48 protein-coding genes (1 of these 48 running past the window's edge) are annotated in these 57,671 nt (G+C 43.9%); 35 read left to right on the top strand and 13 right to left on the bottom strand.

All coding sequences use genetic code 11. The features are described from left to right. The 8 genes from sprA to ABZD21_RS07225 form a co-directional block, all read right to left on the bottom strand. A protein-coding gene (sprA, locus tag ABZD21_RS07260) for a cell surface protein SprA (protein ID WP_372773993.1) crosses the window boundary here: on the bottom strand, positions 1-4,238 show its 5' portion. Its footprint begins 3,280 nt before the window's first position; the window shows 4,238 of its 7,518 coding nt (coding positions 1-4,238); its start codon is at positions 4,236-4,238; its stop codon lies off the left edge, out of view. A 41-nt stretch (positions 4,239-4,279) separates the two neighbouring features. Beyond that, positions 4,280-4,864, bottom strand: coding sequence for a Holliday junction branch migration protein RuvA (gene ruvA, locus ABZD21_RS07255; RefSeq protein WP_372773991.1), 585 nt, complete (start codon positions 4,862-4,864; stop codon positions 4,280-4,282). Positions 4,865-4,955: 91 nt separating this feature from the next. Beyond that, the gene (pdxA, locus tag ABZD21_RS07250; protein WP_372773989.1) at positions 4,956-6,053 is read right to left on the bottom strand and encodes a 4-hydroxythreonine-4-phosphate dehydrogenase PdxA; all 1,098 of its coding nucleotides are present in this window, start codon (positions 6,051-6,053) and stop codon (positions 4,956-4,958) included. Between the two features lie 198 nt (positions 6,054-6,251). Then, complete coding sequence (locus ABZD21_RS07245; protein WP_372773988.1) at positions 6,252-6,779, bottom strand: nitroreductase family protein; 528 nt, start codon at positions 6,777-6,779, stop codon at positions 6,252-6,254. 119 nt (positions 6,780-6,898) lie between these two features. Further along, entirely contained in the window at positions 6,899-7,399 is a 501-nt protein-coding gene (locus ABZD21_RS07240) for a hypothetical protein (protein ID WP_372773986.1), read from the bottom strand. A gap of 214 nt (positions 7,400-7,613) precedes the next feature. Then, positions 7,614-8,627 (bottom strand): aldo/keto reductase, encoded by a 1,014-nt coding sequence (locus tag ABZD21_RS07235; RefSeq protein ID WP_372773985.1) that lies wholly within the window; start codon positions 8,625-8,627, stop codon positions 7,614-7,616. A 134-nt stretch (positions 8,628-8,761) separates the two neighbouring features. Next, positions 8,762-9,787 (bottom strand): 23S rRNA (adenine(2503)-C(2))-methyltransferase RlmN, encoded by a 1,026-nt coding sequence (gene rlmN / locus ABZD21_RS07230; protein WP_372773984.1) that lies wholly within the window; start codon positions 9,785-9,787, stop codon positions 8,762-8,764. A 111-nt stretch (positions 9,788-9,898) separates the two neighbouring features. Beyond that, the gene (locus tag ABZD21_RS07225; protein ID WP_372773983.1) at positions 9,899-10,579 is read right to left on the bottom strand and encodes a ferredoxin--NADP reductase; all 681 of its coding nucleotides are present in this window, start codon (positions 10,577-10,579) and stop codon (positions 9,899-9,901) included. 245 nt (positions 10,580-10,824) lie between these two features. Between ABZD21_RS07225 and yidD the strand changes: the two genes are divergently transcribed. The 5 genes from yidD to ABZD21_RS07200 all read left to right on the top strand — a co-directional run bounded on the left by yidD (position 10,825) and on the right by ABZD21_RS07200 (position 14,223). Then, complete coding sequence (gene yidD / locus ABZD21_RS07220; RefSeq protein WP_372773981.1) at positions 10,825-11,112, top strand: membrane protein insertion efficiency factor YidD; 288 nt, start codon at positions 10,825-10,827, stop codon at positions 11,110-11,112. 430 nt (positions 11,113-11,542) lie between these two features. Then, a complete protein-coding gene (locus ABZD21_RS07215; protein WP_372773980.1) occupies positions 11,543-12,445 on the top strand; it encodes a metal ABC transporter solute-binding protein, Zn/Mn family in 903 nt (300 codons plus the stop codon). An 18-nt stretch (positions 12,446-12,463) separates the two neighbouring features. Then, complete coding sequence (locus ABZD21_RS07210) at positions 12,464-13,234, top strand: metal ABC transporter ATP-binding protein (RefSeq protein ID WP_372773978.1); 771 nt, start codon at positions 12,464-12,466, stop codon at positions 13,232-13,234. Beyond that, positions 13,218-14,054, top strand: coding sequence for a metal ABC transporter permease (locus tag ABZD21_RS07205; protein WP_372773976.1), 837 nt, complete (start codon positions 13,218-13,220; stop codon positions 14,052-14,054). The genes ABZD21_RS07210 and ABZD21_RS07205 overlap by 17 nt, the downstream gene beginning before the upstream one ends. Continuing rightward, positions 14,044-14,223 (top strand): hypothetical protein, encoded by a 180-nt coding sequence (locus ABZD21_RS07200; protein WP_372773974.1) that lies wholly within the window; start codon positions 14,044-14,046, stop codon positions 14,221-14,223. The genes ABZD21_RS07205 and ABZD21_RS07200 overlap by 11 nt, the downstream gene beginning before the upstream one ends. A gap of 142 nt (positions 14,224-14,365) precedes the next feature. On the opposite strand, the gene ABZD21_RS07195 is transcribed toward ABZD21_RS07200, so the two are convergent. Continuing rightward, positions 14,366-16,606 carry a family 20 glycosylhydrolase gene (locus ABZD21_RS07195; protein ID WP_372773973.1) on the bottom strand — a complete coding sequence of 747 codons (2,241 nt, stop codon included), beginning with the start codon at positions 16,604-16,606 and terminating at the stop codon, positions 14,366-14,368. 280 nt (positions 16,607-16,886) lie between these two features. On the opposite strand from ABZD21_RS07195, the gene ABZD21_RS07190 reads away from it, so the two are divergent. The 11 genes from ABZD21_RS07190 to ABZD21_RS07140 all read left to right on the top strand — a co-directional run bounded on the left by ABZD21_RS07190 (position 16,887) and on the right by ABZD21_RS07140 (position 26,428). After that, positions 16,887-18,011, top strand: coding sequence for an Sb-PDE family phosphodiesterase (locus ABZD21_RS07190; protein WP_372773971.1), 1,125 nt, complete (start codon positions 16,887-16,889; stop codon positions 18,009-18,011). Positions 18,012-18,618: 607 nt separating this feature from the next. Continuing rightward, a complete protein-coding gene (locus tag ABZD21_RS07185) occupies positions 18,619-20,025 on the top strand; it encodes an anthranilate synthase component I family protein (protein WP_372773970.1) in 1,407 nt (468 codons plus the stop codon). A gap of 10 nt (positions 20,026-20,035) precedes the next feature. Then, positions 20,036-20,605, top strand: coding sequence for an aminodeoxychorismate/anthranilate synthase component II (locus ABZD21_RS07180; protein ID WP_372773968.1), 570 nt, complete (start codon positions 20,036-20,038; stop codon positions 20,603-20,605). Positions 20,606-20,667: 62 nt separating this feature from the next. Next, complete coding sequence (trpD, locus tag ABZD21_RS07175) at positions 20,668-21,660, top strand: anthranilate phosphoribosyltransferase (RefSeq protein WP_372773966.1); 993 nt, start codon at positions 20,668-20,670, stop codon at positions 21,658-21,660. Between the two features lie 36 nt (positions 21,661-21,696). After that, on the top strand, positions 21,697-22,479 hold the full coding sequence (trpC, locus tag ABZD21_RS07170) for an indole-3-glycerol phosphate synthase TrpC (protein ID WP_372773964.1): 783 nt from the start codon (positions 21,697-21,699) through the stop codon (positions 22,477-22,479). A 54-nt stretch (positions 22,480-22,533) separates the two neighbouring features. Then, on the top strand, positions 22,534-23,166 hold the full coding sequence (locus ABZD21_RS07165) for a phosphoribosylanthranilate isomerase (protein ID WP_372773963.1): 633 nt from the start codon (positions 22,534-22,536) through the stop codon (positions 23,164-23,166). A gap of 13 nt (positions 23,167-23,179) precedes the next feature. After that, positions 23,180-24,361 (top strand): tryptophan synthase subunit beta, encoded by a 1,182-nt coding sequence (trpB, locus tag ABZD21_RS07160; protein ID WP_372773961.1) that lies wholly within the window; start codon positions 23,180-23,182, stop codon positions 24,359-24,361. Between the two features lie 66 nt (positions 24,362-24,427). After that, entirely contained in the window at positions 24,428-25,210 is a 783-nt protein-coding gene (gene trpA, locus ABZD21_RS07155; RefSeq protein ID WP_372773960.1) for a tryptophan synthase subunit alpha, read from the top strand. Positions 25,211-25,420: 210 nt separating this feature from the next. Further along, positions 25,421-25,615 (top strand): hypothetical protein, encoded by a 195-nt coding sequence (locus ABZD21_RS07150; RefSeq protein WP_372773958.1) that lies wholly within the window; start codon positions 25,421-25,423, stop codon positions 25,613-25,615. A gap of 215 nt (positions 25,616-25,830) precedes the next feature. After that, complete coding sequence (locus ABZD21_RS07145; protein ID WP_372773957.1) at positions 25,831-26,181, top strand: hypothetical protein; 351 nt, start codon at positions 25,831-25,833, stop codon at positions 26,179-26,181. Between the two features lie 109 nt (positions 26,182-26,290). Then, positions 26,291-26,428 (top strand): hypothetical protein, encoded by a 138-nt coding sequence (locus ABZD21_RS07140; RefSeq protein ID WP_372773955.1) that lies wholly within the window; start codon positions 26,291-26,293, stop codon positions 26,426-26,428. A 67-nt stretch (positions 26,429-26,495) separates the two neighbouring features. Here ABZD21_RS07140 and ABZD21_RS07135 read toward each other — a convergent pair whose 3' ends face one another. Further along, positions 26,496-27,065, bottom strand: coding sequence for a DUF3332 domain-containing protein (locus ABZD21_RS07135; protein ID WP_372773953.1), 570 nt, complete (start codon positions 27,063-27,065; stop codon positions 26,496-26,498). Positions 27,066-27,272: 207 nt separating this feature from the next. Here ABZD21_RS07135 and ABZD21_RS07130 point away from each other — a divergent pair, with 207 nt between their 5' ends. Then, positions 27,273-28,301 carry an agmatine deiminase family protein gene (locus tag ABZD21_RS07130; RefSeq protein WP_372773951.1) on the top strand — a complete coding sequence of 343 codons (1,029 nt, stop codon included), beginning with the start codon at positions 27,273-27,275 and terminating at the stop codon, positions 28,299-28,301. A gap of 17 nt (positions 28,302-28,318) precedes the next feature. After that, on the top strand, positions 28,319-29,212 hold the full coding sequence (locus ABZD21_RS07125) for a carbon-nitrogen hydrolase (protein ID WP_372773950.1): 894 nt from the start codon (positions 28,319-28,321) through the stop codon (positions 29,210-29,212). Positions 29,213-29,290: 78 nt separating this feature from the next. Here ABZD21_RS07125 and ABZD21_RS07120 read toward each other — a convergent pair whose 3' ends face one another. After that, complete coding sequence (locus ABZD21_RS07120; RefSeq protein WP_372773949.1) at positions 29,291-31,636, bottom strand: transglycosylase domain-containing protein; 2,346 nt, start codon at positions 31,634-31,636, stop codon at positions 29,291-29,293. A 336-nt stretch (positions 31,637-31,972) separates the two neighbouring features. Between ABZD21_RS07120 and topA the strand changes: the two genes are divergently transcribed. The 15 genes from topA (at position 31,973) to ABZD21_RS07045 (ending at position 51,686) form a co-directional block, all read left to right on the top strand. Next, on the top strand, positions 31,973-34,297 hold the full coding sequence (gene topA / locus ABZD21_RS07115; protein ID WP_372773948.1) for a type I DNA topoisomerase: 2,325 nt from the start codon (positions 31,973-31,975) through the stop codon (positions 34,295-34,297). Between the two features lie 165 nt (positions 34,298-34,462). After that, entirely contained in the window at positions 34,463-35,617 is a 1,155-nt protein-coding gene (locus tag ABZD21_RS07110; RefSeq protein WP_372773947.1) for an arginase family protein, read from the top strand. A gap of 118 nt (positions 35,618-35,735) precedes the next feature. Beyond that, positions 35,736-36,677 carry a type IX secretion system membrane protein PorP/SprF gene (locus tag ABZD21_RS07105; RefSeq protein ID WP_372773945.1) on the top strand — a complete coding sequence of 314 codons (942 nt, stop codon included), beginning with the start codon at positions 35,736-35,738 and terminating at the stop codon, positions 36,675-36,677. A 33-nt stretch (positions 36,678-36,710) separates the two neighbouring features. Continuing rightward, positions 36,711-38,051 (top strand): SUMF1/EgtB/PvdO family nonheme iron enzyme, encoded by a 1,341-nt coding sequence (locus ABZD21_RS07100; protein ID WP_372773944.1) that lies wholly within the window; start codon positions 36,711-36,713, stop codon positions 38,049-38,051. Between the two features lie 18 nt (positions 38,052-38,069). Next, positions 38,070-39,035 (top strand): gliding motility protein GldL, encoded by a 966-nt coding sequence (gene gldL / locus ABZD21_RS07095; protein WP_372773942.1) that lies wholly within the window; start codon positions 38,070-38,072, stop codon positions 39,033-39,035. An 11-nt stretch (positions 39,036-39,046) separates the two neighbouring features. Further along, on the top strand, positions 39,047-40,660 hold the full coding sequence (gene gldM / locus ABZD21_RS07090) for a gliding motility protein GldM (protein WP_372773941.1): 1,614 nt from the start codon (positions 39,047-39,049) through the stop codon (positions 40,658-40,660). 136 nt (positions 40,661-40,796) lie between these two features. Continuing rightward, complete coding sequence (gene gldN, locus ABZD21_RS07085; protein WP_372773940.1) at positions 40,797-41,651, top strand: gliding motility protein GldN; 855 nt, start codon at positions 40,797-40,799, stop codon at positions 41,649-41,651. A 115-nt stretch (positions 41,652-41,766) separates the two neighbouring features. Continuing rightward, positions 41,767-43,116: an SUMF1/EgtB/PvdO family nonheme iron enzyme gene (locus tag ABZD21_RS07080; RefSeq protein ID WP_372773939.1), complete on the top strand. Its 1,350-nt coding sequence runs from the start codon at positions 41,767-41,769 to the stop codon at positions 43,114-43,116. A gap of 301 nt (positions 43,117-43,417) precedes the next feature. Then, complete coding sequence (locus tag ABZD21_RS07075) at positions 43,418-44,977, top strand: lipopolysaccharide biosynthesis protein (RefSeq protein WP_372773937.1); 1,560 nt, start codon at positions 43,418-43,420, stop codon at positions 44,975-44,977. Beyond that, positions 44,970-45,836 (top strand): hypothetical protein, encoded by an 867-nt coding sequence (locus ABZD21_RS07070; protein ID WP_372773935.1) that lies wholly within the window; start codon positions 44,970-44,972, stop codon positions 45,834-45,836. The genes ABZD21_RS07075 and ABZD21_RS07070 overlap by 8 nt, the downstream gene beginning before the upstream one ends. Next, complete coding sequence (locus ABZD21_RS07065) at positions 45,836-46,702, top strand: hypothetical protein (RefSeq protein WP_372773933.1); 867 nt, start codon at positions 45,836-45,838, stop codon at positions 46,700-46,702. Before ABZD21_RS07070 ends, ABZD21_RS07065 begins: the two co-directional genes overlap by 1 nt. A gap of 146 nt (positions 46,703-46,848) precedes the next feature. After that, on the top strand, positions 46,849-47,814 hold the full coding sequence (locus tag ABZD21_RS07060) for a hypothetical protein (RefSeq protein WP_372773931.1): 966 nt from the start codon (positions 46,849-46,851) through the stop codon (positions 47,812-47,814). Between the two features lie 231 nt (positions 47,815-48,045). After that, positions 48,046-49,245: a glycosyltransferase family 4 protein gene (locus ABZD21_RS07055; RefSeq protein ID WP_372773930.1), complete on the top strand. Its 1,200-nt coding sequence runs from the start codon at positions 48,046-48,048 to the stop codon at positions 49,243-49,245. A gap of 50 nt (positions 49,246-49,295) precedes the next feature. After that, positions 49,296-50,636, top strand: coding sequence for a hypothetical protein (locus tag ABZD21_RS07050; protein ID WP_372773929.1), 1,341 nt, complete (start codon positions 49,296-49,298; stop codon positions 50,634-50,636). 180 nt (positions 50,637-50,816) lie between these two features. Beyond that, entirely contained in the window at positions 50,817-51,686 is an 870-nt protein-coding gene (locus tag ABZD21_RS07045; protein WP_372773928.1) for a glycosyltransferase family 2 protein, read from the top strand. A 132-nt stretch (positions 51,687-51,818) separates the two neighbouring features. Here the strand turns inward: ABZD21_RS07045 and ABZD21_RS07040 are convergent, their stop codons facing one another. Together ABZD21_RS07040 and ABZD21_RS07035 are read right to left on the bottom strand one after the other, a co-directional pair. Further along, the gene (locus ABZD21_RS07040) at positions 51,819-54,389 is read right to left on the bottom strand and encodes a right-handed parallel beta-helix repeat-containing protein (protein ID WP_372773926.1); all 2,571 of its coding nucleotides are present in this window, start codon (positions 54,387-54,389) and stop codon (positions 51,819-51,821) included. 656 nt (positions 54,390-55,045) lie between these two features. Continuing rightward, on the bottom strand, positions 55,046-55,240 hold the full coding sequence (locus tag ABZD21_RS07035; protein ID WP_372773924.1) for a hypothetical protein: 195 nt from the start codon (positions 55,238-55,240) through the stop codon (positions 55,046-55,048). A 557-nt stretch (positions 55,241-55,797) separates the two neighbouring features. Between ABZD21_RS07035 and ABZD21_RS07030 the strand changes: the two genes are divergently transcribed. Further along, positions 55,798-56,532, top strand: a complete 735-nt coding sequence (locus ABZD21_RS07030; protein WP_372773922.1) for a UpxY family transcription antiterminator — start codon at positions 55,798-55,800, stop codon at positions 56,530-56,532. A 60-nt stretch (positions 56,533-56,592) separates the two neighbouring features. Beyond that, positions 56,593-57,192, top strand: coding sequence for a hypothetical protein (locus ABZD21_RS07025; protein ID WP_372773920.1), 600 nt, complete (start codon positions 56,593-56,595; stop codon positions 57,190-57,192). Positions 57,193-57,671: the final 479 nt, after the last annotated feature.

The raw sequence follows: 57,671 nt of genomic DNA, 5'->3' as shown, positions 1-57,671 counted from the left end.
TATACACCCGGCTCGGTGAGGCTGAGTGGTAATTCGTATTCGTAATAGTTGTAATTGTAATCCGACCCGATTCGCACAAAGAAATGGAGATCATCATCATTCAGCGGCGAACCATCGATGGCTTCGGCATGAACCTCCAGCTTCAAACGCTGGTAGCTCGTAAAGTCCATATTGATTGATTTATAGGCAGCCCTGGAGTCACCTTCTTCCAACTCGATTGCTTTCAATGTAATTGCCTGCTCATTCAGTTCCAGCAGTTGAGCGTTTGCCGGATCAATCACACGGTCAATATCGGGAGGCAGCACATAGTTAACCGGCTGACGGTCGCTGTTTTCTTCAATATTGACAGCGGAAACATCAAACGTTGTGTTTGTCCCTAAGGTGTTGCTGTTGTCGTCCAGATCGTCGGAATAGCTGCGCCAGTCGGCCCGAACCAGGTCGAGGGTGGCAAAACGCAGCACTATTGGATCGCTGAAGCTGTGCAGAAACATCCGCATAAACCGGATCGAACTGTAGTCGGAGATACTGCCGACGACGGTCTCCGGTTGTTTCACCGGCACTTTAAACTGATACCATTTCACCTCGCTCACTGTTCCGTTTGCCAGCGTAACACTAGCTGTACGGATGTCGCTAATAAAGTTCTGTCCCAATTGCATTTCCGACTGCCGGATGCTCACACGATACTGGTAGTAGCGTTCATATTCGCTCAAGGTATTATCGCTGTTAATATCTTCAACATCGGGTAACGTTGAGGCCGATGTCGTATACGATTCAGGAGAACTGGCCGCAGGACGCGAATTCCCTTCGGGGCCGTTGTATTTTTTGTATCGATCCAGTATACTAACCTGATCCGCATCGTAGTCAGATCCGCGGTAATAGTGATAGTCGTCAGCAGCAGGATCTTCCAGATAGTCGCTGAAAGTCTGCGGATCGAGAATATTTTGCAGCGAAGCCAAATAGCCGCCGTAGAAACTTTGTTCATCGCTACTTGACAAGCCATCGAAACCGACATCCTGTCGAAGAATCGACTCAGTATCGGTTACAAAGCTGCTGGTGATTTGTGTTTTGGTTGGCACCCGACCCCAGATCGTTGTGTCAACATCAGTAATCAACTCCGTCTCAGGCAGTCCGTTTTCATATGATTTTCTCGAATCTTTCAGCACATCCTCCGACACATCGCCCAGGTTGAAATACAAATCACCGCCCGACAATTGCCCACCTTCATCATTCACAAAGGGGTCCATCATCCAGAACTCGATGTATTCGATATTGGCCGTTTCAAAATCGCTGGTTTCAATTTTACGCATAATCCCACCCCAGCGCGACTCCGGGTCGGCAAGAGTACCGTCTGCATTCAGACCAGCAGAATAAGCCGACGGATTGACATCGAAGTTATATGGTCCCCGCTCGGATGGATAGTAGCCTAAATCCAGAACCGAAATATTTGTCGCTACACCAATTTCAGTATCCTTGTCCGGGAATATTTCCTCCTGATACACCTCGCGAACCAGATGATTCGACTGCTGCTCAGCATCTTGCTTGATATGCGATGGTGTTTGCGATGTATTTCGCAAAAAAAGCGGATCGATAACATACCAGGCTAATCTTGCCCGGTTGTAGCCGTAAGCCAAGTCATCGTCCAAATCCCCTTCGGGGAACAAAGTTGGTTGATTTTGCGGTGTTGAAGCCAACATCCAGGCTTGTCGCGACCGCAGATCGATCGACGTTTGAGTCGACTCAAAATCGTCAATGTAGACAGTACCGTCAGTCACGCTCGAGCTGCCAACTATTAACTTGGCAACTTCGGCTTCAACAGCCACTGAGCTGGTCTCTTTAGTCTCCAGGAAAGGTAGCTTATCAACCAATCGGGTTAACAATTGAGATTCGGTACTATATGTCAGATCCATCCCGAGCATCGTGTTCGAAATTGGATCTTCGCCGTAATTAACTTTCTGAGTCAGCGGCCGTTCGCTCATGTACAAAGCGGTACCACCCAGATTGAATTTGTCGGAAAAAGCATAGTTGGCATGGGTTCCGAGCAAGGTTTTTCGTTGTACCGAAAAAAGATCTTCACTCTCCGTTGACACTTGCAGCGAAGTACCTGACTCAAGGTACGTTGGATTAATCACCTTCACCCTACCAAGAGTATAGTCAACCGTATAATCCAACCCTTCGGTAAGCGTAATACCTCCGGCTGTAACTTTCACGGATCCCTGCGCCAGATTGACTGTTCCCAATGAAATTTCGGAACTGGACGATCCGCTGTAGCTACCTGTCAAGATGTATTTATTGTGCTCAGCATCTTGTTTGGCATAGGTTTTTGTTGAATCGTACAAGCTTTGATAAACGTACTTGTCGCGGTACACCTGGTCGGTGATCGAGTCGGACAGGAAACTTCCGAACGGCTCAACCGATGGAAAAATAATCCGTCCGGATGTCGATTGAACGGTCACTCCATCGATAAAGTCGAATACACCGTTACTTCCCTCATCGAGCTGCGAATTCAGATTATCGAGGTTTAAAACATTCAACAAGATATGACCTTCCAGATTCGATGCCGGCAGGTAATTCACCATCGTACCGGTTGATTCGTTCTGATAAAGGATATTTAACTCAAAATCTTCGCTGCTTAAACTGTACGCATTCAGGTTATACACGTTTTTCATCATCAGCTTCCAGGTAGGTAGCTTTGGCGACAGGTTGGTTCCCTTCAGCAATTTCAACATCAACGTTTCCGGCGCGTCAATTCCATCGGTCGAGAACTCGCCGACCTGGTATGTTTTGCCATTGGCCGTGTAGTTGTAGGCAACAGCTAAAACTTCATCGGTATTTAAAGCGGAATTGAGCGAAATATATCCTAATTGCAGGTTGACGGTATATTCGGAGGAGCTCAGTTTGCGCGCCTGTTCAAGCTTTTCAAAATCCTGCCCTCCAACAAAACCAAAACCGGAAAAACTACTCATGGTTCGGGTGATATTCGACACATCCCGAACATCAGCATAGTTGTTTATCAACTCCTTATACATTTTATTGGCTTCGCTGTAAGGATACACATTGTCCGGATAGGACAATCCCGTTTCACCCGCGAAAGCCGGGACTGAGTTGTAAATATTTTTTGTATGCTCCCCCAAATCCAACAGTGCCAAAATATTGCGCGACTCACTGTAGTTTCCTGATTTATTGGTTACCCAAACTTCAATTTTATTAATGGTAATGGCCGACTGCACAATTGGCAAATTCCGCAGTGCCTGATCGTAGGAATCGCGAAAATACTGCGCCAGGAAAAAGTGACGATTGGCATCGTAATCGGACACTTTTACCTCAAACGATGTTTTTTGTGCTCCTCCTTCAATGTCGACAACTTTTGTTTCACCTTTATTTTGCGAAAAAACAGTGGATACCGAAAGCTTCCCGAACTGCATATCGGCTTTCACCCCAAACAGATTGGTAGCGCCGGTTATCAGGGAACCATTTAAGGGCAGCGAAACATTTCCGGCTTCAATCTTCTTAATAATCTCATCTTCGTCGCCGGCGTAGTCGAGGTTCATCTTATTTTCAAAATCGAAGGTGGCCTCGGTATTGTAATTCACCCTCATCTTCATTTTATCGCCAATCGTTCCGTTTACATTCATCTGGATTTTTTGGTCGAAATCGAATGAGGGCACCTTTCGTAAACGCTCGGCAATAGACGGGTTTTCAGTCGTATTCATCTGGTAACCAAAGCTCACCTCCACAAATCCTTGCGGTTGAATGTCGATGTTGTTTCCTCCAAATATGCGGTTAAAAGCCTCTCCGCCTACCGACAATCGGGGAATTAAGCCTCCACGTGTCTCCTGATCCTGCTCGTCGGCTCGTTTTCGCCAATAATTGCGAATTGAATTTTGAAAATCGTATCGGGCATATTCTTCCAGCGACATGGCTTTGGGAAGCCTGTAGTTGAAATTCCCGACTTTTTCAGTCACCACATATTGGCCGGAAACGGGGTCGTATTCAACGACAGTTTTTATATTCGAGGGAGTTTTCAGAAAGAGTCCCGAACGGGAGCGATCGTCGGAATAATCAAACTCTTTGCGGTCTTCGAAAGGATAAACCAACACGCCCGTGGTATCGATATCGAGGGTATCAACCCAACTGGAGTCTGCTGTCTGCTCAAATTCTCTTAAACGATCAGATAAGTCAATATTCGGTACCGAAGTCCAGCCCATAGCCAGAACCCCTGAAAAAATGATCGTAATCAAAGAATTTCTCAGAAATGTTTTCAATACCGCTCCTTATCAATTTACAGGCTCTTCAGTGCCGTTTTTATCATCTGCTCTACGGTTATTCCGGGATTAGACTTCAAAATTTTGTCTAATTCCTTCTCAACATTCTTGCGGGCAAAACCGAGCATAACTAAAGCTGATAACGCTTCATCGCGGATAGTATTGTCCGCACCGGTCATTAAAATTTGGTCGCTGGCTGGTAGTTTACCAATTTTATCTTTTAGATCGATGATGACTCGCTGAGCTGTTTTTGCCCCAATTCCTTTGATACTTTTCAGCAGGTTAACATTCTCTTCGAGTATTGCTTTTCTGATCTCGTCGGGGCTGAGCGACGAAAGCATCATTAATGCTGTGCTTGAACCAATTCCGCTTACCGATATCAACTGCCGGAAAAGCTCCCGTTCATCTTGCTCGGCAAAGCCATAAAGCAGAAGCGCATCTTCGCGCACAACCTGATGCAGAAACAAACGGGCTGATTGCTGCCCGTTAATGGCGGAGTATGTATTTAATGAGATGTGGAGAAAATAACCGATCGATCCGGCTTCGACCACAGCGTTGGCAGGGGTAAGTCCGGTTATTTTCCCGATGATGTATTCGTACATAATTCAGCGCTTTCAAACTAAATTTAAAGAAAGAAGATATCGCAAACACATCTTCTTTCCGTCAAAAAAAAATTATCGGTTCCTGCCAGGATTACAGGCTTGGTTCTTCGTCAACAAAATCAACACTCTCGTCCACCTGATTCGGATTAATATCGTAACGCTTCAGTGGATTCTTGCTAATTTCCTTATACAATTCGCGGTTTTTGTGCACATCAATTGCCATATACAATGCTTCGCGGAATGACTCCGGCGACGCTTTTCCTTCTCCGGCAATATCGAACGCCGTTCCATGCGAGGGTGAAGTCCGGATAATAGGCAATCCTGCGGTGTAGTTCACCCCGCGTTCGAACGAGATTACTTTGAAAGGTGTCAATCCCTGATCGTGGTACATGGCTAGAATGGCGTCAAACTTCACATAGTCGCCCGATCCGAAAAATCCGTCGCAAGGATATGGTCCAATGGCCAAAATTCCTTCTTCCTTAGCTTGTTCAATCGCCGGAATGATGATGTCTTTTTCTTCCGACCCAAGTAAGCCGCCATCACCGGCATGTGGATTTAGTCCCAACACCGCGATTCGTGGCTTTTTAATGCTGAAGTCCTGCTCCATCGATGAGGCGATAATCCGCAACTTTCGCACGATAGCTTCCTTGGTAATCATAGAGGTTACTTTTGATAGCGGAACGTGAGTCGTCACGACTCCGATCTTCATCATCTCGCTAACCATCAGCATCACATGATTTTTCGCTTCGAACTGCTCGGCTAAAAATTCGGTATGCCCCGGGAAATTGAATTTTTCGCTTTGAATGTTATCCTTGCTGATTGGGCCGGTAACCAGCGCGTCAATCACTCCTGCTTTCAAATCATTCACAACGGCTTCCAACGCCATGTACGACGCTTCGCCGGCGACATCGGATATTTTCCCCAATTCAACCCGTACATTATCGTCGATACAATTGATGATGTTGGCTTTGCGGGGATCAGCTTCCGAAGCACTTTTAATGGTGTTAAAATTAAAATGCTCCATGTTCAGCGCTTTCCGGTGATAGGCTGCCACCTTAGGCGATCCGTAAACAATTGGTGTACACATTTCGAGAATGCGGGGATCACTCAGCGTTTTCATAATCACCTCGTAGCCAATTCCGTTAATATCACCTTGTGAAATACCGATTTTTATTTTATGTCTGCTCATGTTTTTAACTTCTACTGGTTATTTTTCTGCTAAAACCGCAACCTTCTGCGATTGCTTAGTTCCGTGTAAATTTAATTCTAAAATCTACTTTATCAAAAAAGATTCAGAAAGCCCTGTTTTTTATTCATCAGCTTACTAAAACAAGCGCAAACATTTAGAAAACCGCCGGTCTAAAATGAACCGATACTCGACCGGCTCCTATTTCAAGTTGAAATGTTCGACGTGAATTTTATCCCACAAAAGATCCGATGCGTCTTTGGGTGCCCGATTTTGAGCCGAATAACCAATGGCAATAACACTCAAAATTTTTAAGTTCGAGGGAATCTGAAGCAGTTCGCGCAAGTAGCTCTCTGCAGTTTGATTTTCACTGTGATCGCGATCGCGGATTTGAACCCAACAGTTTCCCAAACCGATTGACTGAGCAGCTAACATCAGAATCGTTGATGCGACCGAACAATCTTCAATCCAGGCCTCTGTTTTCGAGTCATCAGCCATAACCACCACTGCCAAAGGCGCGTTCTCCAAAAACTTGCTCCCAAAGGGTTTCGCTCCGGCCATCGCCCGAATGGTTTCCTTGTTCTGAACAAATAAAAATTCCCAGGCATTGGCATTTTTCGAAGCTGGCGAACGTAAAACAGCCTCTTGTAGTAAAGTAAGTTTTTCTGCTTCTACCGGCTGATTGGTAAATTTCCGAATACTTCGGCGTTGGCGGATGAATTCAATCATAGTCTTTGTTTTTGCATTATAGATCGGACTGCAAAACAACTATATTTTGTCGACATAAGCCTAACATGAGCGTCAGGAGGGGAAAAGGAAATAAAATTTTAATGGTTGGGACACTGCTTTTAAATTAGAACCACCAAGACCACCAAGAGCAACAACAGCATAAAAAGCACCAACTGATTGCGAACAAACAAGCCGAGTAATATCAGGATTTCAAGCTCTTCCGAGTCCGACGAATAAATCTCAATCGATCCTTTGTCTTTCGATAAAAACTCATCACTCTGAAATACAATCATCTCTTGACCATTGAACTTCCAAGCCCAACGCGATTGCCAGAAATTCTTGATTTCCAATTCAAATCGTTTTCCGTTTAAAACTAAATCGCTTCTTGGGTTGAACAAATTAATCATGATTGTTCCCAGGGGCGCCTCGTTGGTCGCATCAGAAATCTCAAGTTTTGAAAGGAAGAAGTCGCGGTTCAGCAAAAAGCGCCGTCCGTTCAATGTAGCCATCGCTTCCGAACTGAATAAATTGTTCCAGTCGATCACACCAATCTGTCTTCCATCACGGGCAACCGTCAGCTTATTTTTCAATAATCCTTTCGACCAAATCAATCTGTCCATACCAACAATCCTTTTTTTATACAGAAACGCAATTTAACTATTTTGAAAGATTCCAGATAGCGCGCAAGTGCTTAAAAATGTTAAAAGTTCTCCTGCGTCCGGAGCGATTCCGTCAACCACCATGTGTAGCCATTGACATTCCGGACTATCGTTTCGGAATTGAACAGAAAAGCCGGAACATGGTCGTTCCGGCAGCTAATGTAGTTTATCCGTGTTATTCTCGGTATCGTCCCTGCCGCTCGAGCATCCACCCCGGATATTCCGGTTCCAGTTTGCTCACAGCGTCCAGACTGGCCAACTCTTCAGCTGACAGTTTCACCTCCGTCGCTTTTAAGTTATCAAGCAGCTGACTTTGCTTTTTCGCGCCAACAATTACGGAGCTAACTACCGGCTGACAAAGCAGCCAGGCCAATGCGATTTGAGCGACGCTCACCGCTTTGTTCTTGGCAATTTCCTGCATCACATCGATCACATCAAAAGCCCGTTCCTTATTAACTGGCGGAAAGTCGAAACTCACCCGGCGGCCCTCTTCGGTGCTGGCATTACGGCTGTACTTTCCACTCAGAAAACCTCCGGCCAATGGACTCCATACCATGAGACCCATTTTCTGATCGATTAACATGGGCACAACATCGCGCTCCAAATCGCGACCGGCAATAGTATAATAAGCCTGCAGCGAAACATATTTCGAAATATTCTTTCGTTCGGAAATGCCACGTGCTTTCATAATTTGCCAGGCGGCTAAATTGGAGCAACCAATGTAGCGCACTTTACCGCTTTTCACCAGCGAGTCGAGCGCATCCAGGGTTTCCTCAAAGGGCGTGAAGGAGTCGAAACCATGCACCTGGTACAAGTCGATATAATCCATTTTAAGGCGCGTGAGGCTTTCATCGGCCTGCTGCAAAATGTGTTTGCGGGTCAATCCGCACTGATTGGGGCCGGTTCCCATTGGGCCAAGCACTTTGGTTGCAATCACCAAATCATCGCGTTTCAGTCCCAAGTCCCGGATGGCTTGTCCGGTCATTATTTCACTAATACCTTCGCTGTATACATTAGCGGTGTCAATAAAATTCACTCCGGCATCAACGGCGGTTTTCACTAAATCGTTTACCTCCAACTGCGGAACTTCGCCGATGGCTGTCCAAAAGCCTTTTCCTCCGAAAGTCATCGTTCCCAAACAAAGTTCAGAAACCTGAAGCCCGGTATTTCCCAATAAATTGTATCGCATGATCTGAAATTTTTAACTTATCACTCAAAGTTAAAACAGAAATTGCAATTCGAGACCTCAAATTGCAATTCATTTCAGCGATGATTCGTTCAAAAATGAACCGAATCTTCTGGTATTTTTTATTGAAGGAAAGCCTAGTTTTTCAGCAGCGCTTTGGTTGATAGTAATCCACAGGCCGCATAGATATCCTGTCCTCGTGAAGCACGAATTGTTGTGGTGATGCCCTTTTTCTCCAGCCCTTCTTTGAATTCGATCAAGGTTGTTTCGTCGGTTCCTTTGAGCGGGGTGTCCGGTATCGGATGAAAACGAATGAGGTTAATCCGACATTTAATGCCATCGAGCAGTCGAGCCATTTCTCGAACATGTGCAGGCGTATCATTCAGTCCGTGGAAAACGATGTACTCGAACGACACGCGACGCTGACGGCCAAAGTCCCAATTTCGGATTTCCTGTAGTACTTCTTCCAGCGGATACGCAATTTCCACCGGCATCAAGCTCTGGCGCTCTTCGTGAAAAGGCGTGTGCAAACTAATTGCCAGGTGGCATTCGCTTTCGTTCAGAAAACGCACCAGGCCGGGTACAATACCGATCGACGAAACCGTGATCCGCCTTGGACTCATGGCAAAACCCCATTCCGAAGTCAGGATTTGTGTGCTCTTCAGCACTTCATCCAAATTATCGAACGGCTCGCCCATCCCCATGTACACAATATTGGTCACGTCTTCCCACTCCGGAATATTTCGAATCTGATTCACAATTTCACCGGCAGTCAGTTGTCCCTGAAAGCCTTGCTTGCCAGTCATGCAAAACAAACAGCCCATTTTACAGCCCACCTGCGACGAAACGCAAACGGTCTTTCGGTCCTTATCAGGAATCATGGCCGTCTCCACAAATTTCCCCTGCCCGGTTGGGAAAAGGTACTTTTTGGTTCCGTCCACACTCTCCTGCACTTTCGTGGTTTCAATCAGCCCGAAGGTGTATTTCTCGCTGAGCGATTCACGCGCTTTTTTGGAAAGATTGGTCATCTCTTCAATACTCGACACCGGCTTTTTGTATAGCCAGTCGGCAATTTGTTTCGCCGCGAATTTTGGCAATCCCAAGTCCGCACAAACGGCTTGCAATTCCTCCAATGTCTTTCCAAATAAAGCTTCCTTCTGCATCGTGTAAATTTTCTGCAAAGTTATAAAAGAGAATCAGAACCGAAAACAGCGAGACTCAGGCAGAACTATGCTATTTGCAAGCGCTTCAGCCCACTTCCCGTTTTCAATCTTTTAAAAATAAATCTCGGCGATAATATTTTCGTAAGGCACACCTTTCCTGATCAGCAGGTCGCGAACCTCAACCACCATGATCGCTTTTCCACACAAATAGTATTGCGCAGTTCTCGGAAGTTCGGATCGATTTTCGAGGTAGTCGGTTACCCTGCCGGGAAACACATCGCACGACTGCTCTCGCGAACAGCAACGCTGGTAGTTTTTGTCCATCGCCCAATCCAGCTCATCTTCAAAATAAAACTGATTGAGATAACTGGCTCCATGAATCAACATTTTATTGCCGGCCAAACCGGATTGAAACATGCTGTAAAAAGGAGCGATTCCCGTTCCGGTAGCAATCCACCAGGCGGGTTTCTTGTTGCCGACAAAGCTCCCGTATGGCGCACTAAGCAACACTTTATCACCGGGAATAAGGCCTGCCAACCGGGGAGTCAGGTACCCATCGTCCTTTATATTGAAAAGAATACGCAACTCTTCGTCGCTGTTTCCGCTGCAAATGCTGTAAATACGAGGCGGCTGAACCTGGTCGACCGCCAGCTTTACAACCTGTCCGGGTTTAAAATCGTGAACTCGTTTAACAGACAGGAGAAAAACTCCCGGCGATATTTCTTCGTTATTAACCACTGTTTCTTCAAACAGCTGATGATCTTTTTTAATATATTCTTCGGCTTTTGCCATGATATCCAATTTGTATGCTTCCTAAACACAAATGTATCCGTTTGGTTCGTCCGTTCTTATGCAAAGCCGCCAATACGCGAAAACAAGGCCGTGAAAATTAGCGTAAAAGAATGCCGCAAACACCTGAAACCACGCTTTAAGTCTCCGGGAACAAAGCTTATTTCCGGCATCACAAAAACTTCCACATCGACTAAATGGACATTCAATCCTCAATCTTTTAGTAACTTTGTCGCAAACAGAACCACATGCGTCGTGCAATAAAACTCGTATTAAAACTCGCAGGCTGGATCTTGCTGATTCCGGTTTACTTTTACCGCGCTGCCATCTCTCCGCTGCTCCCCAACTCGTGCCGCCATATACCAACCTGCTCGCAATATGCCATTGATGCGGTAAAAATTCACGGTCCTTTCAAGGGTTTCTATCTGGCCACCAAACGCATTTTGCACTGCCATCCCTGGGGGACACACGGCTACGACCCTGTTCCACCAAAAGAGCAAATTAAGGTGAAGAAGATGGATATTGATTCGAACTAATCCGGTCACCACCGGAAACCGGAATTTACCATTCATTCAAACACGCCCTTTATTTGCGGCTATATAAAAAGGAATGATTGGCTCAGCCTTGCCGCACGCACCAATTTCTACGAGGAATGCAAACAGGTTCAACGTTTGGCGATGCCCTGCAGAAACGGGTGAACCATGTTCAGGCTAAAACTCAATTTCAACTGAAAACAAGCTGCTGTTTTGTATCAATTTGGTGCCTTCATCCTTCTCTGTCGAAGAAAATTACCTTTTGCTCAACAAAATCGATCGTTCCCGGTTAATAGTCGCACAAAGTAAAATCAGGTCGAAGTCAAAGGGAAGGAATCGCACGGGAAAGCTGAATTTTCAACCGAGTGACTTCCCGCATTATTCCGACCGACTTATTATCTTTGATCGAGATTTGACAACACAAGAAACATTTATGAGAAAACTATTCGCCTTTATTTTCATTTTTTCGATGGCCTGCTCCGGCCCAACAAAATCGGGCAAACCAACCATTGCAGTAACTATTTTGCCTCAGAAATATTTTGTAGAACAACTAGCCGGCGACCTGGTTACGGTTAACGTATTGGTGCCGCCGGGTGCCAGCCCCGAACTGTACTCACTTATGCCTTCGCAAATGACCGGCCTCTCGTCGACACTGGCTTGGATTGGAATTGGGAAAATTGGGTTCGAAGAAGGATGGGTCGACAAAATACGGGAAAGCAACCCCAACCTAAAATACTTCGACAGCTCGGCTCAAGCCGATTGGATTGCCGGCAAGGAAGAAGTGCATGGCGACCATGTGCATCTGCATGGTGTTGATCCGCATATTTGGTCGGCGCCCGACGAAGTGAAAAAGCTGGTGAACGAAACCTACAAAGCACTGGTTCAGGTATTGCCCGAACACCGCGAGTTGCTGCTGGCGAACCACAACCGCTTTCAAACTGAAATTGACTCGCTCGATGCCGATTTGAAAGCCACATTCGAAAAATTGCCATCGAAAAAGTTCCTCATTTTTCACCCTTCGCTTACCTATTTGGCTCGCCAATACGGGTTAGAGCAAGTGGCAATGGAGATCGACGGCAAGGAACCTTCGCCCAAACACCTGAAAGAATTGGCTGAAATAGCCAAAAATGAAAATATAAAAGCCATTTTTGTGCAAAAGGAATTTAATATGGAAAACGCGCGCCAAATGGCTCGTGAAATCGGCGGCGAAGTTATACAGATTGATCCGCTGAATGAAATTGGGCCGATGAACTGCGAACGATCGCGACAAAAATCACCAATGCAGAACAATTGCAGTAAAATAGTGGCTGCACGCAACGACCAGCAACCCGAATGAAAGCACCCAACAACCGGAATGACAAAACTGCTCGAAATAAAAAACCTCACCGTTAGCTACGACCACGAAGTGGTACTGAAAAACGTTAATCTGGCCATTGCGGAACACGACTTTTTGGGCGTGATTGGCCCGAACGGAGGCGGCAAAACAACGTTGATAAAAGCATTACTGGGTCTGGTAAAACCGGAAAAGGGAGACATCACTTTTCACATTCCCGAAACCCGGATTGGCTACCTTCCGCAAATTAACCAAATTGACAAACGTTTTCCGATTTCGGTGCTCGATGTGGTGCGCTCGGGAAAAACCGACCGACGCAGCTTCAGCCTTTTCAGCCAAAATAAAACTGAAATTAGCCACGCCGAACATTTACTCGAAGAAATGGGTGTGTTGCATTTGCGCGATAAAGCCATTGGCGAACTCTCGGGCGGACAAATGCAACGGGTGTTCCTCTGCCGTTCGCTAATGAATAACCCTGAACTACTGGTACTGGACGAGCCCGACACATTTGTAGACAACCAGTTTGAGAGCGAACTGTACGACAAATTGAAAGAGCTGAACAAACGAATGGCGATTATATTAGTATCGCACGATGTGGGCACCATTTCATACTATGTAAAAACCATTGCCTGCGTGAATCGCTCACTGCACTATCACCCGAGCAACATTATCAGCACCGAGCAACTGGCATCGTATAATTGTCCGTTGCAAATAATTACCCACGGCGACATTCCACACACCGTATTAAGCCTTCACGACAAACATAAGCACGACCATGGGCACCATCATTGATTTGTTTCGATACGACTTTTTTATGAATGCCTTTTGGGCATCGTTTTTTGCAGCTATCACCTGTGGAATTGTAGGTACATACATTGTTGCCCGACGCATTGTGTTCATCAGCGGTGGCATTACCCATGCCTCGTTTGGAGGAATTGGCATTGGCTATTTTCTGGGGCTCAACCCACTTCTCGGAGCAGCGGTATTCTCTGTACTTTCGGGTTTGGGCATTCAATATTTCACCCGGACGGCACGCCTGCGCGAAGATTCGTCGATCGCCATTTGGTGGTCGCTGGGCATGGCCATTGGCATTATTTTCATTTACCTGTCGCCCGGCTACGCGCCAAACCTCATGAGCTACCTTTTTGGAAGTATCCTCACCGTATCGAGCACCGAAATCTGGCTCATGGCAGCCCTTTCATTCATTCTCGTTGCCTTTTTCGTATTGTTTTACCGGGCCATCCTGTACGTAGCCTTCAACGAAGAATTTGCGAAAACAACCGGCCTGCCCGTTAACCTGATCAATTATATTCTGATTAGCCTCATCGCGGTGACTATTGTGATGAACATCCGCGTGGTGGGCATCATCCTCATCATGTCGTTGCTTACCCTGCCGCAAGCAACCGCCAACCTGTTCACACACGATTTCAGGATGATGATGCTTTACTCGGTTGGCTTTGCTTTTGTAGGCTCTTTTGCCGGCCTGCTCTTCTCGTTTTATGCCGACATACCTTCGGGGGCATCCATCATTTTCACCCTGGTGTTACTATTCGGTTTTATGAAAGGAATTGCTTATCTTTTTGGACGCCAAAAACGAAACCATGCCAACTGACGAACACATTATTTGTCCGAACTGCGGAACCCAGTACATGAAAGATGAACTGGAACGCGACTGCGGCAATTGCTTTGCCTGTACCGGATGCGAGATTTATATCTGTTTGAACTGCCGCCACGAGATTGTGGTAAAACCAATGCAAAATCCGGGAATGAAGAAGGGCTAAATCGCCAACCCGCATCCCGTAAATTGAGTTTATAAACTCAATCGAACTACACTCCCTAAAATTTAGAGGAAGAACTCGCCTCGTAAAAGTCACACGTTACGAATGTACCGCAACGAGCAACTATGAAAACCCGAAAGCGCGATTAATCCCGGAAATAATTCTCACCGGGGAAAACTTCGAGCTCATCGCTTCCGGGGCGTTTGTAGAAAAGGCGAATACTTTGCCCATAAATGGAATTGAAATAGTTCACCTGAATTGGGTAGAAACCAGCTTTCAGTTCAAGCTCAGCAGAGCTTCTGCAATCGTAACTCATCCCATCGTTGTTGATGACCAATTCGCCACCAATGTACAAGCCCGAACCACAGTTGCTGTTGAGCTGGAAATAATAGCTGCCGTCGGCTGGCACCGACAGATAGCCGTCGAACTCCCAGCCTTTTTGCTTGCCCATAATTTCGGATGGAATAACCAGCCAGTTGACCTTTCCTGCTTTAATCGGTTCGCCACCAACTTCGGCAAACGAACGAAAAGGCCCCTCGTAAAACCGATAGTTGAGTCCCATCCTCGGGTCGTTCAATTCCTTCGGTTTCAGTTCTCGATTTTTCAATACCGATGTAAGCGTGCGACTCCGTGTTCCGTCCTTTAGAAAGCTGGCCGCCTTTATGGTCCGGTCGCCATTCAATTTTAATTTTAACGGGCCGGTGTAACGTTTCGAAAATTTGGTAGGCTCGCTTCCGTCGGTTGTAAAACGTATTTCGGCGGATGGCGAAGCACACGACAGCATAACTACTGCTTTGTTGGACTGATAGAGCTGCACCGGACTCAAGCCTTCCGGTGGTGGCATCCTGAAATGAATTCCATCCTTCGACATACGCAGATAGTTTTCATCCAATCGCAGCTTAAAATCGTCAAAGTTTTTGTTCTCAGGCAGGGTCCATTGCACCTCCGACAATGCGCACAACCGAGGGTAAATCATGTATTCCAACTGTTCGACAGTCGGCATATACTCCGTCCAAAGATTGGCCTGAGCGCCTAGAATTAGCTTTTGGTTAGCGGTGTCAAGATGTTCGGGAACCGGATTATAGCTGTAAACCTTGGCCAAATCGACCAATCCACCAATCGCCAGTGGTTCGTTATTGCCGATCGATTGGTAATAGTCGAAATAGCACCAACCGGTAGGTGTCATCACCACCTTGTGCCCAAGTTCCGCCGCTTCAATCCCACCCTGTTCGCCACGCCACGACATTACCGCGGCATTTTCGGGCAGGCCACCTTCAAGAATCTCATCCCAACCAATCAGCTTTTTGCCATTTTTCGTCAGGTATCGCCCCATTCGTTGAATAAAATAACTCTGTAACTCATGCTCGTCCTTACATCCTTCGTCTTTCATACGTTGCTGGCACAGCGGGCATTTTTCCCAGTTCACTTTCGGACACTCGTCGCCACCAACATGTACATAAGCTCCGGGGAAAAGTGGAATCACTTCATCCAGAACATCCTCCAAAAATTCAAAAGTTGATTCTTTTCCGGCACAAAATACATTCTCCGACACGCCCCACAGGGGCCATACATTCATCGTATCGTTAAAGCAGCCGAACTCTGGATAGGCAGCCAAAACCGCCTGTGCATGCCCCGGCATTTCAATCTCGGGAACAACCGTTATATGGCGTTGCTGCGCATAGCTCACAACCGATTTAATTTCTTCTTGGGTATAAAATCCGCCATGTTTTTGTCCGTCGAATTTATGCGGATAATCAGCCACATGTCCAACAACGGTTTCATCGCGCCATGCGCCAACCTCCGTCAGCAATGGGTATTTCTTTATTTCGATGCGCCACCCCTGATCATCCGTAAGATGCCAGTGGAAGGTGTTTAATTTATAGCGCGCCATTTGGTCGATCAACTTTTTAACCACATCAACCGAAAAGAAATGCCGGCACACATCGAGGTGCATTCCGCGCCATTCAAACCGAGGTTCATCGTTAATGGTCACCAGAGGAAGACGAAGGATGTTCGCTTCCAAAACCGGTATCAACTGCAGAAATGTTTGAATTCCGTAAAAAATTCCGGCTGACGTTTTCGCTGTGATTTTATACTCATCGGCAGAGGAACGAATGGAATAAGCTTCATGGCCGGCGATACCGGAATCGAGCTGAAGGACAATCGTTGGGCTTCCGGCAGCTACCGAAACCGAAAGCGGCCCACCCAATGCCTCCGAAAGTGCAGCTTTCAAATAAGCCGCTTCCGGAGCCAGCGCTTCTTCTGGAAAAACTACCCGAACGTTTCTATTTAGAGTGAACTCGCCCGATAAAAGCGTCATCGAGTTCGGTTTCGGAACGACACTCAAACCCGCTTCTTTCTGTTTGGCACTTAATTGTATCGACATCAAAATACTGAATAACAAACAAATAAAAAATACTCTCATCTCGGCTAACGGCTTATTTTATGGCAAGATAACATTTTAAACAGAGTGCCAAAAAAAACAAAAAACCAGTTGATTCGTACTTCGAAACCGACGATCAAGCTTCGAAGTCGGGCTTCCGAATCAGGTCACAGGCGATGCCAATCCTTCAAAAAAGTGAAATAACGCCCCACAGAAGGCAATTTTATCGGCGCTAATTCAATCAAACCAAAGCTTTTATATAAATTGCGCCAAAATTGCTTTTATGAATATCCATCGAACAAACGGCCTAATTTCATTCCTGTTTCTTTTATTTGTATTCAACTCAGCAACGGCACAAAGTCGCCGGGAGATTCGCATTCCAGATATTCTGGGATACCAAACTCTAAAATGCGACTTTCACATGCACACCGTTTTTTCGGATGGCGATGTATGGCCAACGGTGCGGGTGCAGGAGGCTTGGAATGAAGGTCTGGATGTGATTTCGATCACTGATCATATCGAATATCAACCCCATTCGGGCGATATGGATGCCGATCACAACCGGGCTTTTGAAGTTGCCAAACCCCTGGCCGACCAAATGGGTATTCTGCTGGTTCGCGGTGTTGAAATTACCCGAAATATGCCTCCCGGACATTTGAATGCAATTTTTGTGAAAAATGCCAACCTTCTGGAACGTGAAGACTGGTGGGAGGCTTGCGTGGAAGCGAAAGAGCAGGGCGCATTTGTTTTTTGGACTCATCCCGGATCGAAAATACAACAACCCGACCGCAGCCAATGGTGGCCCGAACATACCCGGCTGCTAAATGCCGGAATACTGAAAGGCATTGAAATATACAGCCATAGTGAATACTACCCGGAGGCACTGCAATGGGCACAGGAAAAAAACATGATCATCCTCGGGAACTCCAACATTCACGAACCAATTGGGCAGGAGTTTTCGGGCAACGGCCAGACCCGACCGATAACCCTGGTATTTGCGCTCGACAAAACTGAAACAGCAGTAAAAGCGGCTATGATGGACTACCGAACAGCTGTTTTGTTCAACGACACACTCATCGCCGACCGTCGTTTTCTTACCCCCATCTTCATCAACTCCATTCAGCTAAAAAGCAAAAAACTAAACCTGCAAAATCAGGACATCAAATACCTCCAGATTTATAACAACAGCGATATTCCGTTCAAATTGAAGCAACGACAACCGTCTGTTGGGTTCTCTTGCCCAAAAGAAATCGTTCTGCCTCCTAACCGGACGGTATCCATCGAGCTTATGGGAACTTCGGACGAAGTGGGTCAAATGCCCGTACTGAAAATGTTCTACGAAGCAACCAATTTAATCACAAAGCGCGGCGAGAACCTCCCTGTAAACATTGATGTACCGAACAAATAAAATCAGGAAATAAAGCCTGGAGAATTTCCAATAACAAGGATAAAATCCGACATGAAAAAAGCGGTGGAAAAAGATCCACCGCTTACCTCCAAACAAACAACTAAAATTACCTTTCATACTTTGCAGTTACTCAACCAATCAACCCCAATAAATAATGATAAAAAAGAATAAATGAACTGCAAAGCTGTACCCTGTGATACGCATCGATTCTTTCTTTAGTTTCGACTCAAAACATACTCTATAACAGTCTTTTTCTGTAAACATTATTTAATCAATACAAGTAGCCTAAAAATCAAATTGATTTTTTAATTTGCTTTTAACTGAAATATTTTATTCTTTTACAACTCGTTTTCAGACATACTGAATAAATACAATATGGCTTCCGTGGTGGGGTCTTCTTGATAACGAGAAGTTTATAGCCATATTGGTATTTTAAAAAATATACACATGCATACAAGAATGACAACAATTTGGTGGTGGCGCAATAACTTTTCACAATACCGTGGAGAGGCGTAACTGTCATGTCAAACATGTATGAAGAAGCGGCTTATCGGACACGGTAAGCCGCTTTTTTGTTTTAAACTGTACAAATTGAAAAAATAACCATATGAAACCGATTCAAGTTCAAGTTAATGTCAAGAAAATTCTGGGAGACACACTTACTCCGGTTAGTGTTTACCTGAAATTTCGCGATCTGTTCCCGGGTTCCGTCCTTCTGGAAAGTTCCGATTACCACGGCAACGAAAATGCCTGTTCATTTATCTGCATCAAACCACTGGCCGGTTTTGAAGTAAACGACGGACTGATCAGTATTGATTATCCCGGCATTACCAAAGAAGAGATTAAGGTTGAAGACCAATTCACCGTTGCCCGCGAATTAAACAACTTCTACAAATCGTTCCAACTATCGGGTAATGTAAAAGATGTTCCGGCAAACGGACTGTTTGGCTATCTGAGTTTCGACTCGGTGAAATACTTCGAAAAGATTGAAATCACAGCAGCGAAAAAAGAGGCCTATGCCATTCCTGAGGTGAAGTATCATTTCTACAAATACATTCTGGCAATCGACCACTCGAAAGATGTAATCTCGATTATCGAAAATCTCCCGGCAGGAGAAACCGCCGAGATGAGCCAAATTGAATCATTATTGAAAAACCTGTCGTTCCCAACAACCAATTTCGATACCGTAGGCGATGAAGTTTCGAATATTACCGACGACGAATACCGCAACATGGTAACCAAAGGCAAGGAACATTGCTTTCGCGGCGATGTATTCCAAATTGTCCTTTCCCGGCAGTTTTCTCAAAAGTATAAAGGCGATGAATTTCAGCTGTACCGAGCCCTTCGAACAGTGAACCCATCGCCTTATTTATTTTTCTTCGATTATGGCGACTACCGCATTTTTGGCTCGAGCCCCGAAGCCGAGCTACGCATCAAAAAGGGCCGTGCGATTATCAATCCAATTGCCGGAACATTTCGCCGAACCGGAAATGATGAACAAGACCGAATACTGGCCGAAAAACTATGTGCCGACCCAAAAGAAAATGCCGAACATGTGATGTTGGTTGACCTTGCCCGTAACGACCTCAGCCGAAATGCCGATGATGTGCGGGTTGACAACTACCGCGAGGTGCAATACTTTTCCCATGTCATTCACCTGGTATCCGAAGTTTCGGGCCGACTGCCCGAAGACACGAATATGGTTTCGGTTTTGGGGAACTCGTTCCCGGCAGGAACCCTTTCGGGTGCTCCTAAACACATGGCCATGACGCTGATTGACCGCTACGAAAACCAACGCCGCAGCTATTATGGCGGAACAATTGGGTTCATCGGGTTCGATAATAGCCTGAACCATGCCATCATGATTCGCTCGTTTTTAGCAAAAGGAGACACCCTCTTCTATCAGGCCGGAGCCGGAATTGTTGCCGGATCGGTTGAAGAAAACGAGTTACAGGAAGTAAATAACAAGCTGGCTGCACTGAAAAAAGCCATCGAAATTGCCAAAGAATTATAACTCTGCTGATATGAAAATAGTCATCATCGATAATTACGATTCATTCACCTACAATCTGGTGCATGCCATCAAAAAAATATCCGGCTTGCCGGTTGACGTTATTCGCAACGACGAATTGCAATTGAGCGACCTTGAAAAATACGATAAAATCGTCCTCTCGCCCGGCCCCGGAATTCCTACAGAAGCCGGCTTACTCATGGAGATCATTCAAGAATTTGCTCCAAAGAAAAGCATGCTAGGTGTCTGCCTGGGCCATCAAGCTATCGGCGAGTCGTTTGGCGCTAAATTAACCAACATGAGTCATGTTTTACATGGCATAGCAACGCCAATTTGTGTAACTTCGCCCGACCCGATTCTGTTTGAAGGACTTCCCGACAAATTCGACGTCGGCCGCTACCACTCGTGGATTGTTGATGCCGAAGGATTACCGGACTGCCTGGAGGTAACCAGTCTTGATGAAAACGGACAAATCATGTCGCTCAAACACAAACAATACGATGTGCGAGGCGTTCAATTCCACCCCGAATCGGTGCTGACGCCGTTGGGCGAAAAACTGATTGCCAACTGGTTAAAAAACTAGAGCAAAAACGGAGCCCTCAGACAAGAGACTGGTTGTGAATTTTAAAAACATGAATTTGAAAGATGAAAGATACCTTAAACTTCCTGTTTTCAGGAAACCCACTAACTAAAGAACAAGCCTGCGAAGTATTGACAAAAATCGCTGAAGGCCACTTTTCGGAAGCCGAAATCGCGTCATTTTTAACAGTGTATCGGATGCGCCCGGTAAACGCGGAAGAATTGGCGGGTTTTCGCGAAGCGCTGTTGAACCTTTGCGTCAAAGTCGATTTCTCGGAATTCAACACCATCGATGTGGTTGGAACCGGTGGCGATGGCAAAAACACCTTCAATATTTCAACGGCCAGTTGTTTTGTTTTGGCCGGCGCCGGATACAAAGTTACAAAGCACGGCAACTACGGCTTGTCGTCGGTTAGTGGTGCATCGAATATGTTCGAATATTTCGGCTACCAATTCAGCAACGACCTTGACAAACTTCGTCGCGAAGTGGAAGAAATCGGGATCTGCTTCTTTCACGCGCCACTCTTTCATCCGGCCATGAAAAACGTTGGACCGGTGCGCCGCGCACTGAAAGTGCGAACACTATTCAATATGATGGGGCCAATCATCAATCCATGTTCGCCAAAGAACCAACTTGTGGGCGTTTCCGACCTTCAAATCATGGATTTGTATAATCAGGTATTCAAAGACGGAAACCAGAATTACCTGCTCGTCCATGCCTTGGATGGTTACGACGAAGTGTCGTTGACTGGCGACACCCGTTATATTGAAAATGGTATTGAAGACAACCTCTCTCCGGCCGACTTTGGCTTTGCGACCTTAAAACCGGAAGAACTTTCGGGTGGAAACTCGGTGGAAGATGCTGCCCGGATCTTCAAAAACATCATGCAAGTCGAAGCCACCGAGGCTCAACAAAATGTGGTCATTGCCAATGCAGCGCTGGGCATAAAATGCATCTGTCCGCAAAAGTCACTGGCCGACTGTGTTTCTGAAGCAAGCGAAGCACTAAAAAGCAAGAAAGCATTGGACGTATTTACTAAACTAATGGCAGCAAAATAAGCTTCCGACCCGAAATCTGAAATTTGAAATTTTCTCATGACAATACTCGACGAAATTAATCGCAACAAAAGACGCGAAATTGCCGAAGCAAAGGAAAAAATAAGTCTTGACGACTTGAAAAAATCACCTTTTTTCAACCGCCAAACCAATTCGCTGAAAGCTGCCTTACGCCAACCTGGCGCCAGTGGTATTATTGCCGAATTTAAAACCAAGTCGCCCTCTAAAGGTCTTATCAACGATCAGGCTGAAGTGACTGAAGTTACTGCCGGCTACGTAACTGCCGGGGCATGTGGCCTTTCAGTATTAACCGACCGGAACTATTTCGGTGGCTCATTCGAAAATTTGGCGAAAGCTCGTTTTACCAATCCCAAAACACCAATACTACGGAAAGACTTCATGCTCGATCCGTACCAAATTTACGAGGCAAAAGCGCATGGCGCGGACCTCATTCTGCTTATTGCGGCTAGCTTAAGCAAAGAAGAAATGCTGAAACTCACCGAATTGGCGAAAGAACTTGGAATGGAGGTATTGGTTGAAGTCCACACCGAAGAGGAAATTGAAAAATTGAATCCATTGGTTGATTTAGTTGGGGTGAACAACCGCAACCTTAAGACCTTTGAAGTTGATGTGGAAACTTCGGTTCGTTTGGGCAAGTTACTTCCGAAAGATATGATCCGCATCTCTGAAAGCGGCCTTTCATCGGTTGAAAACATTCATTACCTGCGAGCGAACGGGTACGAAGGTTTTTTAATGGGCGAAAACTTCATGAAAACCGACAATCCGGCACAAGCCTGTATCGATTTTATTAAACGCCTGTAAAACCAGTGAGCAGGTGACTTGGAGGCCGCCGCTTACAATACGAATCAAAAACACATGAGCAGTCTAAAAATAAAAGTTTGTGGCATGCGCGATCCCGGAAATATCGATGCGATCTGCGCTTCCGATCCGGATTATATCGGGTTTATCTTTTACCCGAAATCGAAGCGGTTTGTCGGCAACACACCCGACGCTGCAATTTTCAGCCGGGTACCCGACTCCGTTCGGAAAGTTGGCGTATTTGTTAACGAAAAACCAGAAACCGTAATGGAGATCTGCCACAAATACAAACTCGAAGTTGCCCAGCTGCACGGATCTGAAACGGCTACCGACTGCATGGCGATAAAAAAGTCGGGGCTAAAGGTATTCAAGGCGTTCTCCGTTGGTAACGACTTTAACTTCGACCAGCTGAACCCCTTCCAGGGAAACGTCGATTATTTTCTTTTCGACACAAAAGGTAAATTACCCGGCGGAACAGGTGAAAAGTTCAACTGGCAGATCTTGAAAAACTACCGTTTGGACACCCCTTTCTTTTTGAGTGGCGGAATTAAACCAAACGATTGTCCAGACCTCTTGTCTTTAGACTTCAACCGGCTGTTTGCAGTCGACATTAATAGTGGTTTTGAAACCGAGCCGGGCTTCAAAGAAGTAGTGAAAGTGGCTGAATTCATTGAAAAAATGAGAAATTAAAAAAACAAAAAATATGAGCTATCAAGTTAACCGAAAAGGATATTACGGCGAGTTTGGCGGGGCATTCATTCCAGAAATGATGCACCCCAACATTGAAGAATTGCAGGAACAATACATGGAGATTATTAATTCCTACAATTTCAAACAAGACTTTATCAACCTGTTGAAGCATTATGTTGGCAGACCGTCGCCGCTTTATTACGCCAAACGGATGTCGGAGCGTTATCAAAGTCATATTTACCTAAAAAGGGAAGATTTGAATCACACAGGCTCGCACAAAATCAACAATACGATTGGGCAAATCTTACTGGCCAGATCGCTCGGAAAAACGCGTATTATCGCGGAGACCGGAGCAGGTCAGCACGGCCTGGCTACCGCCACCGTTTGTGCGCTGATGGGGATGCAATGCATTGTTTACATGGGCGCTTTGGACGTTCAACGCCAGGCTCCAAACGTAAAAAAAATGCGCATGCTGGGCGCTGAGGTAATTGCGGCCGAATCAGGCAACAAGACCCTCAAAGACGCAACCAACGAGGCCATGCGCGACTGGATCAACAACCCGGTTGACACCCATTACATTATCGGTTCTGTTGTTGGGCCTCATCCCTACCCGGACATGGTGGCCCGTTTCCAGTCGGTGATTAGCGAAGAAATTAAATGGCAGCTCGACGAGCAACTTGGCCGCGAACTACCAGACCGAGTTTTAGCTTGCGTTGGGGGTGGTAGTAATGCCGCCGGAGCTTTTTACCACTTCCTCGATAACGAAAGTGTTGAGTTGATTGGCGTTGAAGCTGCCGGGAAAGGTGTTGATACCGACGAAACTGCCGCTACGCTAACCTTGGGTAAACCAGGTGTTCTGCACAGTTCCCGTTCGTATGTGATGCAAACAAAAGACGGACAAATTGTTGAACCGTACTCCATTTCTGCCGGATTGGACTACCCCGGAATTGGCCCCATGCATGCCAACCTGTTTGCTACCAAACGAGCTAAATACCTATGGGCAACAGATACAGAGGTGCTAGATGCCGCGCTGGAACTCACTAAGCTGGAAGGAATTATTCCGGCATTGGAATCAGCTCACGCGCTGGCTGCATTGAAAAAAATAAATTTGAAACCGGAAGACATCAATGTAGTAAACCTTTCGGGCCGTGGCGATAAAGACATGGAAACGTATTTAAATCATTTTGGCTATTGAGCAGGATTTATTGAGCAGGTGACTAAAGTTCAACTGCTCAATCGTTCACTCACAAAAATCATCATCATGAAAAACAGAATTAATCAACTCTTTCACGATAAAAAGGAAAACATCCTTTCCGTTTATTTTACAGCCGGATATCCACAACTTAACGACACTGTTTCAATTATTGAAAAGTTGGTAGCAAACGGAGTCGATTTGATTGAAATCGGGATGCCGTTCTCAGACCCGGTTGCCGATGGCCCGGTGATCCAGAACAGCAGTCTGGTGGCATTGAAGAACGGAATGACCATCGAGAAGCTTTTTGAGCAGTTACGGGATATCCGCAAAAAAGTGCAAATCCCGCTTATTTTGATGGGCTACCTCAACCCGGTTTTGCAATTCGGCTTGGAACCATTTTGCCAGAAGTGCGCCGAAGTCGGAATTGATGGCCTTATTCTTCCCGACCTTCCCATGAACGAATATCAGGAAAACTATCGGGAGGTATTCACGCGCTACAATTTGCACAACATCCTGCTCATCACCCCACAAACCTCTGATAAGCGGTTAAAACAAATTGACGAGGCTTCTCATGGGTTTATTTACATGGTTTCAAGTTCATCTACAACCGGAGCAAAGAGCAATGTTTCCGATTTCCAAAAAGAATATTTTGAACGAATTAACAAAGCGCAATTAACCAATCCCCGACTAATCGGCTTTGGGATATCGAACCGGGAAACCTTCGAAAATGCCTGCCATTACGCCCAGGGAGCAATAATTGGAAGTGCGTTTGTGAAAGCATTAGCGAATGAAGGAAGTTTAGATAATAAAATTTCAACTTTTGTTAATCAACTTGTAAAGGGTGTTTAATTTAGCTGCCGTTACTTTGGTCTGAATTAAAAAGTTTCATGTTTAATAACAAGAAGTAATAATCGGCCCCTAAAGAGTATTGTTTTACAGTGGATTAAAACGCACCAGACACTTCTATTCGTGTTAAACATTGTTAGAACCTCACTCTTTGTATAGGAAAAAAGTCTTCAACCTGTTAAATTTATACTAGAAAATTAAAATGTTCAGACCATGAATGAGTATGCAAAAGTGATCCTACCCAAGGTTAGTTTCAGCAGAGACCTGTTTCGAAAAGAGCTTTCGAAATGTGTAAACTGGGTTGAGGACTCCAAGGAACTAAATGAATTAATTAAATGGTGTTATGAGAATTTCGGTGAAATGTACCCGGATTTACTCAATGAAGTTTTTTCACAATCAGCAGCATAATATAAAAGGCTCCGATAGTTTCGGGGCCTTTTTCTTTGCCGATCCCCAGTCATTATAAGAAAAAAGACATTGTCCCGACTTGGCAAAACAACTTGCTGAAGTTGCACTTTACGTTCCTTTAAAACAGGCATTAACCCGGAAAATAAATTTATCGGCATCGGAAGCTTTCATTCAAATTCACGCTATATTCGTCCCAACTATATTGCTTGTAAAAAATGATTGTTCGGATTGTCGGATTCCTACTGTTGCTTCAGCTTTTGGGCCATTCCGTATTTGCGGAACGCATCCAGCATACCAAACCACATGTTGCGAACACCGGCAGCCATGTAGAACAATGCACTTGGCAAAAAGCAACCGACCATGCTCCGTTGTTCATTCGAATAAACGAAAGCAGCAATTTACAATCGTTTTCCGACTACAGCCGATTTCAACCTCAAAACTTATTTCGCGGTCAGGTTCCACCCAAAAACTACCTGCTCCGGAAAAACATTCGTCTAACTTATTATCTGCATGACCACGAGGCACCTGTCCCCCTGTTTATCAGAGGACATGCCCTGCTTCGTTAGTTGTTCCCTTTTTCGTTTAGGTCCGACTTCTCGTTTTACGAAACGAGCGGTAATGCAACGCTCCGGACTAGCGTAGATATTCAATTATTACAATAAAAACGAAATTAAAATGGAAACAACAGCTCAAAATAATGCACCGAAAAAAAGCAACAAGGATTTTATTTGGTTGCTGGCAGGAACGACTATCGTGATTGGCGGATTAATGCTCCTAAAAGCCGCTATGCACTACTTCGGCCTAATTGGTTAACAAACAAAAAGGAGACTGTCTTCAATTGAGGACAGTCTCCTTGTTTTATTTAAATAGCACCCCTGTATTAGGGTTGAAAAGCTAAAACGTTCAATCCTTGAACTTCTTGCTGCATAGCAACCGGATCAAATCCTGGCTGAATTTCCTGCACACTTCCATCGGGATAAAACAGGTGATACGAAACAACCTGACCATCCTCAATTTCAACATTGACCAGTTTTTGCAGTTTCTTGCCTTTCACCAAATACCAGCTATTGTCCTCATCATTGAAAATCATTTCTGTTTTCTGTTTTGAGTCCTTTAAATCCTCAATGGTCATCTTATTTTTCTCCGCAGTCAACCGATAAGTTTTCCCGTCAATCTCTACCAACTTCTGGTCTTTTTCGCCATCGTTCATCCCCATTGGGTTGGTGCCGCCCCAAAACTCAATCGAGTTTAAAACGACCGCGTCAACAAAGCTGGCAACTCCATATACAGGCACAATTACAAATGCCAGAAAAACCAACTCATTCACAAACTTATCCCCAACGGTTCCGTTCCATTCATACAACGCTCTGGTTAACTTGAAACTGCCGTAACAACCCGACAAGAGCACGGCAACAAGTAGTAAAGCAATTCCCTTTTTCAATGTTTTCATATTATTTTGAATTTAATTAAGACTTTAACAGGATTAATTCTTCTATTTCGATTAAAATTAAAACACCACCGACTGAAATCAAAATTTATTTTACACGATGAATTCATTCCGGACGAAAATTTCACATTGCTTGCAATCGAAAGAATTGAAGCAATTGTTTTTCATCTCTGAAATAGTTGCTAATTTCTTTTTGCATATTTTTGGCACATGAAATTGGAAGGAAATTTTCTACCGGCAGAGTGGGTACCTCAAAGTGGGGTGCAATTAGCCTGGCCCGACGCGCAAACTGATTGGTGCGGGATACTGGACGAAGTGGTTCCGGTTTACGAACAAATAGCCCGGGCGATTCTCGAGCGGGAAAAACTACTGATTGTATGTCGTAATAAAAGTGATTTGCCCGATTTCCTCAAGGAAAAACACGAAGGGCTACTAATTTACGAGATGCCTGTAAACGACACCTGGGCTCGCGACCATGCTGCGCTGACCATCATCGAAAAATCGGAACCCGTCCTGCTAAACTTTCGGTTTAATGGTTGGGGAATGAAGTTTGCGGCCTGTCACGACAATCAAATCAACGGGAATTTATACCGGCAAGCAGCTTTCCACCCCGGAATACCAATGGCCGACTATTCGTATTTTACGTTTGAAGGAGGTGCTATAGAAAGCAACAACGAGGGCTGTTTACTGACCACCAGCGAGTGCTTGCTATCGAAAAACCGGAACGAACACCTGAGCAAATCAGAGGTTGAATTCTTCTTAAAAAGCAGTTTCCATGCCGAAAAGGTTCTCTGGCTCGATCATGGCTTTTTGGCTGGCGACGACACGGACAGCCATATTGATACCCTGGCTCGGTTTTGCAGTCCGGATACCATTGCCTATGTGAAATGCGATGATCAATCGGACCTTCATTTTGAAGCCTTACAAAAAATGGAACAGCAACTTCGTGAGTTGACCGACCAGAACGGAAAACCGTTCAAACTAGTTCCCCTGCCCTTCCCCGACGCCATTTACGACGAGGATGGAGAACGACTGCCTGCCACATATGCAAACTTTCTGATCATAAACGGTGCTGTTTTGTTTCCGGTTTATGGGGTGAAACAAGACGATGAAGCCGTGAACATCATACAAAGCCTGTTTCCCGATCGCGAGATCATTCCGGTAAATAGTGTTCCGTTGATAAAACAACACGGATCAATTCATTGTATCAGTATGCAGTTTCCCGAGGGAATTCTCTAATTTTATTTAATTTGATTATGGCGAAAAAAGAAATCGTTGTTGGACTAATCCAACAAAGCAACACAGCCAACCTGGAGGCAAACAAAACCAAATTGGCTCAAAACATTGCCGATTGTGCTTCGAAGGGAGCACAATTAGTGGTGCTGCAAGAGCTACACAATAGTTTATACTTCTGTCAGACCGAGGATGTTGATCTGTTTGACCTGGCAGAACCAATTCCCGGACCTTCGACCGACTACTACAGCCAATTGGCTAAAAAACATGCCATTGTACTGGTAACATCATTATTTGAAAAACGGGCTCCGGGCTTATATCACAACACGGCAGTAGTGTTTGAGAAAGACGGTTCGGTGGCCGGGAAATACCGAAAGATGCACATTCCGGATGATCCGGGCTTCTACGAAAAATTTTATTTCACTCCCGGTGATTTGGGCTTCCGCCCGATTCAAACTTCGGTTGGCAAGCTGGGCGTATTGGTTTGCTGGGATCAATGGTATCCGGAAGCCGCCCGACTAATGGCTATGGCGGGAGCCGAAATGCTGATTTACCCGACGGCAATCGGCTGGGATCCCCGCGACACAGCAGAAGAACAAACCCGCCAGCAAAATGCCTGGATCACCATTCAACGTTCGCATGCCGTAGCCAATGGTATTCCGGTCATCAGCGTAAACCGGGTTGGGCACGAAGCCGATCCTTCGGGAAGTTCTGCCGGAATCCGGTTTTGGGGAAATAGTTTTGTAGCCGGTCCGCAAGGCGAAGTTTTAGCTGTTACAAGCCACACCAAAGAGGAAAACCTTTTGGTGAAAGCTGATCTTTCGAGATCAGAAGATGTTCGCCGAATTTGGCCATTCCTTCGCGATAGACGGATCGAAAATTACAGCGACATTACCCGCCGGTATCTGAACGACTAACAGAACCTGCGCACTCAAAAAAAAAGCCCTGCCGTTCAGTTGGAACAGCAGGGCTTTTTCATTTTCATACCAACTTAATTAAAAGAAGTCATCAAATTCAGCCGGTTTGGTACTTACACCGTTCACGTCATCACAATCCAAATCCATGATAAAATTCATCGGTTTTTCAAACTCCTGATCGGGTTTATATTCTAGACTCGGATCGGCATAAACCATCTTCATAAAGCGTCCCCAAACCGGTAGGGCCATGTTAGCGCCCTGCCCATTAGAGATATCGTCAAAACGTATACTTCTCAAATCTCCTCCGGTCCAGGCTCCTGCCACAAGTTGTGGAGTAACACCCATAAACCAACCGTCAGAATGATTTTGTGTTGTTCCTGTTTTTCCGGCAATTGGTCCTTCTATTTTACCGTACACCGTATGCCAGCGCAATCTTGTCCCGGTTCCATGATCAACAACACCCCGTAGAAGGTTTATCATCAGATAGGCTGTTTGCTCATCAATCGCATCATGTCGTTCAGGACGGAAAGTTGCAATCGTATTTCCGTATTTATCTTCAATTCTGGTAACAAAAATAGGCTGAGTGAAAACCCCCTTATTCGCAAAGGTACCGTAAGCTCCCACCATTTCGTAAAGGCTAATATCCGAAGTTCCGAGAAACATAGACGGAACAGGGTCGATGTAACTGTAAACCCCCATTCGATGCATAACATCGGCTACCGACTGTGGATTAAACTGCTTCATTACCCATGCCGAAATCTGATTCACCGAATTAGCTAATCCCCATTTTAGAGTAACCATCTGGCCATCGTAATCCGACTTCCCGGAGTTTTTTGCCTCCCAAACTCTACCATCATCCAAAATAAACTGCTGCTTTACATTGGGCACCTTGGTGCATGGCGACAATCCGTTTTGCATGGCCAGTGTGTACAAGAAAGGCTTTACTGTTGATCCCACCTGACGTTTTCCACCCAAAACCATATCATACATAAAATGGCGGTAATTGGGACCACCAACGTAGGCACGTACCTGCCCCGACTCGATATCCATCGCCATAAACGATGTGCGTAAATAACTCAGATAATGTTTGATTGAATCCATCGGACTCATAATTGTATCGCGATCACCCTTCCAGGTAAAAACGGTCATCTCAATTTTCTCGTTGAAATTCGCTTTAATCTGATTGGCATTTTTCCCTTGCAAACGCAAAACACGGTACCGCTCACTTTGATGCATCGATAAGTTCATCAGCTTTTGAACATCGTCTTTGCTCATATCATTCGAAAACGGTGGATTTCTCAACCGTTTTAAATGCCGGTTAAATGCCGGTTGCAAATCCAGTTTCAGATGGTCTTCAACAGCCTTTTCAGCATAAGACTGCATCCGCGAATCGATCGTGGTATAAATTTTCAGTCCGTCCTCATACAAATCGTAATTCGTACCATCGGGTTTAAAATTCTTTTTGCACCAGCCATACAGGGGATTGTTTTCCCATGCGACCGAATCTTCTTTATATTTTACAGTCTGCCACGAGGCATATCGCGATCGATCCGGCTTACCGGCTCCCATCGTAATGCGCAAATATTCGCGAAAGTAAGGAGCTAATCCTTCTTTAAAGTCTTCTCGGGTAAATTCCAAATCCATCGGCAAAGCCGATAGCGAATCCCGCTCGGCCTTCGAGAGATAACCATATCGCTGCATCTGAGCCAACACCACATTTCGACGATTTTTTGTCAATTCGGGACGACGTACCGGGTTAAACAAAGCGGCGTTCTTAGCCATTCCGACCAACATGGCCGACTGCTCTGTTGTCAACGAATCAGGCTCGGTATTGAAATAAATCCGGGCAGCCGATTTAATCCCCACCGCCAGATTCACGAAATCGTACTTATTTAAATACATGGTAATGATTTCTTCCTTGGTATAACTTTTCTCAAGTTTAACCGCAATCACCCATTCCTTAAATTTTCGCATCACCAGATCGAGTTTGCTCTCCATATCCAACCGCGGGAACAGCATTTTTGCCAACTGCTGGCTCAGAGTACTTCCACCCCCACTGCTGCTATCTCCGGTCATAATTCCTTTCACCACGCGTCCCAATCCCCTGAGGTCGATGCCCGAGTGCTTATAGAACCGAACATCTTCAGTTGCCAGCAACGCGTTTACAAGGTTTTCAGGCAGTTGCTCATAGGTGACAAACGTCCGGTTTTCGCGGAAATAGCGTCCAATAGTCACATTGTCGCGAGATATCACTTCCGAAGCCAATAAGCTCTGTGGGTTTTCAAGATCTTTGAACGAGGGCATTTCCCCCAGCTTTCCTTGTGCAATAAGGTAGAACATGGATAAAACGGACAAAACGCCAATTGCAAATATCATCCAGAATCCAACAACGTATTTTCTAAATCCCGACTTATTGTTTTTCATCAAAGGTAATTTGAATGTTACGCGACAAATATAACGAAAGGATTAAAACTATTATTTCAACCTTTCTTTAAGCCATGTTTTGATCACTTTAAACAGCATTCAAACCATCCATTGAAGACCATCGGCTGAAGCCATACAGATGGGGTTCAACAGTCAGTTCATCAAACCAATAGCACCGACGTATTCCATCCCGTTCAAGCAGTCTATAAAAGGCATCTGAACCAATAAAATAATCATTTTCAAAGATATATAGCTCCAAATTTTATTCTGCTAAAATTTGATGTTCGCCCGACATTTTCTTTTATTTGCAGAAATTTTTATAGTCTGGAGGATATTATGCAAGATAATTTGGTCATCGTTGAGTCTCCCGCAAAAGCTAAAACAATCGAAAAATTTCTTGGAAAAGATTTTTTGGTTACGTCAAGCATGGGACATATTCGCGACCTCGAAAAGAAGGATTGCGGGGTTGACCTCGAAAACAATTACATCCCTAGATACGTTGTTTCGCCCGACAAGAAAAAGATTGTAACCGAGTTAAAGAAATTAGCCAAAGAAGCGAAACTGGTATGGATCGCATCCGATGAGGACCGTGAGGGAGAAGCCATTGCCTGGCACCTTCAGGAAGTACTAAAACTGAAACCAGAGAAAACGAAACGAATTGTCTTCCACGAGATTACAAAGGAAGCCATTCTTAAAGCCGTGCAAAACCCCAGACCGATTGATCTAAATCTGGTTAATGCGCAACAGGCTCGCCGGGTACTTGATCGATTGGTAGGCTTTGAAGTTTCACCGGTTCTCTGGAAAAAAGTAAAACCATCACTTTCTGCCGGTCGGGTACAGTCAGTTGCGGTGCGTTTAATTGTTGAACGCGAACGCGAAATCATCAATTTCGAAAGCAGCTCAGCCTTCCGTGTTACTGCTGCATTCCTGGTGCCTGATGAAAATGGCAATATAACAGAACTGAAAGCCGAACTGAATAAGCGCTTCGAGACAAAAGAGGAGGCTCGGAAGTTTTTAGAAAAATGCCAGTCGGCCGAATTCAGCATTGGCGATATTCAGAAAAAACCATCGAAGCGAACACCGGCAGCACCGTTTACAACCTCGACCCTGCAGCAGGAGGCCAGCCGCAAACTGGGATTTTCGGTTTCGCAAACCATGTCGGTTGCCCAACGCCTCTACGAATCGGGAAAGATTACCTATATGCGTACCGACTCGGTAAACCTGTCTGACCTGGCGATCCAAACATCAAAGAGCAAAATTCTGAATTCGCACGGCGAGAAATATCACAAATTCCGCCAATATACCACTAAGTCGAAAGGAGCGCAGGAGGCCCACGAAGCGATTCGTCCAACCTATATGGATCAAGAAGAAGTTTCGGGTACCAACCAGGAAAAACGGCTGTACGAATTGATCTGGAAAAGAACAATCGCTTCACAAATGGCCGATGCCGAACTGGAGCGCACAACCATTTCAATTCAAATTTCCAACACCAGCGAGCTATTTCAGGCTACCGGAGAAGTCATCAAATTTGACGGATTTCTTCGTGTTTACCTCGAATCGACCGATAATGAAGATGACAGCAGTGATGCTAAAAGTTTACTTCCTCCGGTTAAGGTGAAACAAATTCTTCGAACCGATCTAATTGAAGCAACGGAGCGCTTTAGTCAAAAACCGCCCAGATACACCGAAGCCAGTTTGGTAAAGAAACTGGAAGAGCAAGGTATCGGACGTCCTTCAACTTACGCCCCTACAATTACCACCATCCAAAATCGTGGCTATGTAGTTAAAGAAGATCGTCCGGGTGTTGAACGCCAGTTCACGCAATTAAGCCTGAACAAAGGCAAACTGACGGAAAAAGAGAAAACAGAGACTACAGGAGCCGAGAAATCAAAGTTGTTCCCAACCGATATCGGCATGGTTGTAACCGACTTTCTGATGAAATATTTCGAACAGGTGATGGATCTTAGCTTCACCGCCAGTGTTGAAGTCGAATTCGATGAAATCGCCGATGGAAAACGCGTTTGGAATGAAGTTATCGACGAATTTTACAAACCATTCCATCAACATATTGAAAACGCGCTGGAAGTTTCGGAGCGCACAAACGGTGAACGCCAGTTAGGGATTGATCCGAAGACAAACCTCCCCGTGTCGGTTAAAATTGGCCGTTACGGACCATTAGCCCAACTTGGTGAAGCAACCGAAGAAGGCGAAAAACCACAATTCGCAAGTTTACGCTCGGGACAGATCCTGGAAACCATCACGCTGGAAGAAGCATTGGATTTATTCAAACTTCCCCGCGATCTGGGTGAATACGAGGACAAAAAAGTTGTCGTGGCAATTGGGCGATTCGGCCCCTATGTTCGGCACGACAGCAAATTTGTATCGCTCGAGAAGAATGTCGATGATCCCTACACGATCGAACTTCCGCGTGCAATTGAATTAATTGAAGCTAAACGTGAGAAAGATAAAAACGCGTTGGTTAAAACCTTCGATGAAGAACCGGAACTTCGCATCTTAAATGGCCGGTGGGGTCCCTACATTTCTTATAAAAAGAAAAATTACAAAATTGCGAAAGGAACCGATGCAACCCAGCTAAGCTTGGAAGATTGCATGAAAATTATAGAGGCAGGCCCCGCACCAAGAAAAGGTCGGAAAAAATAATTCGAAGGCAAACAATTATCTTGTTTGCCTTTTTTATTGAAAAGACTAATTTCATCCGCTGATATACAACAAATTTGATCCGGGAATTTAACCCGATTCGCAAACTACCGCGAAGCCCGTTATTTTACCGGACCTGTTCATTTCAAGCACAGAAAATAAACACCAATGAACCTCGAACTATACCTTGACCCGGTCGATTTCACCGGATTCGCCCTTCCAAAATGGGCGCAGAAAAAGTATGCGCTTAAAACGCTGCTGGAAAAAAATCAAGAGAAGCTTCCGGTTCAAAAGGCTAAAATCGTGCTAATCGGAGTTGAAGAAGACCGCAATGCGATCAGTCGCGGGAGCGCGGCATCGCCCGACAAAATCAGGGAACAACTCTATGGCCTAAACCGCATCGCATCCCGGCACAAAATTCTCGACCTCGGGAATTTAAAGGTTGGTAAAAATGTAAACGATACCTATTTTGCCCTCAAGGATGTTTGCCAGTATTTTTTAGAATCCGGAATAACAGTGGTCATACTTGGTGGTTCGCAAGACCTCACCTTCGGAATAAGCAAAGCATTCGAAGATCAATACTTCAATCTGATTACAATCGATCCAAAACTTGATTTTCAAAAAGGCAGTAAAACCATTGACTCTGAAAATTACCTGAGTTATATTTTTGAGAAACGACCGAATCTTTTTTCTCACGTAGCCCTTGGTCACCAAAACTATTTCACCGATGCACTGGAGCTGAGCCAACTCACCGACCTCACTTCCAGCATAAAGCGACTTGGCGAAATACGCTACAACATGGCCGAAATTGAACCCTATATGCGAGCTGCCGATATTTGCAGCTTCGATTTAAACGCTGTACGTGAAATTGAAGCTCCGGGACAATACTTTGGCTCACCTAATGGCTTGTATGCCGAGGAAGCATGCCAGATTGCTCATTATGCCGGAATGGCCGACCAAATGAAAGTGGCTGGCTTTTTCAATCTGGTTCCGGCTCTTGACAGAAACCAACTAAGCTCAAAACTAATGGCCCAAATCGTGTGGCATTTCCTGGAAGGCTTTTATTTTAAAGTTGTTGAAGATCCGGAAAACAAACCGCACGAATTTAGTGAATTCATCATCGAGATGGACGACATCGATCTACCGCTAACCTTCTACCAAAGCCGAAAAACCGGCCGATGGTGGATGAAAGTCTACAATCAAAACGACGATAGCGATCATGTTTTCCCGTGTTCTCAAGAAGATTACGATCTGGCAGCGCGGTACGAAATTCCGGACCGATGGTGGAGAAACATTCGAAAATTAAATCAACTAGCAAAATAAACTAAACAATTAGTGCGTTCAAGAAAGTGCATAACACAATAAAATGTGCTGAAAATAGGCTAATTGTACTTTACGGTTGCTTATTTATGTACTATAGAAAGGCAATATTAGCCCGTTTATGAAAAATAAAATTTGCTTTTTATTTTTGTTAATAATATCTAACTTAGCCGCAAAAGCACAGCAGGATCCGCAATTCAGCTTCTATAAGCAAGCTAGATTAATTTACAATCCGGGATTTGCAGGAACCAGCCGTGCCATTTCAGGCTTGATTCTGAACCGATACCAGTGGAGTGGCATTGAAGGCGCTCCGAAAACAATGGTATTCAGTGTAGAATCATCAACTGAGATACTGGGAGTTAAGAGTGGCATTGGCCTGAATATAATTAGGGATGAACTTGGTTTTGAGAACAATACATTGGTAAACCTCAATTACGCGTATCAGGGTCAAACTAATTTTGGAGATTTAGGAATTGGGACATCATTAGGTATATTCAATAAAGCAATCGATGGTGACTGGTACGTTCCAAGTGGAAGCAGTTACCACAACCTCAATGATGGACTTCTCCCCTCAGGCAGTGTCAGCCAAGTAGCTATTGATATTGGTTTTGGTTTATTTCTGAAATCGACTAATTATTTTGCAGGAATATCGGTGACTCACATAAACCAGGCTAAGATTACGTTCTCGGATGACGCTTATACATTTTATACCCGCCATTATTATTTTACCGGTGGATATACTATTCAGACGCCTAATCCGTTATTTTCTTTGCAACCATCTGTCTTGTACAAGACTGATCTGGCAGGATCGCAACTTGACCTAAACGCAGATGTAACCTATAATGAGCGATTTACAGCCGGAATTGGTTACCGAATTGGAGATGGATTGCTATTCTCCTTCAATGTTGAATTACAAAACGGATTGAAGGCCGGTTATGCATACGATTTAACAACATCTGCTCTTGGAGCATATAGCTCAGGATCGCATGAATTGTATTTAAGCTATTCATTTGCAGTCCAAAAGAACAGAAATAAGAAATATAAAAGTGTTCGTTATTTATAAGAATTCTAAAAGTAAGCAACATATATCATCGTTATGAAAAAAATACGCTCTCTGTGCATCATGACCTTTCTGCTCCTGTCGATGATTAGCTGTAGTAAGTCGGGAAGCAATGGCGAACTTACCGGTGTAACCGGGCGAGGAAAATGGTTCGAGCCAGCTCCCTACGGAATGACATTTATTCACCGTGGTAGCCTGAATGTAGGTCCCAGCGATCAGGATGCAAGTTGGTCTCAAACACCAACAAAAACCGTTTCTGTAGATGCATTCTGGATGGATGATACAGAAATCACAAACAACGAATATCGCCAGTTCATCAACTTCGTACGCGACTCTATCGCCCGAACGATGTTGGGAGAACAATTCCCTGAGTTCCTAATCACGGAAGACCGGGACGGTAATCCACTTGATCCGCCTCGCATAAATTGGGATGAACGTTTGGAATGGGACAATCCGGATTACATGGAAACCCTTGAACCATTGTATTATCCTGAAAACGACCGAATCTTCAACAAGAAGGAGATTGACTCGAGGAAGCTATTCTACACCTACTACTGGATTGATTATCAGCAAGCCGCCAAACGCTCCAACATGTACGACTATGAAACGCAAAGTTATCATGGCGTTGTGTACGATAAGACCGGAACTTCGAAACAAATCGAGAACAGGTCTTCCTTCGTTTTTAGCGATTTGGTGAATGTATACCCGGACACTCTTTGTTGGATCCGCGACTTCACCTACTCCTACAACGAACCTTGGGCAACCCGCTACTTCTGGCATCCCGGATTCGATGAATACCCGGTTGTAGGTGTAACCTGGACACAAGCCAAAGCTTTCTGCCATTGGAGAACCCGACTGCACAATGAATACCTTTTGAGTAAAAATGAACAACCATTGCAGGACTATCGTCTACCGACGGAAGTAGAATGGGAATACGCAGCCCGAGGCGGCAAACAAGTCTCCATGTACCCATGGGGTGGTTATTATACCCGCAATGAACAAGGGAAATTCCTGGCCAACTTCAAGCCTCTTCGAGGGAACTATATCGAAGACGGAGGTATGGCCACCATGAAAGTCGGTAATTACGATGCCAATAAATTCGGCCTTTACGACATGGCTGGTAACGTGGCTGAATGGACAATTACTGCTTTCGACGAATCTGCTTACATGTATGTCCACGATTTCAATCCAAATTTTGAATATAATGCCAAACCAGATGACCCACCGACAATGAAACGAAAAGTGGTTCGCGGTGGATCGTGGAAAGACATTGCATCCTTTGTGCAGACATCAACACGTAGTTACGAATACCAGGATTCTGTTAAGTCATTTATCGGATTCCGCTGTGTCCGTTCATCCTTTGGAAACGAGTTTTAACCCTTAATTGTGATCAATATGAGTTTTGGTGAAATGTTACATAGTAAACGCTGGAAAGCCTTTACGGGATATGTTTATAATATCGGTGCTGCTGTGGTATTGTTAGGTGCGCTTTTCAAACTTCAGCACTGGGCATTCTCAGGTCCTCTTTTGGTTTTAGGTCTTTGTACCGAAGCTTTCATCTTTTTTATTTCCGCGTTCGAACCCCCCATGGAACTACCGGAATGGTCGAAGGTCTATCCTGAATTGCGGGAAGATTATGTGGCTGATGAGGATGATACGACAACTCGGGAAGATCAATTCGGCAAATTATTTTCACAAGCCGATATTTCTCCTGAACTGCTGTCGAAGGTATCCAAAGGGTTGACTGATTTAAGCAACACAGCATCGTCTATCAGCGACATCAGTTCGGCAACTCTCGCGACCGACATCTATGTTAAAAACCTAAACTCGGCATCTGAGTCTATGAATACATTTGCCGAGATCAACGGAAAAGCCAATAATAATATCAGCCAGTCGGTCAACGTTCTGGTTGAATCGTACACAAACACAGCGCAAAGGCTAAGCACTAAGGGCGACGAGATGTTAAGTAAACTCGCAAGCTCAAGCGAGGAATTTACCAGTGTTCTGTCGACTTCAGGGAAAAAACTAGTAAGCTCTTATGACAAGGTGGCTAATACGATCGAAAAAGGCTTTGGTGATCTGGACGAAAAATCGAGCTCTTACGCTGATAAACTGACCAAATTGAATGCCAATCTGGAAGCATTGAACTCGTCATACGCATCACAACTTAAAGGAACAAATGAGCAACTGGCGGCTTCGCAGAAATTCTTTGCTGAAATGAATCAAATGAATCAGGCGATTCAAAATTCGGTTGAAGAAGTGAAGAAATATCAATCAAATGCTGCAGAACTCAACAAACATCTTGAAGCACTAAATTCAATTTATGGCAATATGCTTGGTGCCATGAATTATAAAAAATAAAACGCCAGGATATGGGAACAAAGAATTGCCCGGAAACGGCGAGGCAAAAAATGATCAACATGATGTATCTGGTTCTGCTGGCGATGATGGCTATGAATGTCGCCGCCGAAGTTCTTGATGCTTTCCGTGTTGTTGACTCGAGCCTTGTTCAAACCTACGGTACGCTCCAAAAAAAGAGTAACCAGCAATACAGTGCATTTGAGGCTGCCTACCAAATGAATCAGGACAAAGTTGGCCCCTGGTTGCAACTTGCCGACGAAGTCAGAAGTAAAACAGATTCTGTTCAAAAGCTGATCTTTGATATCAAAGAAGACTTGGTACTTCGGGGTGGCGGCTCAAAAATCAGCGATATGAACGGCTACGAATACGATCCGACCAGATCGTACATGCAAAACTACCAGGGAGACTCTCTTCTCATTAAAAAAGACGATGAGTTGAATGTGCCCTCAGAACTGATGATTCGCTTAAAAAGAGGGGAAGAATTGCGCAGTGCAATGGCAAACTTACGAAACGAGCTGATAGAGTTGGTTGGCGAAGATGCTCCAATCCGCGAATCAATTAATCAGGAACTGGCGACCCCCGACCCTAAACGTAACATGGGAGAAGGTGGTGAAAACAAAAGCTGGGAAGAGCAAAACTTCGAGCACAAACCAATGATTGCGGTCATCACGCTACTCAGCAAAATTCAAATTGACATTAAAAATACCGAAGCTAACCTGCTGAATTACCTGTACAGTCAGATCGATGCCAGCTCATTTAAATTCAACAGATTATCGCCTGTTGTTATCTCAAAATCGTCCTATGTATTAGAAGGTGATGTCTATCGGGCGCAGGTATTTCTGGCTGCCGAAGATACAACTCAACAACCTGAAGTGATTGTTGGGTCACAAACACTGCGTTTGGAAGGCGGTAAAGGGATTTACGAAGTGCCGGCTACAAAAGAAGGCACTTATACCTGGAAAGGTGTTATTAATTTCATCAATCCCGATGGTGGTGTAAATAAATATCCCTTCGAACAAGAATACCAGGTTGGCAAGCCAAGCGTGACAATTTCACCAACTAAAATGAACGTTTTCTACTTAAACATCCCAAATCCGATCAGCGTATCCGTACCGGGAGTTCCTGCCGAAAACTTAAAAGTGACCATGACCAACGGTACCGTTGAACAACGAGCCGATGGCAGGTATGTATTTCCGGCCAAGGAAGATATCAACGGAAAAAACACACAGGTTATCGTTGATGCAGTTCTTGATGGTAAAACCCGCAGAATGGGCACAATGACGTTCCGAGTGAAACGAGTCCCCGACCCCGTTGCGCAAATTGCTGAGAAAAACGGAGGAGTACTGCGGAAAGAAGACTTAATGGCCGAACAAGGTATCTTTGCTGCATTGGTCGACTTCGATTTCGACTTGAAATTTAAAGTTACCCAATTCGACGTTACCGTAACCGGAGCCGGTGGTTTTAACAATACCTGGTCGTCAAAATCAAATATGTTCTCTGCAGAAATGAAGAAACAATTCGCAAACCTTCAAGCCGGAAGTATTATCTATTTCGATAATATTATGGCTCATGGTGACGACAAAACAGATCGGGCATTATCACCGATTAGTTTTAAAATTCGATAAGAAAATATCCCTGCCGAAAGCGGCTATCATAGCTGATGCGGCAGGGTACAACAAATTAAAAAAATGAAAAACTTCACGGGCTAAAGCCATTGAAGTTCCCCCGTTGTACGGGAAATGAAATTATAAATTGAAAGAAATGAAAAAGCTAACAGTAGCAATCGGATTGATAATTTGTGCGTTATGCTTCTCTGGCACAGCTTCGCAGGCACAAATTGTAGACGGGGCATTTCAACGGGTCGATATCAGCAAAAAGAAACCCATGCAGTTTCCGTATGTTCGCGAAGCTGATGTCATGTGGTCGAAAAAGATATGGCGCATCATTGATTTGCGTGAGAAGATGAACCAAACTCTTTACTTCCCTACCGTAGAAACAAACGGACGGAACAGCTTAACCAATCTTATGCTAAAAGCGATTGAAGACGGTCTGCTGACTGCCTATGATGCCCGTACAGATGATGAATTCAAAATACCTCTCACATTTGAGCAGGTGAAAGAAGCTTTTGGGGCTACAACTCGCACACGCCGCGTTCGAAATCTTGAAACCGGAGAATTTGAGGATCGGGTGATTGCCGGAGAAGTTCGTGGCGAAGAAGTGAAGCAGATCATGGTAAAAGAAGAGTGGTTCTTCGACAAACAGACTTCAACTATGAATGTCCGAATTATTGGAATCTGCCCGATTCAGGAATATTATCGTGACGAGGATATCAACCGCGAAAATGTACAACGTCGGCAGGTGTTTTGGATCTACTATCCCGAAGCCCGTGAGTTGTTGGCTTCAAGCGCTGTTCTGAACACCCGCAGCACGACACATACAATGTCTTTCGACGACCTATTTATCAAACGCCGCTTCAACAGTTATGTCGTCAAGGAAAGTAACGTATATAACGACCGGGCAATCAGCCAATACCTTTCCGGAAGAGAAGCAATGCTTGAATCGAAAAAGGTAGAGCAAGAAATCTTCAACTACGAACAAGATCTTTGGGAATATTAATCCTATTCCCAATCAACAAAAGCCTTATGAGAAAATTCCTCAGAAGGCTTTTGTGCGAAAATAAACAATAACATCCTGACAGCACCGTCTTCAAACTGCATGTGCAGGTTACACCATGAAAGTACATCGTTACATTTCCATATTTTGCATTCTCGCAATAGTTAGTGCCTGCGACAAAAACGAACTGGCTCAATACGCATCCACCGATCAGGTTAAGCCGTATTTCGAGCCTGCTCCGTTTGGTATGTCGTATATTGATCGTGGATCAGTAGTCATTGGTCCCGACGATGAAATTCAACAGGAAGCGACTCCCGCCAAACGCGTTTCGGTAGATGCTTTCTGGATGGATGAAACTGAGATTACCAATAACGAGTATCGCCAGTTTGTCTATTGGGTTCGCGATTCAATTGCGCGCAACCTGCTGGCCGAACAATTTCCGGAATTCATGCGGACTGAAAACGAATATGGTGAACCGCTGCGACACCCTCGATTAAACTGGGAAGATCCGATTGAATGGGATAATCCGGATTTTAAGGAAGCTCTGCAGGTGCTATATCTTGATGCTGACAACAGAGTTTTCTATGAACGGGCAATCGACAGCCGGAAACTAATCTTCAACTACGAATGGGTCGATTACAAACAGGCAGCAAAAAGTCAGAATAAATACAATTTCGAGACTCAATCCTATGAGGGAACAGTAACCGATATTGACGGCAACGTCAGCCCAATTCAAAACCGAAAGTCATTTGTTTTTCGAGAGTCCACGCCTGTTTACCCCGACACCTTATGCTGGGTGCGCGATTTTACATACTCGTATAACGACCCGATGACTCAAAAATATTTTTGGCACGTTGGATTCGATGACTATCCGCTTGTTGGAGTAACCTGGAAACAAGCCGAGGCATTCTGCAATTGGAGAACCAAACTTTACAACGATTACCAACGCCAAATGAATAGCGTAGATGTTTTCGACTACCGACTACCGACAGAAGTTGAATGGGAGTACGCAGCCCGTGGTGGTGAAGAGAGAACCCTTTACCCTTGGGGGGGCTACTACATCCGGAACCAAATGGGTTGTTTCGTCGCGAACTTTAAACCCAGAAGGGGAAATTATGTAGCGGATAGTAACCAGTCAGCGACCACAATGCCTGTTGGCAGCTACTCGCCAAATAACAAACGCCTTTTTGATATGGCTGGCAACGTCGCCGAATGGACCAGTACGGCCTTTCACGAATCGAGCTACGAATTTATGGGCGATTTTAACCCCAATGTCCAATACAACGCTCGCCCTGATGATTCACCAATCATGAAACGAAAAGTGATCCGCGGCGGATCGTGGAAAGATATTGGCTATTTCCTGCGCAATGGTACCCGTAGTTACGAGTACCAAGACTCAGCAAAGTCATATATCGGGTTCCGCTGTGTAAAAACTTCCTTTATGGATGAATTTAAACAACAAAAATAACATTGCACCTTTTTATCTGTTTTTCAGTAAAATACCAAATAAATTCACCACTCGGTTACCGCTTTTTTCGCAAAAAATGCGTTATTTTTCATTTTAATTATCGCTTTTCCAGTTCGATTACCGTATATTTACAAATATCAAACGTGCGGTTAAAACCATTTCTAGCTGAAATATTCCCCATCAAAGCTTCGGTCATCATGTAACCGAATCGGCGAAGCCGTAAAGACCCAACAAATTATTTCTCTAAAGTTTTCGCCTCCGATTAACAGAGGTCGATAAAGATATTCCACCATTCTAATTTATGAGCGTTGCTAATCGTGTCATCAAGAACACTGGTTTTCTCTATGCCAAAATGGGGATCACCATGTTTATATCGCTGTATACAACTCGTTTAGTCTTAAACGCACTTGGAGCCTCAGATTTTGGAATTTTCAACGTAGTGGGAGGAGCTATTGCGATGCTAGGCTTCCTACATGCCGCCATGTCGAGCGCTACACAGCGCTTTATGTCTTTTTACGAAGGGAATGGAGACATACTAAAGCAAAAACAAATCTTTAATGTAAGTATGGCGTTACACTTTTTAATCGCCTTGATAATAGGGGCGATTTTGGTTACAGCAGGATACGTTTTCTTTAACGGTGTGCTCAACATCCCTAACGAACGTATATACGCAGCAAAAGTTATATACGCCTCCTTAATCATCAGCACACTTTTCACTGTCATAAGTGTGCCTTACGAGGCTGTTCTGAACGCACACGAGAACATGCTATACTATTCAATAGTTGGCGTAATTCAATCGCTATTAAACTTAGGAGTGGCTCTAATCATAGTACAGTATGCAGGCGACAAACTCGTGTTGTATGGTATGCTCATGGCTGGAATTCCGCTAATTGTCCTTACCGCAATGCGTGTCTACTGCCACCGGAAATATAGCGAATGCGTCATCGATCCGAAAACCTATTGGCAGAATGGGTTGATGAAAGAGATGACTTCATTCGCAAGTTGGAATTTACTCGGAGCTGCAAGTAATATGCTTTTAAACTATGGGCAAGGAATTATAATTAATAACTTTTTTGGAGTAATTGCGAATACGGCTCAGGGTATTGCTAATCAAATCACAGGCCAACTAAACGCTCTTACCACCACAATGATGAAAGCAATAAATCCTGTTATTGCAAAAAATGAGGGAGCTGGGAATAGAGATGGAATGGTTAGAGCTACGATATTAGGAAGTAAGATCTCATTACTGCTGATGCTTTTTATATTTGTACCGATATGGATTGAGATGCCATTCATTTTAAAACTGTGGTTAAAAGATGTTCCATTATTTGCAACTCTATTCTGCCGCTTATTGATGATAAATACAATCATTGGATATTCTGTTTTGCCTGTTTCGTCTTCTCTTTCTGCCCATGGCGACATTAAGAAATACAAAATTGTTACATCGATACTAAACTTTGTTCCATTACTAGCTATCTATATTCTATTTACATCGGGTTATCCAGTGTATTTCTCATACATCGTATTAGGTATCCATACAGTAGCAACTTCTATTGTCACACTAGTCTTTGCAAAGAAGAATTACAACTTTCCGGTACTTATTTTTCTTAGAAAAATAGTCTACCGACCTCTATTCGTGTTATTCATGATGCTTCTGTTTTCATATATACCTGAATTTTTCATACGTAATAGTACAGCAAGATTAATCTGTGTCTTTATGTCTTCTACCGTTACTTTTGCAGTATGCTTATGGACGGTCGGATTTGATAAAGAAGAAAAAACAATGGCGATCCATCTTTTTAAATCTATTACATCAAAGCTCCGACTTTTCAATCCTTGTAAAAAGAAAGTGTATGTATAGAAAGCTCCTCTGTGCGTTCGCTGATGGTCGAATGGCCTTCCCAGTGGAAAGATTCAAGCGCCAAGCTTTAGACATGAAGTTTTATGACCAAATTCATATCTACAATGAAACGTTGTTGGACCAAGAATTCATTGATGAATTCAGCCAACAATTACCTCTAAGAGGATATGGCTATTGGTCTTGGAAACCCCAAATACTAATTCAGTCATTTTCCAAAATGGAATACGGAGATATCATCCAATACTCCGACATTGGATGCCATTTAAATGCTGAAGGCAGAGAACGATTAAGCCAATATTTTGATCTGGCAAATAATGACACTTCAGATTTCTTAGCTTTTAAAATGCTTGGATTCCCAGAAAAGAGATGGACAAAAGGCGACACTTTTGATTATTTCAATTTCCGGAACAAACCCAATATTACAAATACCCCTCAATTTTGGGCAGGATCATTTATTGTAAAAAAAACAAACACTTCCGAGAAAATACTTTTCGAATGGCTCAATGCCATAAGGAACAATTTCAACCTCATTGATGATTCGCCATCGAAGTCTTCAAATTTTCCTGAATTTATTGAGCATCGCCATGACCAGAGTTTATTTTCCCTACTTGCTAAAAAATACAATTTTTCAGCCCTAGAACATGGCCAAGAAAATACAAAATACTATTTCCGTTATCCAATTTTGGCTCTCCGTGATAAAGGTGATGGAGTTGCTTGGTGTAAAGTATTATCCGCTCCACCGCTATTAAGGGGCTTTATTCATGAAAATAAGCTTACACGGAAAATTAGGGTATTTATTGAAGTCTTGATCGGCCAGCAAGCACTAATCAGGTTCAAAAAATTATTATCAAAACGCTAATGAGTTACACAGTTTTAATCAATACATGCGATAAGTTTGAAGACTGTTGGAATCCTTTCTTCAAGTTATGGTCTATCTATTGGCCAGATTGTAACGGAAAACTTTATCTTAACACAGAGTACAAAAACTACTCCTTTACAGGATTAAATATTCGCACTGTAAAAGGTTGTCATAAAAACAACATCCCCAAAACAAAAAGAGCAACATGGAGCCAATGTTTAAAATGGGCTCTAGAGTCAATAGAAGATGACATCGTCCTATATATGCAGGAAGATTACTTTCTGAAAGATAAGGTTAAAAACAGCTTGGTTGACTACTATGTTAACCTCATGCATGAAAACACAAAAATCAAATGCATCCATCTCACCGATCAGTCAGTTAGTAGTGATGGAAAATCGGAATTCAAAAACTTAAATAAAGTAAAACTTCATCAACGCTATCGAGTGTCATGCCAAGCTGCCCTTTGGCGAAAAACAGAGTTAGTAGCCTTACTACGCGACTATGAAAATGCGTGGGAATTTGAAGAATTTGGATCAGCTAGGTCAGCCATAATGAAAAAAAACTATTACGCTGTTAGCCGAGAATTTGTGAAAATTGACCAATTTGAAATCATACCTTATATATTTACTGGTATTGTTCAAGGGAGATGGTACGACCCAATTGTTGAACTATTCGACCGACATTCGATAGAAATAGACTATGGCATACGAGGGTTTGTTTCAGACGCTCCCCAAAAACCATTTAAGAACCGAGTGAAATATAGGCTTAATAAAATTCCTAAGATAATTCGGCACCAACTAGACCTAATAAAAGTTAAAGCGGACACACAACTTCTCAATGCCCCAACAAATCGTGAAAATCTATAAAGCCAAATTTAACTAAACAGACTCTATCTGTTCAAGTCTCAATCAAACTACCTGTAGCCACATGCCAGCGCTAAACGTATCAATATACTACTCAATACTCTTTCACTTATTTTTTTTTCTTTCCAATCCATTATAATATTTTCAGTATGAATGAGACAACGATTTTTATACTCAAGGCTCTTAGAAAAGTCAATATTACTGTATTTGGCCGTAAGCAAAAAGAGAAACCTAAGTGTGAAACGAATCCGAACGCCATAGCAAACATTATCTACAATGCTTTTATGCAAGACAAGCCTTGTATGATTGCCAGATATGGATCTACTGAACTAAGTGCTGTTTTAAACTATCTTGGAGTAAAACAAAAAAACAAAGATATACTCAAGTTTATCCGAGGAGAAACTCCAGAATGGTGGTGGAACAAAAACATTTTAAACCAAATGCAGCAATGGAGCGGCTTCTTTCCCCCGACTGAAAAACTACTCGAACAGTTCGGAGAACTAATGATAGAGGACAGTAAATTTGTTGATATCTTAGGCAGCTGGCAATCAGATGAGAGATTAATAACGACCTTGCCTAAAAATCATATCAAGGTCCAACGAGAGCCAATGAATCCTTTTTTCGCAGATCGACCATGGACACATGCATTAGAAAGCAAAAATGTCCTTGTCGTTCATCCGTTTGCGGAATCCATAAAACAACAATATAAGATTAAAGACAAAATTTTTCCAAATGGTATTCTACCAAATTTCAATCTAATTGTTATTCCCGCAGTACAAAGTATTGGCGGAAAATGTGGACATTTTAATGATTGGTTTGAAGCCCTTGATTTCATGAAAAATGCGATCGATAGTGTCGACTACGATATCTGTTTATTAGGATGCGGTGCATATGGGTTCCCGTTGGCCGCACACGTGAAAAGAAATGGCAAAAAAGCTTTCCATTTGGGAGGGAGCCTTCAACTTTTATTTGGTATAAAAGGAGCCAGATGGGAAGACCCTAATTACAATTCGACCTACAATTATGCGAGACTCATGAACGAACATTGGATTAAACCGAATGAAAAAGAAAAACCTTCTACTGCAGAGCAAGTAGAAGGAGCTTGCTATTGGTGACGTGCATGGTATAAAATAGCTCTCTATCAAATTTAGCATACTTGCAAGCACAAAACAAACTACTCGCCTGCAGGCGAGTACAAATAGAGTAAAAGTAGAACCAATTGGGGGTTTGTCGTATCCAAACACTTTAGTCGAAAAGCTGAATCTCGAATTCAGTTAAATCAATGCAATAGTCTCATCGGTTTATTATTCAACCGAAACAATCATACCCATAAAGACACTCAATACATGAACATAGGAATTGCAGCACCTTCGGATATTCGAACATTTCTACCATTTTTCTCCAACGAGATAGATAAAAGAATTATTTCCGAGAATAATTTCGAGAATTCGGCACCAGCAGTTAACACCTTAATTATATCGTTTCTTAAATCAGGTCATTTTGTGAGGTTATTTACATTAAGCACTTCTGAAAACTTTGTCCTGAAAGAAAAAAACATTGAAATATTTGGAGTAAAAAATTACGATACATACCCTGGGAAATACATCTGGGGACATTACTCAAATGCAACTAGGCTAAAACCAGTTTTAGCAAATAATTTAAGCGGACTGGACGTACTTCACGCACAATGGACATATTGTTACGCTTATGCCGCTTCCGGCTTTACTGATAAAATACCTGTATTCTGCACTGTAAGAGACTGGACTTCTATCATTTGGAAAATGGAGTCTTTAAAAAACAAGATTACATGGAGCGTTAACTACATCATGAATAAACAGGTGTTTAGCAATCGTAAAATTAATTTTATCGCGAATTCACAATATACTGCATCGTTGATTAAAAAGAAATATAAGAGGGAAGTGCCAGTTATTCCTAACTCAATTAAAGACGATTTCATGAGAATGGGCTCACCTGAATACCCTGAAAATTTGGAAATCCTATGCATATCATCGTCCAATGACAAACGGAAAAACATTAAAACACTGTTGTACGCTTTTCAAAAAATTGCACATAAATATCCGAAAGCGCATTTAAATCTAATAGGCCCTCCGTTTTATGATTCATCTCGCGATTTGAAACCATGGAAACAAGAAAACCTTTTAAAAAATGTAAGCTTACATGGGAAAGTCAACCATAAAGATTTAATTGACTTTATCGATCGGGCTAGGCTATTTGTTACTCCTTCATTGGAGGAAACCTTCGGAAATACGCTCTTGGAAAGTTTATCGAGAAAAGTTCCTGTTATTGCGGGTAAAAACTCAGGAGCGATCCCCTACGTTCTGGATAATGGACGATTGGGATTACTGTGCGATGTCTCGAAATGGGAAGAAATCTATCAAGCAATAGAGTTCCTCTACTTAAATCCGAAAGAAGCACAGTCTCTTGCTGAAAAAGGGTTTGAATTGATTTTTCAAAAATACTCCGAGGTAACGATCTGCAACCAACACATTGACCTGTATTCAAATATAGACTCCCATAAGAAATAGCAGCCAACTCATCTCATGAATCGCCTTCTTCATACTCAAACCCGTAACACGTGAATTTCAATAAACACCACATTTTTCCTGCTCTTGTATTAATCCTGACCTTTATCTCGGTAAATCAATGGAACAGAATACAAGTCATGAATACTGCCTTCTATTGGCTGATAAGTCTTTTGATTTTGGTAACAGCAATCTGGTACTACCAAATTATATTTTATCCGAAAAATAGGAATAACTACATTGTAGTCAAACTCTTCTTACTAACGGCCCTGATTGGATCAATCAGAGGTGCTTTTATTGCCGAAAACTATTGGGAATTTAAACAGTTGTTTGATGGGATTTTTTCATTATCACTGCCCTTACTTGTCTATCCTTTCTACTCTCCTGTTGTAGTAGGACGGACTTTAAGGTTTTGGCTCAAATTTGCGTTAATACCGTTTGTACTAATTTTTATTTGGAGCTTAACAACCGTGGCCTACCACTTTTATTTAGGCCCTATATTCGTACTTGGAATGTTTGTACCTCTTATGAGAAAACAATGGCAGATCGTTTTTATAGCTTTAATGGCCTTAATGCTTTTTGTTGATTTAGGGGCAAGAAGTCAGGTTATAAAAACATTTGTCGTCCTCTTACTAAGCTCCGCTGTATATTTCCGAAGATCTATACCACTTAATTTATTTAAAATTGGTCACACTTTTTTATTCATATTCCCTATTGTTCTTCTTTTTCTGGGAATTTCAGGAACCTTTAACATATTTGAAGACCTATCTTCAAACCAAGGGAAATACGTAGAAAAAAGAATGGTCAATGGGAAAATGGTGGAAGAAGATATCGCCGGAGACACACGGACATTCATCTATGAAGAAGTAATTGGGTCTGCCCTGAGAAACCAATACGTGTTGTTTGGACGGAGTCCTGCCAGGGGAAATGACTCGGCATGGTTTGGTCGAGAATTCGCTGAAGATCTGGGAACAGGCAAATATGAACGTCACAAGAATGAAGTTTGCTTCCCAAACGTATTCACTTGGCTGGGAATTACAGGGATGCTTTTGTATTGCATCATTTACTTTCAATCGTCTTTCCTTGCAGTCTATCGATCCCGAAATATTTACATGAAGATCATCGGAATATTTATTGCATTCCGCTTTGCTTATGGATGGGTTGAAGACTTTAACCGGATGGATATAATGAACGTTTCACTATGGATGCTAATAGGAATTGGATACTCAGAAAAATTTCGCAACATGACTAATCTCCACTTCAAACTTTGGATATTAACCAATTTCAAATCACCTATCGTCTTGAACAGAAACACATTTCTTCTGAAAAAAGGCCATAAATCCATTCGCTCTCAGCGAAGCCTATCAAAAACAGAAATGCAACAAAGCACCTGAGCCCCGACGGGAAAATGACAACATGAACTATCTATATTCATTCAGGCGGACGACTGAACCTGAAAATTTAATGACTCCTATTTTAAAACCCTTTATCTACACAGTACTATGATCGTTTATGTTACTTCATAAACATTCGTGTTTTGATCACCTATCACCTATAATATTTGCCTCCAGAATATGAAAACAATTGCAATCCTATTAACTGTATACAACCGAAAAATTAAAACGCTCTCGTGCCTTAATTCGCTTAATAACCTGCAGCCTTCCGATGAACCGCAAGCAATAGATATTTATATGGTCGACGACAATAGTACCGATGGTACCTCGGAAGCAGTATCCGAAAGATATCCGGACACTCGGATTATCTGTGGCTCAGGCAATCTCTTTTGGAACAGAGGCATGCACACAGCATGGATGGAAGCCTCCAACGAGAAAGACTATGACTACTACCTTTGGATCAATGACGACACAGTATTTTTTAAATCGTCATTAAACGTATTGCTCTCAACATCCAGCCAATTTGATGATGAGAAGATTATCGTTGGTTCAACCTGCGCAACTTCTAATCCTGCGATAATCACCTATGGTGGACGAGATTCTCGAGGCAAGCTGATCAGTCCACAAGCCTCCCCCCTTAAATGTGATTTCTTTAACGGCAATATCGTGCTCATCCCGCGATTTGTATTCTTGAAAGTGGGCATGAATGATCCTTACTTCAGACATGCCCTGGGGGATTTCGATTATGGTCGCCGAGCTGCAAAGTTTGCTGTTCAATCAATCATTGCACCAAATATTCTTGGTGAATGTGACGAACATGAATCCCTTTCTACTTGGTGTGACCCCGACGAACCATTCTCAAAAAGATGGAAAGCTTTCCGCTCGCCATTGGGACATAATCCAGAAGAATTTTTCGTATACGAAAAACGTCACAATGGCATCATCAATGCCTGCTTCCATTATATAACCAATCACCTAAGGGTCTTTTTTCCACAAGTATGGAAACACAGAAATATGCAAACTTTAAACTGCAAAGCCCCCCTCTCCTGAGCCTTAAGTAAAATTACAATAGTCCACGACTGTCACTTGTTAACCATTCCTTTTTACGATCACTATCCGCCGCAGTGACTCGACCCTTTGATTTATGGTCCGTTGTGGCCACTATCGCCTGTCTGCGAGGGATCAATTAGCTTTTATTACAGCCCTTCCTGTAAAAGGACGCAATTTGAAACTTGAAACTAACGCCCCATCCACATCATAATAAACGCCATTTAGGGGTACAAATATCTCTGAATCCGTCTCATTGTAGTACAATTCCGGTGTTCCAATATTGGTTCGGTAATATTCTGAGTTTGAATCAAAACCATTTCTACTAGTCCATAAGGCAATATCTCTGGTTGCCCCATTATTATCACTAAAAGAAGCAACGTAGCCTTCACTGTAGAATATATTGTTGTCACAAGCTGATATTGTTGATGACAACTGAAACTCTAATAGTCGTGGGCCTCCCTCTGCTATACTTTGTTCGTATGTCTTAACAATAGTATTTCCTGTGACTTGATTTCCAGAATTACTAGATGATCTTACTAAAATTGAGCTTTGTGCATCAAAAACAAGATTATTTGTAGCTGAACAATTCGTTGTGTTATGCAGATAGATTCCACCATGTCCGCATTTGTGAATAACGTTATTAGTAGCTACAGAACCACTAACGTTGTCATCAAAATAGATGCCGTATGCAGCTGTTCCACGTCCTGCTGGCTCACCCTCCTCAGTCCCCAAAACATTTTTAATGATATTGTATCTTACAATAGAATTGTTTCCACTTGCATAGAACCCGCCACCATCATCTATAGTCAAACAAGCACCATCCAGATAGTTATACTCAACAGTACCGCTTCCCATAATACCATTCGAGCCTGAGTTCGTAATCTTATTATAAGCTATTAAAGATGTTCCGGAAGCAGCGCCTCTTACCTTGATACCAGATCCCTCTTGTTGTTTTGTAAAACACATTCCCATATAGTCTATCATCCCGCAACTAACTATTGTGTTTCTTGTTACCGTAACATAATCAGATTGATCCGTATATACTCCGTCCCTCCCGCAATAATTTATTTGACAATCTGATATTGTGGCATAGTCGGAGTTTACTCCTAGATAAATTCCGTGGTCGCAGGAATAATTTACAACACAATTGTTTATTGTAATGTTTGATCCTGTATTATCCGCTTGATAAATCCCAATTGAATTAGATTTTTGAACATTCAGGTTTTCAATCGTCACATAGGATCTGGATGATAGATCAATACACTTCCGAACAGAAACTTCGATTGAATGATTTGATGGATTCGATGAATCAGGCATCCATAGGTAGATGTAGTTGTTACTTGAATCATAACACCAACTTCCGCTGTATGTCATAAAGTCAAGATTGTTGACAAAGAAAACACCATAGTTTGCCTTATAACTATAAGAGCCCAAGTCAGCAGTTACCGTATTGCCTGACGAACTTGATACAAGTGCCGATTTAAGTGTCCAATCATTGGGTTTATGATAAACCATCGACCCAGCATAGTTAATTGATGTGGAGATGTCATTTGACGTGAAACTTTGTCTCCCATTCCCGGAAGTTACGCTATAATACCCATTTTGCGGATAGCGTGATACCAACAAAAACTCTCCGTCAACAAACAGCTGAGTTACAGCAGAACTTACCTTAGTGCGATAGATATTCCCGCTATACTTTTCCCAGCCGGTTACCTTAGCAGTTCCCGAGATCACCGGTTTTTCGCCGATACCGTATGCACCGTAAACGATTGGGTTCCCGGCACTACCACTGGTTGGGACTGTCAGCGTTTCTTCGAATGCGTCGCTTGCCTTTAGCGCCACTTTCTGTCCGGCTTTTGGGTTTAACGCGGTCACTGCTGCCAACGTCTTTTTGGGTCGGTCAGCCGATAAACCGTCGTTGCTATCGCTGCCTGTTGAAGAACTCACAAAGTACGTCCCCTCCATTCCAAAGTCGAACCCTTCGGGCACTACCTCCGGTTCGGGCTCCACATACGACTGGCTCACTACTTTCACATTGTTGCCGGCACGTTGGTTCAACACGGTGAGTTTGCTGGCATTGGCATCATCGGCCTCGTCGCCTTTCTCGTAGGCAACCGACAACAGAGCTGTTGTTCCGGAACTCAACACCGAATAGTCAGCATCTCCTCCCTGCACCACCGTTAACGAATCCCGTTCTTGTCCGGGGATCACCGAATACGAAAAAGCAGTTGTTGTACCGGATGTTTCGGCAATTCCAGATTCCTCCGCTTTGTAGTCAATTTCGGAGGTCAGCAGCTGACTGCTCAGCACCGATGGAATGGTGATGACAGCTGTCGCAACTTCCGCCACTTCGAGCACATCGAAACCGGTTCCATTGCCCACCAGGAACTGTAACTCCTCCACTTCATTTCCAAAGATTGTTCCCGCATCAAGCGCCAGATAAGCCTGTTTATTCGCGGGTTCAGGTGTTTGATCGCCAAGCCGGCAATAACCGGCAAAAACCAAGTCCGCATCAACCGCCTCCAACGACGACTGAATAAAAGCGTCTTGCTCTGCCAGACTACTCCACGACGATGTACCTACTGTGATTACGCTACTTTGAACAGTATCAGCCTCCAAAACTAACGAAGCTGTCCCCGGCTGTTCCATCTCCGGGATACCAACCGCACTGGTCGACCGACCATTAAAAATAAGATTTATCAACAAAATCAAGAACACACACACAAGCCCGATCGAGCTTTTCCTTCTCTTTAAGTTTTCGCTTACGCACATAAATTTTCCTCTTTACAATATTCAACCTTACATTTCCAAAATGGAGGCTCTCCCCGAAGCGAGCGCCCTTCCCGTCCCTTTTTCGAATAGTGCAATGCAGGATTTCCTGAATTCTCAGCGCCAAAAAATCAATGCAATTTTAGATCCTCTTAACCCGACAATCAAAACAGATTCCACTCTTATTATCGTCCTGCCAGGCTAACATGCGACAAAGGTAATATTTTTTAAATAGCTGATATCGTTTACGTTCATGCCATAGAACCGAGCCAACGTTTCTCGTTTTAGTCCGGATCTGAAATGATCGGGATCAGACAGTCAGGCAACAACCGGACAGTCCCACGTTCTATGCGGAAACCGGCCATCCCCCCTTTGTTCTATCGGACAGTTCATTCGGATCAAAAGTTAAAATCAGGCATGGTTATTTTTATTGAATCTAAATTACACCCTTGCACGATCCAGCGATAAGCCCAGGAAGCGACCAAACCTATATCCGGACACCATTCGCCAGATACCTCGTTCACTTTTTTTGAAAAAATAAATAAATTAGCAGCTGATAAAGTTCAGGCATTTCGTTCAACCAACGAATGCTAGGGCCGAATCACCAGACGACAAGCGATTTGCCCCACCCCTCGCGACTTGCTTGCGTTTTGGTTCACCCCAACAATTTCCGTTTTGGAAGCTGGCAAAATGATTGGATGTACGAACAGCAGCATGATCAGGTTGTAGCCGAAACGAGCTGTTGCTCCAAACATGAACACGAAATGAAAGAACGATTCAGCCATCGGTGAGTTGCATCTAACAATTAAAAGCAACTAACTCACGGATGAACGACGCTCTGGCAATGAATAAAAACGAATGAATGGCTCTGTGATTTAGCCCAAACGCGTTCACGTTTCCGAAAACACGAAAAAGGACATAAAAAGCGCCATTCGTGAAGTGAAATGCACCTTTTGACACTAAAAACACAAGCATTCATGCAAGTTTTCATTGTGTTAACATTCATTTTGATACTTTCACGTAGTTTTGTTGCCGTCATTCACGGTTCTTTTCAAGCAGGCAAAGGTTTGTTAGATTGTTTTCACCAGTAGTCGACGACTGTGACTGAGATGGCGTAGCCCTGCCAAACCGCTTCATTTACGATCCAAAACGCGAGGGTTGAAGTAAGAAACGGACAGGAGAAACACCAAGACACGAAGCCCTTTTTTTCGGCATTAGAGAACAGCAGGCGTAACGAACGAAAAGCTTTTCAACTGCGACCGGGGAGGCCAAAGATCTTTAACAACGAAACTAATCACCGGCCCCTTCAACAAGCAACTAACACCTGATCATTAACCGTTGGGTGACCGAACGAACACCGAAGGGACACCGAACGCACTCCGAAGGCAGTCCGAACACAGCAATGCAGGAAGTATTGCCCGAATTCCGACACGCGAAAACCAGCTTCTTACTTACTTTTTACCTACTTTTGTACTACGGACACGGGGAGGAGCCCGTCCGGCTCCAGAACAAGCCCCTGCCCGTGAAGAGCAACAAAAATAAACGAAACGTGAAAAAGAATTTGCAGTGGTTTGCGGTCTATGTCAAGGCGCGCTTCGAACGGAAGGTTCTGGCAGCCCTTGAGCAAAAAGAGATCGAATGCTATTTGCCGCTGCGAAAGGAAGTCCGCCAATGGAGCGACCGCAAGAAAGAAGTGGAAGAGCCGCTGATCCGGGGCTACCTGTTTGTTTATATCGACATCCGTTTCTACTACGATGTGCTCGTTGTGCCCGGAGTCATTAAATTTGTTTCGTTCGACCAAAAGCCGGCAGTTATTCCCGAATACCAGATCGACGATCTGAAAATTTTCCTTCGCGATGGAGGCCGGCATGTTGAAGTTACCAACGAGTATGTGCAGAAAGGGCAGCTGGTTCGCGTTTGCGAGGGGCCGTTTCTGGACGCGATTGGAGAGATTGTCGAGCTTCGCGGAAAAAAACGCATCCTCATGCGCGTTCGGGCACTGGGCTGTGTCATTCACGCGGAACTGGGCGCCAACCAAATCGAGTTGCTTCCACCCGACAGTCAGCAAAACGTTTAAATAAAGTACGAATCCATTCCCTTAAACAACACAGCGGGAATTCTCAAATTTTTTCACCCCATGATAAATTACCCACTCCCGAAGAAGAAATTCTTCACGAGCTTAAGCCTTTTTACTTTTTGCCTGTTCTCCGGCCCTCAACTGTTTGCCGAAGAAACAGCCAACAACAAGCCGACAACCGAAGTTTCCGAATCAGCAATCGTCAAATACTCGAAAACACCCGGCCACCAGCTGTGGAGCAGCGATCTCCCGGGCGCCGTTTATTTATCGGGAGGACTGGGCGAGCACTTCAACTACCCCAGCGTTCTCGGATTCAACGGAGCATTGGATTTCATGCTGAATGACCATCTATCCGCCGGAGTACAATCTGATTTTTACTATAGTGACAAGAACGACCGAACCGTGAGAACCACGTCAGTTGGTGTGCGGCTGGCCTATCATCTCACCACGCCGGGCTCGGTGCGCAGCAACAGCCACTGGGATGTTTACCTGGGTGCGTCGGGCGACCTTTACTTTGGCGCGGGTGGCAAGAAACGCGATGAACTCGATCTGCTGGCCAACGCCCATCTGGGAGCACGCTACCGAATCGCCAAACGCTGGTTTCTTTGGGGCGAATTATCGGCCCGCAACATTAAACTGGGACTCAGCCTCGAACTCTAGCCCGTGAAGGACCGGAGAAGAGGAGAGCGATAGAGAAGAAGAAGAAGCGGCAAGTCGGGAGACTTGAGTCATGAGTCATGAGTCAAGAGTAATGAGTCGTTAGACTGCCCCGCAGAGCTTCGATAGCGATAGAAACAACGGCCATACCATCGCAAAAACCTTTGGAATTTTTAAACTTAGCGCCTTAGCGTCTTCGCGTTTAACTATTTGCGTCTTTGCGTTCAAAGATTTAACCACAGAGGACACGGAGTTTCCCACAGAGTTTCACAGAGAACGCCAACACAACCCTTAGCGCCCTAGCGTCTTCGCGTTCAACTCTTTGAAACTTTGCGTCTTTGCGTTTAAATATTCTCTACATAGAGCAACAGATGGCTTCGTCGTGCCTCCTCGCAATGACGGGATGAACAGCGACACCGCAACCAACGCACCGGGAGAATCGATTTGCAATCGATTCAAAAAACACCGGAAACCAACGCACC

Source organism: Mangrovibacterium sp. (assembly GCF_041596335.1).
In the GTDB taxonomy this organism is placed as follows: Bacteria; Bacteroidota; Bacteroidia; order Bacteroidales; family Prolixibacteraceae; genus Mangrovibacterium.
This window is presented reverse-complemented; position numbering and strand designations above follow the sequence as displayed.

What these genes read in the sequence shown, in the direction of transcription:
- ruvA (WP_372773991.1), bottom strand. Translation starts at nt 4,864, where the DNA reads ATGTACGAATACATCATCGGGAAAATAACCGGACTTACCCCTGCCAAC.
- pdxA (WP_372773989.1), bottom strand. Translation starts at nt 6,053, where the DNA reads ATGAGCAGACATAAAATAAAAATCGGTATTTCACAAGGTGATATTAAC.
- ABZD21_RS07245 (WP_372773988.1), bottom strand. Translation starts at nt 6,779, where the DNA reads ATGATTGAATTCATCCGCCAACGCCGAAGTATTCGGAAATTTACCAAT.
- ABZD21_RS07240 (WP_372773986.1), bottom strand. Translation starts at nt 7,399, where the DNA reads ATGGACAGATTGATTTGGTCGAAAGGATTATTGAAAAATAAGCTGACG.
- ABZD21_RS07235 (WP_372773985.1), bottom strand. Translation starts at nt 8,627, where the DNA reads ATGCGATACAATTTATTGGGAAATACCGGGCTTCAGGTTTCTGAACTT.
- rlmN (WP_372773984.1), bottom strand. Translation starts at nt 9,787, where the DNA reads ATGCAGAAGGAAGCTTTATTTGGAAAGACATTGGAGGAATTGCAAGCC.
- ABZD21_RS07225 (WP_372773983.1), bottom strand. Translation starts at nt 10,579, where the DNA reads ATGGCAAAAGCCGAAGAATATATTAAAAAAGATCATCAGCTGTTTGAA.
- yidD (WP_372773981.1), top strand. Translation starts at nt 10,825, where the DNA reads ATGCGTCGTGCAATAAAACTCGTATTAAAACTCGCAGGCTGGATCTTG.
- ABZD21_RS07215 (WP_372773980.1), top strand. Translation starts at nt 11,543, where the DNA reads ATGAGAAAACTATTCGCCTTTATTTTCATTTTTTCGATGGCCTGCTCC.
- ABZD21_RS07210 (WP_372773978.1), top strand. Translation starts at nt 12,464, where the DNA reads ATGACAAAACTGCTCGAAATAAAAAACCTCACCGTTAGCTACGACCAC.
- ABZD21_RS07205 (WP_372773976.1), top strand. Translation starts at nt 13,218, where the DNA reads ATGGGCACCATCATTGATTTGTTTCGATACGACTTTTTTATGAATGCC.
- ABZD21_RS07200 (WP_372773974.1), top strand. Translation starts at nt 14,044, where the DNA reads ATGCCAACTGACGAACACATTATTTGTCCGAACTGCGGAACCCAGTAC.
- ABZD21_RS07195 (WP_372773973.1), bottom strand. Translation starts at nt 16,606, where the DNA reads ATGTCGATACAATTAAGTGCCAAACAGAAAGAAGCGGGTTTGAGTGTC.
- ABZD21_RS07190 (WP_372773971.1), top strand. Translation starts at nt 16,887, where the DNA reads ATGAATATCCATCGAACAAACGGCCTAATTTCATTCCTGTTTCTTTTA.
- ABZD21_RS07185 (WP_372773970.1), top strand. Translation starts at nt 18,619, where the DNA reads ATGAAACCGATTCAAGTTCAAGTTAATGTCAAGAAAATTCTGGGAGAC.
- ABZD21_RS07180 (WP_372773968.1), top strand. Translation starts at nt 20,036, where the DNA reads ATGAAAATAGTCATCATCGATAATTACGATTCATTCACCTACAATCTG.
- trpD (WP_372773966.1), top strand. Translation starts at nt 20,668, where the DNA reads ATGAAAGATACCTTAAACTTCCTGTTTTCAGGAAACCCACTAACTAAA.
- trpC (WP_372773964.1), top strand. Translation starts at nt 21,697, where the DNA reads ATGACAATACTCGACGAAATTAATCGCAACAAAAGACGCGAAATTGCC.
- ABZD21_RS07165 (WP_372773963.1), top strand. Translation starts at nt 22,534, where the DNA reads ATGAGCAGTCTAAAAATAAAAGTTTGTGGCATGCGCGATCCCGGAAAT.
- trpB (WP_372773961.1), top strand. Translation starts at nt 23,180, where the DNA reads ATGAGCTATCAAGTTAACCGAAAAGGATATTACGGCGAGTTTGGCGGG.
- trpA (WP_372773960.1), top strand. Translation starts at nt 24,428, where the DNA reads ATGAAAAACAGAATTAATCAACTCTTTCACGATAAAAAGGAAAACATC.
- ABZD21_RS07150 (WP_372773958.1), top strand. Translation starts at nt 25,421, where the DNA reads ATGAATGAGTATGCAAAAGTGATCCTACCCAAGGTTAGTTTCAGCAGA.
- ABZD21_RS07145 (WP_372773957.1), top strand. Translation starts at nt 25,831, where the DNA reads ATGATTGTTCGGATTGTCGGATTCCTACTGTTGCTTCAGCTTTTGGGC.
- ABZD21_RS07140 (WP_372773955.1), top strand. Translation starts at nt 26,291, where the DNA reads ATGGAAACAACAGCTCAAAATAATGCACCGAAAAAAAGCAACAAGGAT.
- ABZD21_RS07135 (WP_372773953.1), bottom strand. Translation starts at nt 27,065, where the DNA reads ATGAAAACATTGAAAAAGGGAATTGCTTTACTACTTGTTGCCGTGCTC.
- ABZD21_RS07130 (WP_372773951.1), top strand. Translation starts at nt 27,273, where the DNA reads ATGAAATTGGAAGGAAATTTTCTACCGGCAGAGTGGGTACCTCAAAGT.
- ABZD21_RS07125 (WP_372773950.1), top strand. Translation starts at nt 28,319, where the DNA reads ATGGCGAAAAAAGAAATCGTTGTTGGACTAATCCAACAAAGCAACACA.
- ABZD21_RS07120 (WP_372773949.1), bottom strand. Translation starts at nt 31,636, where the DNA reads ATGAAAAACAATAAGTCGGGATTTAGAAAATACGTTGTTGGATTCTGG.
- topA (WP_372773948.1), top strand. Translation starts at nt 31,973, where the DNA reads ATGCAAGATAATTTGGTCATCGTTGAGTCTCCCGCAAAAGCTAAAACA.
- ABZD21_RS07110 (WP_372773947.1), top strand. Translation starts at nt 34,463, where the DNA reads ATGAACCTCGAACTATACCTTGACCCGGTCGATTTCACCGGATTCGCC.
- ABZD21_RS07105 (WP_372773945.1), top strand. Translation starts at nt 35,736, where the DNA reads ATGAAAAATAAAATTTGCTTTTTATTTTTGTTAATAATATCTAACTTA.
- ABZD21_RS07100 (WP_372773944.1), top strand. Translation starts at nt 36,711, where the DNA reads ATGAAAAAAATACGCTCTCTGTGCATCATGACCTTTCTGCTCCTGTCG.
- gldL (WP_372773942.1), top strand. Translation starts at nt 38,070, where the DNA reads ATGAGTTTTGGTGAAATGTTACATAGTAAACGCTGGAAAGCCTTTACG.
- gldM (WP_372773941.1), top strand. Translation starts at nt 39,047, where the DNA reads ATGGGAACAAAGAATTGCCCGGAAACGGCGAGGCAAAAAATGATCAAC.
- gldN (WP_372773940.1), top strand. Translation starts at nt 40,797, where the DNA reads ATGAAAAAGCTAACAGTAGCAATCGGATTGATAATTTGTGCGTTATGC.
- ABZD21_RS07080 (WP_372773939.1), top strand. Translation starts at nt 41,767, where the DNA reads ATGAAAGTACATCGTTACATTTCCATATTTTGCATTCTCGCAATAGTT.
- ABZD21_RS07075 (WP_372773937.1), top strand. Translation starts at nt 43,418, where the DNA reads ATGAGCGTTGCTAATCGTGTCATCAAGAACACTGGTTTTCTCTATGCC.
- ABZD21_RS07070 (WP_372773935.1), top strand. Translation starts at nt 44,970, where the DNA reads ATGTATAGAAAGCTCCTCTGTGCGTTCGCTGATGGTCGAATGGCCTTC.
- ABZD21_RS07065 (WP_372773933.1), top strand. Translation starts at nt 45,836, where the DNA reads ATGAGTTACACAGTTTTAATCAATACATGCGATAAGTTTGAAGACTGT.
- ABZD21_RS07060 (WP_372773931.1), top strand. Translation starts at nt 46,849, where the DNA reads ATGAATGAGACAACGATTTTTATACTCAAGGCTCTTAGAAAAGTCAAT.
- ABZD21_RS07055 (WP_372773930.1), top strand. Translation starts at nt 48,046, where the DNA reads ATGAACATAGGAATTGCAGCACCTTCGGATATTCGAACATTTCTACCA.
- ABZD21_RS07045 (WP_372773928.1), top strand. Translation starts at nt 50,817, where the DNA reads ATGAAAACAATTGCAATCCTATTAACTGTATACAACCGAAAAATTAAA.
- ABZD21_RS07035 (WP_372773924.1), bottom strand. Translation starts at nt 55,240, where the DNA reads ATGGCTGAATCGTTCTTTCATTTCGTGTTCATGTTTGGAGCAACAGCT.
- ABZD21_RS07025 (WP_372773920.1), top strand. Translation starts at nt 56,593, where the DNA reads ATGATAAATTACCCACTCCCGAAGAAGAAATTCTTCACGAGCTTAAGC.